The sequence below is a fragment of the Kosakonia sp. genome, from assembly GCF_032104925.1.
Classification (GTDB): Bacteria; Pseudomonadota; Gammaproteobacteria; order Enterobacterales; family Enterobacteriaceae; genus Kosakonia.
Map to the genome: position 1 here is coordinate 110507 of NZ_DAMCGF010000010.1, position 41208 is coordinate 151714.

At 55.5% G+C, this 41208-nt stretch carries 40 protein-coding genes (1 of these 40 running past the window's edge); 28 read left to right on the forward strand and 12 right to left on the reverse strand.

The window, feature by feature from the left end; all coding sequences use genetic code 11:
- A protein-coding gene (locus RT644_RS18490; protein ID WP_020454872.1) for an SgrR family transcriptional regulator crosses the window boundary here: on the reverse strand, nt 1-1273 show its 5' portion. 374 nt of this gene lie to the left of the window's left edge; the window shows 1273 of its 1647 coding nt (coding positions 1-1273); the start codon lies at nt 1271-1273; the stop codon falls past the left edge of the window.
- Between the two features lie 382 nt (nt 1274-1655).
- Between RT644_RS18490 and RT644_RS18495 the strand changes: the two genes are divergently transcribed.
- The 4 genes from RT644_RS18495 to RT644_RS18510 are packed head-to-tail and all read left to right on the forward strand — an operon-like array spanning nt 1656 to nt 4652.
- On the forward strand, nt 1656-2207 hold the full coding sequence (locus tag RT644_RS18495; protein ID WP_313627501.1) for a peroxiredoxin: 552 nt from the start codon (nt 1656-1658) through the stop codon (nt 2205-2207).
- A gap of 38 nt (nt 2208-2245) precedes the next feature.
- Nucleotides 2246-3469, forward strand: a complete 1224-nt coding sequence (locus tag RT644_RS18500) for a protein-disulfide reductase DsbD family protein (protein WP_045510846.1) — start codon at nt 2246-2248, stop codon at nt 3467-3469.
- Nucleotides 3470-3478: 9 nt separating this feature from the next.
- Nucleotides 3479-4030 carry a sigma-70 family RNA polymerase sigma factor gene (locus RT644_RS18505; protein ID WP_313627504.1) on the forward strand — a complete coding sequence of 184 codons (552 nt, stop codon included), beginning with the start codon at nt 3479-3481 and terminating at the stop codon, nt 4028-4030.
- Nucleotides 4017-4652 carry a DUF1109 domain-containing protein gene (locus RT644_RS18510; protein WP_313627506.1) on the forward strand — a complete coding sequence of 212 codons (636 nt, stop codon included), beginning with the start codon at nt 4017-4019 and terminating at the stop codon, nt 4650-4652. The genes RT644_RS18505 and RT644_RS18510 overlap by 14 nt, the downstream gene beginning before the upstream one ends.
- A gap of 40 nt (nt 4653-4692) precedes the next feature.
- Here RT644_RS18510 and RT644_RS18515 read toward each other — a convergent pair whose 3' ends face one another.
- From RT644_RS18515 to RT644_RS18530, 4 genes are all read right to left on the reverse strand, one after another.
- Entirely contained in the window at nt 4693-5766 is a 1074-nt protein-coding gene (locus tag RT644_RS18515) for an ABC transporter ATP-binding protein (RefSeq protein ID WP_020454877.1), read from the reverse strand.
- On the reverse strand, nt 5759-7528 hold the full coding sequence (locus RT644_RS18520; protein WP_313627508.1) for an iron ABC transporter permease: 1770 nt from the start codon (nt 7526-7528) through the stop codon (nt 5759-5761). The genes RT644_RS18515 and RT644_RS18520 overlap by 8 nt, the downstream gene beginning before the upstream one ends.
- An 88-nt stretch (nt 7529-7616) precedes the next feature.
- On the reverse strand, nt 7617-8705 hold the full coding sequence (locus RT644_RS18525; RefSeq protein ID WP_020454879.1) for an ABC transporter substrate-binding protein: 1089 nt from the start codon (nt 8703-8705) through the stop codon (nt 7617-7619).
- Nucleotides 8706-8948: 243 nt separating this feature from the next.
- Nucleotides 8949-9308 carry a DUF3592 domain-containing protein gene (locus RT644_RS18530; RefSeq protein ID WP_313627512.1) on the reverse strand — a complete coding sequence of 120 codons (360 nt, stop codon included), beginning with the start codon at nt 9306-9308 and terminating at the stop codon, nt 8949-8951.
- 204 nt (nt 9309-9512) lie between these two features.
- Here RT644_RS18530 and phnC point away from each other — a divergent pair, with 204 nt between their 5' ends.
- From phnC to phnE (RT644_RS18550), 4 genes are all read left to right on the forward strand, one after another.
- A complete protein-coding gene (gene phnC, locus RT644_RS18535; protein WP_097407959.1) occupies nt 9513-10355 on the forward strand; it encodes a phosphonate ABC transporter ATP-binding protein in 843 nt (280 codons plus the stop codon).
- A 35-nt stretch (nt 10356-10390) separates the two neighbouring features.
- A complete protein-coding gene (gene phnD / locus RT644_RS18540; protein WP_020454882.1) occupies nt 10391-11332 on the forward strand; it encodes a phosphonate ABC transporter substrate-binding protein in 942 nt (313 codons plus the stop codon).
- 82 nt (nt 11333-11414) lie between these two features.
- A complete protein-coding gene (gene phnE / locus RT644_RS18545; RefSeq protein WP_313627566.1) occupies nt 11415-12287 on the forward strand; it encodes a phosphonate ABC transporter, permease protein PhnE in 873 nt (290 codons plus the stop codon).
- Nucleotides 12284-13165, forward strand: coding sequence for a phosphonate ABC transporter, permease protein PhnE (gene phnE, locus RT644_RS18550; RefSeq protein ID WP_269231914.1), 882 nt, complete (start codon nt 12284-12286; stop codon nt 13163-13165). The genes phnE (RT644_RS18545) and phnE (RT644_RS18550) overlap by 4 nt, the downstream gene beginning before the upstream one ends.
- A 51-nt stretch (nt 13166-13216) precedes the next feature.
- Here the strand turns inward: phnE (RT644_RS18550) and hdeA are convergent, their stop codons facing one another.
- The 3 genes from hdeA to RT644_RS18565 are packed head-to-tail and all read right to left on the reverse strand — an operon-like array spanning nt 13217 to nt 16520.
- On the reverse strand, nt 13217-13531 hold the full coding sequence (gene hdeA / locus RT644_RS18555) for an acid-activated periplasmic chaperone HdeA (protein WP_020454885.1): 315 nt from the start codon (nt 13529-13531) through the stop codon (nt 13217-13219).
- Nucleotides 13532-13572: 41 nt separating this feature from the next.
- Entirely contained in the window at nt 13573-15099 is a 1527-nt protein-coding gene (gadC, locus tag RT644_RS18560; RefSeq protein WP_313627517.1) for a glutamate:gamma-aminobutyrate antiporter, read from the reverse strand.
- 35 nt (nt 15100-15134) lie between these two features.
- On the reverse strand, nt 15135-16520 hold the full coding sequence (locus RT644_RS18565) for a glutamate decarboxylase (protein WP_313627519.1): 1386 nt from the start codon (nt 16518-16520) through the stop codon (nt 15135-15137).
- Between the two features lie 443 nt (nt 16521-16963).
- Here RT644_RS18565 and RT644_RS18570 point away from each other — a divergent pair, with 443 nt between their 5' ends.
- The 5 genes from RT644_RS18570 to RT644_RS18590 all read left to right on the forward strand — a co-directional run bounded on the left by RT644_RS18570 (nt 16964) and on the right by RT644_RS18590 (nt 23461).
- Complete coding sequence (locus RT644_RS18570; protein WP_160268973.1) at nt 16964-17890, forward strand: aminoimidazole riboside kinase; 927 nt, start codon at nt 16964-16966, stop codon at nt 17888-17890.
- A 163-nt stretch (nt 17891-18053) separates the two neighbouring features.
- Entirely contained in the window at nt 18054-19571 is a 1518-nt protein-coding gene (locus RT644_RS18575; RefSeq protein ID WP_313627522.1) for a carbohydrate porin, read from the forward strand.
- Nucleotides 19572-19638: 67 nt separating this feature from the next.
- Entirely contained in the window at nt 19639-21009 is a 1371-nt protein-coding gene (locus RT644_RS18580; protein ID WP_313627524.1) for a sucrose-specific PTS transporter subunit IIBC, read from the forward strand.
- Nucleotides 21009-22418 carry a sucrose-6-phosphate hydrolase gene (locus tag RT644_RS18585; protein ID WP_313627525.1) on the forward strand — a complete coding sequence of 470 codons (1410 nt, stop codon included), beginning with the start codon at nt 21009-21011 and terminating at the stop codon, nt 22416-22418. Before RT644_RS18580 ends, RT644_RS18585 begins: the two co-directional genes overlap by 1 nt.
- Nucleotides 22419-22447: 29 nt before the next feature.
- A complete protein-coding gene (locus tag RT644_RS18590; protein WP_020454892.1) occupies nt 22448-23461 on the forward strand; it encodes a substrate-binding domain-containing protein in 1014 nt (337 codons plus the stop codon).
- Between the two features lie 220 nt (nt 23462-23681).
- Here the strand turns inward: RT644_RS18590 and RT644_RS18595 are convergent, their stop codons facing one another.
- A complete protein-coding gene (locus RT644_RS18595) occupies nt 23682-24953 on the reverse strand; it encodes a lipase family protein (RefSeq protein WP_313627527.1) in 1272 nt (423 codons plus the stop codon).
- Between the two features lie 153 nt (nt 24954-25106).
- On the opposite strand from RT644_RS18595, the gene RT644_RS18600 reads away from it, so the two are divergent.
- The 5 genes from RT644_RS18600 to tcp all read left to right on the forward strand — a co-directional run bounded on the left by RT644_RS18600 (nt 25107) and on the right by tcp (nt 29864).
- The gene (locus RT644_RS18600; protein WP_097407977.1) at nt 25107-25418 is read left to right on the forward strand and encodes an ArsR/SmtB family transcription factor; all 312 of its coding nucleotides are present in this window, start codon (nt 25107-25109) and stop codon (nt 25416-25418) included.
- Between the two features lie 2 nt (nt 25419-25420).
- Complete coding sequence (locus RT644_RS18605) at nt 25421-25945, forward strand: rhodanese family protein (RefSeq protein ID WP_313627529.1); 525 nt, start codon at nt 25421-25423, stop codon at nt 25943-25945.
- An 82-nt stretch (nt 25946-26027) separates the two neighbouring features.
- Nucleotides 26028-26570: an RNA 2'-phosphotransferase gene (locus RT644_RS18610; protein WP_313627531.1), complete on the forward strand. Its 543-nt coding sequence runs from the start codon at nt 26028-26030 to the stop codon at nt 26568-26570.
- A gap of 75 nt (nt 26571-26645) precedes the next feature.
- The gene (locus RT644_RS18615) at nt 26646-28067 is read left to right on the forward strand and encodes a DNA cytosine methyltransferase (protein ID WP_020454897.1); all 1422 of its coding nucleotides are present in this window, start codon (nt 26646-26648) and stop codon (nt 28065-28067) included.
- 132 nt (nt 28068-28199) lie between these two features.
- Nucleotides 28200-29864 carry a methyl-accepting chemotaxis citrate transducer gene (gene tcp, locus RT644_RS18620; protein WP_269231903.1) on the forward strand — a complete coding sequence of 555 codons (1665 nt, stop codon included), beginning with the start codon at nt 28200-28202 and terminating at the stop codon, nt 29862-29864.
- A gap of 102 nt (nt 29865-29966) precedes the next feature.
- Here the strand turns inward: tcp and RT644_RS18625 are convergent, their stop codons facing one another.
- Together RT644_RS18625 and RT644_RS18630 are read right to left on the reverse strand one after the other, a co-directional pair.
- Complete coding sequence (locus RT644_RS18625; RefSeq protein ID WP_313627534.1) at nt 29967-30848, reverse strand: hypothetical protein; 882 nt, start codon at nt 30846-30848, stop codon at nt 29967-29969.
- A gap of 151 nt (nt 30849-30999) precedes the next feature.
- Nucleotides 31000-31158 carry a YqaE/Pmp3 family membrane protein gene (locus RT644_RS18630; RefSeq protein WP_313627535.1) on the reverse strand — a complete coding sequence of 53 codons (159 nt, stop codon included), beginning with the start codon at nt 31156-31158 and terminating at the stop codon, nt 31000-31002.
- 179 nt (nt 31159-31337) lie between these two features.
- Here RT644_RS18630 and RT644_RS18635 point away from each other — a divergent pair, with 179 nt between their 5' ends.
- Nucleotides 31338-31517, forward strand: a complete 180-nt coding sequence (locus RT644_RS18635) for a hypothetical protein (protein ID WP_313627537.1) — start codon at nt 31338-31340, stop codon at nt 31515-31517.
- Nucleotides 31518-31967: 450 nt separating this feature from the next.
- Nucleotides 31968-32417 carry an L-alanine exporter AlaE gene (gene alaE / locus RT644_RS18640; RefSeq protein WP_017459339.1) on the forward strand — a complete coding sequence of 150 codons (450 nt, stop codon included), beginning with the start codon at nt 31968-31970 and terminating at the stop codon, nt 32415-32417.
- Between the two features lie 31 nt (nt 32418-32448).
- Here the strand turns inward: alaE and RT644_RS18645 are convergent, their stop codons facing one another.
- Nucleotides 32449-32793, reverse strand: a complete 345-nt coding sequence (locus tag RT644_RS18645) for a DUF2002 family protein (RefSeq protein WP_017459338.1) — start codon at nt 32791-32793, stop codon at nt 32449-32451.
- Between the two features lie 162 nt (nt 32794-32955).
- Here RT644_RS18645 and RT644_RS18650 point away from each other — a divergent pair, with 162 nt between their 5' ends.
- The 8 genes from RT644_RS18650 to proX all read left to right on the forward strand — a co-directional run bounded on the left by RT644_RS18650 (nt 32956) and on the right by proX (nt 40996).
- Nucleotides 32956-33282, forward strand: coding sequence for a DUF883 domain-containing protein (locus RT644_RS18650; RefSeq protein ID WP_017459337.1), 327 nt, complete (start codon nt 32956-32958; stop codon nt 33280-33282).
- Between the two features lie 263 nt (nt 33283-33545).
- Nucleotides 33546-33791: a glutaredoxin-like protein NrdH gene (gene nrdH, locus RT644_RS18655; RefSeq protein WP_020454901.1), complete on the forward strand. Its 246-nt coding sequence runs from the start codon at nt 33546-33548 to the stop codon at nt 33789-33791.
- On the forward strand, nt 33788-34198 hold the full coding sequence (gene nrdI, locus RT644_RS18660) for a class Ib ribonucleoside-diphosphate reductase assembly flavoprotein NrdI (protein WP_020454902.1): 411 nt from the start codon (nt 33788-33790) through the stop codon (nt 34196-34198). Before nrdH ends, nrdI begins: the two co-directional genes overlap by 4 nt.
- Nucleotides 34171-36315 (forward strand): class 1b ribonucleoside-diphosphate reductase subunit alpha, encoded by a 2145-nt coding sequence (nrdE, locus tag RT644_RS18665; protein ID WP_313627540.1) that lies wholly within the window; start codon nt 34171-34173, stop codon nt 36313-36315. The genes nrdI and nrdE overlap by 28 nt, the downstream gene beginning before the upstream one ends.
- 10 nt (nt 36316-36325) lie before the next feature.
- Nucleotides 36326-37288 (forward strand): class 1b ribonucleoside-diphosphate reductase subunit beta, encoded by a 963-nt coding sequence (nrdF, locus tag RT644_RS18670; RefSeq protein WP_045510916.1) that lies wholly within the window; start codon nt 36326-36328, stop codon nt 37286-37288.
- Between the two features lie 388 nt (nt 37289-37676).
- A complete protein-coding gene (gene proV / locus RT644_RS18675) occupies nt 37677-38879 on the forward strand; it encodes a glycine betaine/L-proline ABC transporter ATP-binding protein ProV (protein ID WP_097407986.1) in 1203 nt (400 codons plus the stop codon).
- Complete coding sequence (proW, locus tag RT644_RS18680) at nt 38872-39936, forward strand: glycine betaine/L-proline ABC transporter permease ProW (RefSeq protein ID WP_097407987.1); 1065 nt, start codon at nt 38872-38874, stop codon at nt 39934-39936. The genes proV and proW overlap by 8 nt, the downstream gene beginning before the upstream one ends.
- A gap of 58 nt (nt 39937-39994) precedes the next feature.
- Entirely contained in the window at nt 39995-40996 is a 1002-nt protein-coding gene (proX, locus tag RT644_RS18685) for a glycine betaine/L-proline ABC transporter substrate-binding protein ProX (protein ID WP_313627546.1), read from the forward strand.
- Nucleotides 40997-41208: the final 212 nt, after the last annotated feature.

The window sequence follows — 41208 nt, forward strand, 5'->3', positions numbered from 1 at the left end:
TTTTATCCTGCAACAGCCAGTGCGTCACGCTTATCGGCGTCAACGTTACCTTGCACCCGCGATAACGCAGGCTTTTTGCCAGCTCATCTACCAGTTTGCGCATCTCCGTTGAGCGAAAATAGACAAGATTCAGGCTATCCGGCAACAACGCCTGCACATCCGGCTCGTGGGTTGGCTGCAGCCACTCCGGCAGCGGGCCGAGCGTCTCTTCCCGCTCAATCAACCCCGCGCAAATACAGCGCGTAACGCGCCGGATAAACGCCTGCTGCTGCGCATTTAAACGTCCACGTGCCTGGTTGAAGGTGACGTAGTAGAACGCGTCGGCATTATCCCGTTCGGTCATGGCTTCCGGCGCAATCATCGAATGAGGCGTATCCAGACGCACCAGCGCCGGCAGCGGTGCGACACTGAGCGGCGTGTTGTAAACAATCTCCGACGCCTGCGGTGTTTCACCATACCAGGACGCCGCGCGGGTAAGCACCAGTTGGCTGCTTGAGTGCTCACTCACTTTAAATGGCCCCAGGCCAATGGAGCCGTTGCGCGGATGCGGCAGCGCATAAACCGGGTTTGCCAGCCGGTAAAGCAGCATGTTGTCTCGCTGGCCGAGCTGCATCGTCAGCACATAATTTTCGCATTTCACGTCCATGACATGCGGCAGGCCAGGGCCACCGGCATAACGCTCAAGCGTCTGCCGAAGCTGCTCAGGCAGCACAGGCTCGCCGTTATGCCACACCAGACCGCGACGCAGAATAAAACGCCAGCGCAATCCATCTTCACTGCAGGTGATGGTATGGGCAAGACCGGGGATCGGCGCAACTTGCTCAGGAATATGGCGCGCCAGACCGGCATGCACCATTTGCAAAATATGCCGCCCGGCGCGATCGGTGTGGATGGAAGGAATCGGCGCCAGCAGCGGCCGGTAGAAAGAGATGAAATAGCGAAAGCCATCGCTGGAATAGTGCGGCTGCGCCTGCACGGCCGCCATTTCGGTTTCCGATGCCGGGTACTCACCAGCCACCAGCGTCTCCAGCGCCGCCGCATTCATGCGGCATTGTAGTACGCCAAGCGCGCCGCGCCCCGGGCGGGAATTCCACACCAGCCAGCCCTCCTCCTGCATTTCATGGAGCAAAGAGCGCGCATAGCGCGACGTACAGGCTAATGTATCGGCGATTTGTGCCAACGATACTTCATGGCGGTGGGTATTATAGCGGGTGAGCAGCCGATTATAACGGCGCAGCAAACTCCCTTTTTTAACGGCAGAGTTATAGAGCATTAAGGTTTCCCAGCGTCACACAAGGAAGTTAAAAGATGAGCCATCAGGCCAGAGGAAAGCCTCTTAAATGTAGCATATGAGAAAAAAGCCAGAATCGACGCCGCCGCATTCCGTGCGCTTTATAACCGTCCTCTAAGGGCAGTAATCATATGACAAACAAGGCTAAATGGGTAATTTTCATTTGAAACCCAGCCACTTTTTGTCAGGTTAACCAATTCAGATTTTTCATTGATTTTCTTTTCCAGCACATCATAAAAATGCACATGACGCGCCACGCTTGCCGGGAAAATAACGCTATTTTTTTAAAGCTGCGCGAAACTTTTGCCGGCATTCGAACGAACTGTATATGAGCGTTAACTGACTTCCCCAACTGGAGCGCAACATGATCCCGATGAAAAAACTCGTTCTCAGCCTCACCGCCGCTGCACTGTTAAACATCGCAAATGCCCACGCTGCCCTGCCCACCGGTTCGCAAGCACCGGACTTTAAATTACAAGGCGCGCTGGCCGGAAAACCGCTCACCTTCTCGTTGCAGCAGGCACTGCAAAAAGGCCCGGTGGTGCTCTACTTCTTCCCGGCGGCATTCAGCAAGGGTTGTACCATCGAAGCGCACGCCTTCGCCGAAGCGACGGATGATTTCAAAAAACTGGGCGCAACAGTGGTTGGCGTTACCGCTGGCAACACCGACCAGGTCGATGAATTTTCAAAACTGGAGTGTCGCGACAAATTCACCGTCACCGCCGATCCGGGCGCGAAAGTGGCGGCGCAATATGACACGCTGATGAAAATGAACGGCAAAACCCTCTCGGATCGCACCTCTTATGTGATCGCGCCGGATGGCAAAATCCTGCTGAGCTACACTGACAGAAACCCGGAGACGCATATTCAGAAAACGATGGAAGCGGTGAAACAGTATGCGAACGCGCATTCGTAAACAGCCCCGTTAATGTCGTTATCCATCAGAGAATCGCTATGTTAACCGCCATGCTCGCCGCCTTCGCAGGCGGCATTATTCTCAACTTTATGCCCTGCGTGTTTCCCATCATTTCGCTGAAAGCGCTGGGGCTGCTGCGTCATACGCAACGTCCGGCGCAAACCCGCAAAGAGGGGCTTGGTTTTTTACTCGGCTGTGTGCTGACCATGCTGGCGCTTGCGGGCGTGTTGCTGGCGTTACGCGCCGGGGGAACCGCCGTGGGCTGGGGCTTTCAGTTGCAATCACCGCTGGTGATCGCCTTTCTGGCGCTGGTTATTCTTGGTGCGGCACTCAATTTGCTCGGCGTGTTTGAGGTCGGTCTGTCGGTACAACGCGCCGGCGAGTTAACCATAGAACGCGGGGCATTTCTGCGTGCGGCGCTGACCGGTGCGCTCTCAATCATTGTCGCTACCCCGTGCGCGGCCCCGTTTATGGCGGGTGCCATCGGCTACGCGCTGGTGCAACCGCCCGCCGTGGCGCTGGCGATATTCGTCGCACTGGCGCTCGGTTTTACCGCGCCGTTTACGCTGATTTCACTGTTTCCGGCGCTCGGCAAATGGCTACCGCGCCCCGGCGCGTGGATGAATACGCTAAAACGCGGGCTGGCCTTTCCGATGTTTGGTGCCTTCGGCTGGCTGGTGTGGGTACTGGCGCAACAAGCGGGAACGACGGCGCTGGCGGCTATTCTGGCGGCGGCCGTGGTGGTCAGTTTCGCCGCCTGGCTTTACGGCATGGCGCAGCAGCGTCGGTTCGCCGGGCGCGGTCATAAAGTGCTGTTTGCGCTGACCGCAGCGCTACTGCTGGCCGCGATTGTTCCGCTGCCTTCGGTAGTGCAAAGCGGCGCACCGCTTACGGCGAGCAATACGGTAGAAGAGGTCAAATGGTCGCCGCAAACCGTGGCGGATAATCGCGGCCACGGCAAGGCTATCTTTGTCAATTTCACTGCCTCCTGGTGCATAACCTGCCAGGTAAATGAAAAGACCTCGCTCTCGACACAAGCCGTGAAAGAGGCGCTGGCGAAAACCGGCACGCTGTATATGGTGGCGGATTCGACCAAATTTAATGCTGATATTGATGACGCGCTGAACGAGCTGGGGCAAGGCAGTTTGCCGCTGTATGTGGTCTACCCGGCGGACGGCAGCGCACCGCATATTTTACCGCAGGTGCTGACCCCCTCAATTGTCGTCAACGCGCTCACGCAAGCCAGCGGTAAAAAAACCTGAAGGCGGGATATGGAAAAAAATGAGGCAGCGCGCGACGAATGGCCGCAGCTGATGGCGCTGGCGCAGTCCGGCGACAGTCAGGCCTATACGCGGCTGCTCAAAGCGCTGGTGCCGGTTATCCGCTCGCTTGCGCGCAAACATATCGCCGACGAGGAGCTGGTGGAAGATGTGATTCAGGATGTGCTGCTCACCGTACACCGGGTGCGGCACACCTACGATCCGGGCGCACCTTTTCTGCCATGGCTGATGGCGATAGCCAACGCCCGCGCGGTGGATGCCCTGCGCAAACGCGGTCGCCACCAGCAGCGAGAAATCGCCAGCGAGACGGATATTCCCCTGCCTGCCACCAGCATGGAACCGCCATCACACGACGAGCTGGCAGTGCTGCTGAATCAGCTTCCTGCGCGCCAGCGGGAGGTGGTTGAACATGTTCACCTGCGCGAAATGACGCTGGCAGAAACCGCGACACAGCAAAATTTGACGGTCGCCGCCGTGAAATCTCTGTTGCATCGCGCCCTGAGCAACCTTCGTCGGTTAGGAGCACACCATGGCCGATCATGAACTGTTAATTGAACAACTGGGGCGCTCCATCGCCCCGGTAAAACGCCCCTTCCAGCCGGGCTGGCGGGCGCTAAGCTGGGTGGCGCTCGCGCTGCCCTGCGGGGTTATAGCGGGTTTCGTGCTCAACCGCACGCTAACCGACTGGTCGCAGCCTGGTGCGTGGTGGGCGCTGATGCAGTTGCTGCTGACGTTTATCGCCGGCACGCTGGCGGTGCGTAACGCGTTTTTGTTGAGCATTGCCGGACGCAACGCGCTGGGCTGGAAATGGTTTACACCGCTGGCGGCACTGTGGCTTGCCGGTACGTTCAGTAATCTGCATCTGCACCGCGTGTTGCCGGTAAGTACGGCGGTCGAAGGGCCAAACTGTTATCTGTTTATGGTGACGGTCGGCACGCCGATGGTATTGATAGTGATTGCTTACCTGCGCCGCACGCGCACGCTTTTCCCGGCGCGCAGCCTGGCGGCTGCAGGCGCGGGCGTCGCCTGCATGGCGCTGACGTTGCTTGCCCTTTGCCACCCGACGCACATCAGCCTGGCGGATTTGATGCTGCATATCGCCGCCTTCAGCACCATTGTGCTGGCAACGATAGCGCTGGGCTACAAATGGGTGTCACTGCCGTAATGCGCAGCACGTACTGAACAGTCAGTACGTGCTTACATACTTAGCTTTTTTGCGGGAAGATCCACAGCTGTTCAGCGGGCAGCACCACGCGGTAGTTTTGCTGGTTGCGCTGCTGGGTGCCGTAAACACGGATCGCGAAATCATCGCCGGAGGTGCGGAACAGATACTCCCAGCGATCGCCCAGATACATGCTGGTGAGCATGGGCAAATCCAGCGAGTTATCCTGCGGCGAGTCCGCCAGTCGCAGGCTTTCGACGCGGATCACCGCCGTGCAATCCTGGCCCGCGCGTACGCCCGGCCCGGCAACGCCCCACAGCGCCCAGTTCGCCCCTTCAATCCTCGCCCTGCCGTTACTGACTTCGCTCACCTTGCCGTGCAGCCGGTTGTTGCTGCCCATAAACTCGGCGGTAAACAGCGTCGACGGCGTGGCGTACATCTCCTGCGGCGTACCTTGCTGCTCAATCACCCCGTTGTTGAGCAACAAAATGCGGTCGGAAATCGCCATCGCTTCATTCTGATCGTGCGTCACCATCAGCGCCGATAGCCCCAGTTTGACAATCAGTTCGCGCAGGAAAACCCTCGCCTCTTCACGCAGCTTGGCATCGAGGTTGGAAAGCGGTTCATCGAGCAAAATCACCGGCGGGTTGTAGACCAGCGCCCGGCCAATCGCCACACGCTGCTGCTGGCCGCCGGAAAGCTGGTGCGGATGGCGTTTGCCAAGCGTACCCAGCCCAAGCTGATCCAGCACGGTTTGCACGCGGGTGTTGATTTCCGCCGTACTCACTTTGCGCAGCTTGAGCGGGTAAGCGACATTCTCGAACACCGTTTTATGCGGCCACAATGCGTAGGACTGGAACACCAGGCCAAGATTACGTTCCTCTGCCGGAACTTCACTACGCGGCGTACCGTCGTACACCACGTTATTACCAATGGTGATCCGCCCGTGGGTTGGTTTTTCCAGCCCGGCGACAGCGCGCAGCAGCGTGGTTTTACCGCTGCCGGAAGGGCCAAGTAGCGACACCACTTCGCCGCGTTTCAGCTCCATCGAGACGCCTTTAAGCACCGCGTTATCACCGTAGGTCAAATGCAGGTTTTCTACCGCCAGCTCAATCATGTAATTTCACTCCAAAGCGCAGGGCCACACCAAGACCAATGACCACCAGCAGAATATTGATAAACGACAGCGCGGCGACAATATCAATCGCCCCTGCCGCCCACAGCGACACCAGCATCGAGCCGATGGTTTCCGTCCCGGGCGAGAGCAGATAAACCCCGGTTGAGTATTCGCGCTCAAAAATCAGGAACATCAGCAGCCAGGAGCCAATCAGGCCATAACGCGACAGCGGCACCGTCACATGGCGGGTTACTTGCCCGCTGGTCGCTCCCGTGCTGCGCGCCGCCTCTTCCAGTTCCGGCCCGACCTGCAACAGCGTGGAGGAGATAAGCCGCAGGCCGTAAGCCATCCACACCACGGTGTAGGCCAGCCAGACGCTAAAGATGGTGTTACGCAGCGAGCGCAGCCAGACAATCAGGTTTTCGCGCAGCCACTCGGCCACCGGCAACCCGGAAAGCCAGCCGTTTTTCAGCGACTGATCGAGCCACATCGGTAAAAACAGGAACACCCACAAAAATGCCAGACCGGCCAGCAGCCCAGGTACGGCGCGGGGAACCAGCACGCTGTAATCAAGAAACCGCGTCACGTTATCCTGCTTGCGGTGCATGGCAATGCCGACAAACAGATAACAGATCACCGCCAGCGCGCCACCAAAAATGCCAATCGCCATCGAGTTGACAATGGCGCGCAGCAGGTTGGGTTGCTGCCAGATATTGCGGAAGGTATCGAGCGACACTTCATCCCACAGGGAAACGCCAACCCCCCAGTTGGAGATAAACGCCCGCAGCACGACGCCAATCAACGGAACGCCGATGGTGACCGTCAACCAGGCCACCACCACCGCACCGGCGACCCAGCGCCATTTACCCAGCGGCAGCGCCCGCGCCTGCGAGGCTTTGCCTTTCATGGTGACAAAACGGTTGGCGGTGCGCATCAGGCGGCGTTGCAGCATCACCAGCGGAATAGTGATACAAATCAGCACCACCGCCACCGCTGCCATCAGGTGGTAAGAGGGCGTGCCCAGTTTATTGGTCAGTTTATACAGGTAGGTCGCCAGCACCATGTTGCCTTCCGGATCGCCCAGCACCAGCATCAGGCCGAACACCTCCAGCCCAAGGAAGAACAGCAGAACGCAGGCGTACAAAATTGACGGGCGCACCATCGGCAGGCTGACAGAAGTCATCACCTGCAACGGCGAAGCGCCAACCGTTCGCGCGGCTTCTTCCACGTCAGAACCGACGCTGCGCAGCGCCGAGGAGATATAAAGATAAGCGTGCGGGACGTGCGTTAGCCCGGCAATCACCACGATGCTGAACATCGAATAGATGTTCCATGGCACAAAGCCGATTAACTCCTGCGCCCAGCGCGAGAAAAAGCCCACCGGCCCGGCGGCCACCACGTAGCCAAAGCCGAGCACCATCGGCGAGACAAAAATAGGCACGAGGATCAGCGGCTCAATAAAACGGCGGCCCGGTAAATCGGTGCGCACCATCAAAAACGCCAGAATGCCACCCAGTGGAATAGCGATAAACACCAGGCCAAAAGCGAGGATAAAGCCGGACTTCAGCGCCAGATAAAAATCCGGATCGGTAAAGATAAACTCGAAGGCTTCGAGACTCAGTTCCTTAGAACGGACAAAAAAGGGCGCCGAGAGAAAACTCTGCACCACAATAAATAACAGCGGGATATAGATAACCAGCGCGGTAATTAACACAATGACGCCGCGCGGCAACCCCAGCCATTTTCTGCGCACACTATTCATACATCTTCCCTTTGGTCAGGAACCTCACGCCAACCCGCTGGCTGAGAAAAGGGTTGTGCGCAAAACCGGCGCACAACCGGTCAGGGCGTTATTTAGCGGCAGCAGCGCGCCATTGTTTAATAAATTCCAGACGTTTTTTCGGCTCCAGATACTCCAGCAGCGACTCATCCACCGCAATCGGCTTCAGTGCGTCGCCCAGCTGTTTGGTCATGCCGTCGATGTCGTTTTTGCCTTCAATATCGTTACGCAGCGAGGGGATATCCGCCTGGTTAGCGAGAATGCTCTGCCCTTTTTCCGACAGCACATAGTCAAACCACAGTTTCGCGGCGTTGCTGTGCTCTGCTTCAGCGCTGATAAACGACACGCGCGACAGCACCAGCACGTAATCTTTCGGGTAGGAGATGCCCAGCGAGTTATCCCCCTTCGCGCGCGCTTCGGCGTAGGAGCCCAGAATGTTGTAGCCAATCAGATTTTCGCCGGAAGAGACGCGCTCCATCATCGTGCCGGTGGAGGATTGCACGGTTAAACCGCCCTTCGCCACATCCGCCAGATGGGTGAAATAATCTTTGTCGTGCTTGCTGTCTTCAACCGCGAGCATAAAACCAAGCCCCGATTTTTCGATATCGTAGGTGGTGACTTTATTTTTGAATTTGTCGGTCTGACTGGCGATAAGTTTGCCAAGCGCGGTGTGCGAATCCGGTACGTCGCCCGCCGGGATCAGGCGTTTGTTATAGATAAAGATCACCGGCTCATAGGTGGTGCCATAGGCTTTTTTCTCCCAGACCGCCCACTTGGGCAGTTTATCCAGCTCGGGCGACGCGTATTCAGCCGCATAGTCGGTAGCCAGCTTCAGCGCGGTATCCATTGAGGAGCTCCAGACCACATCGCCACTGCCGCCGCCGGAAGCCTGTTCGCTAAGATAACGGTTGTACAGTTCGGTACTGTTCATATCGTTATATTCCACTTTTATGCCCGGATACTGCGCCTCGAATCCCTTGATCAGCGGGCCTGCGGCTTTGGTATCGGTGGTGGAATAAATAACAACTTTGCCTTCTTTGGTTCCGGCGTCTACGATTTTCTGGTAATCCGCCGGGTACCCCTGAGGCACGGCAGCCAGCGCAGCGCCGGAAAACAGCGCCGCCAGCGCCACGGCCAGAACAGTGAATTTCTTATCCATGAACAAACCCCTTTGGTATCATTTTTTTAAACACAAATTTAACATATAGCGTGCATTTCACCCGCTGCAACGCAGTGGCTTGTTTTTTCCAGGTTTTGTGACGCTGGCGGGATTAAAATTCATGCTGTTGCAGTATGCGGGCATAACGCGGGTTAACGCGCTGGCTGGAAAGGGAAAATGGCGCGAATCTCAGGCGAAAAGTCGGTGGAAGGACATCCCTTGCGGCGAAGGGAATGGCGGGGATTAATCCCCTAAAATTAACGGGCGGTCATATAAGATAATGTGCTGCGGATTTTGCGGATCGTACTTCACGGTCGTGCCGTTGCCCTCGGCAAACCGCACAATTTCACGGCTATCCAGGAACTGAAACACGCTCGCCTGCACCAGTTGCCCCTCGCGGGTTCTGAAGCGCAACACCAGTTCACAATAGACAGAGCGCCTGTCCATCCAGTTGGTGCGTTTAAGGGCAATAATATCGGCATTCGCACCGATGCCGTGTTTCATCACATGGGCTTCGATAAAGAGCTGGCGAACCCAGCGCAGCGCGTAATAAAGCAGAAACGCCGCCAGGGCGACAATGAAGATAAAAACGAAATAAGCCATTGTAAATTTTCTCCGTCGCTGTGTGTCCCACTGCCTGACGTAGCACCTGTGGTGCGGCGGGCAGGATAACGAAATCGACGCACGCTCGCACGCCCTTTCGAAAGCCAAACACCCGTGTTCATTATTTGTTCGCTTTTTCGTCATAAAACGATCATCACCCGTGCTCTTAATGGTCGCCAGTTTAATGAAAAAACCGGAAGACTTATGAACAGCGCGTTGGCAGAAATCTCTGAAGACCACTATTCGTCTCTGCATCAATTAAACACGGTGCCGAAGCAAAAGGTGCTGAGCGTGAAGAACTTACGTAAAGCCTATAACGCGCACCAGACCGTGTTGCATGATATCAGTTTTGATCTGCACAGCGGTGAGATGGTCGGCGTGATTGGACGCTCCGGCGCAGGGAAATCCACGTTGCTGCATGTACTAAACGGCACGCACAGCGCCACCTCTGGCGAAATTCTAAGTTTCCCGGAAGTGGGTACGCCTCGCGATGTCACCCATCTGAAAGGTCGTGCGCTTAATCAGTGGCGCAGCCAGTGCGGCATGATTTTCCAGGACTTCTGCCTGGTGCCGCGCCTCGACGTGCTGACCAATGTGCTGCTCGGCAGGCTGAGCCAGACGTCGACGCTGAAATCTCTGTTTAAAGTCTTTACCGATGAAGACCGCGCCAGAGCAATCGCTTTGCTGGAGTGGCTGAACATGCTGCCGCATGCCTTACAGCGGGCGGAAACGCTTTCCGGCGGTCAGATGCAGCGTGTCGCCATTTGCCGCGCGTTAATCCAAAACCCTTCTCTTTTACTGGCGGACGAACCTGTCGCTTCGCTGGATCCGAAAAATACCCAGCGCATCATGGGCGTATTACGTGAAGTGAGCGAGCAAGGCATCAGCGTGATGGTGAACCTGCACTCCGTGGAGCTGGTGAAAGAGTATTGCACCCGCGTTATCGGCGTTTCCCAGGGACGGATCATTTTTGACGATCACCCCTCCCGGTTAACGCAGGACGTGCTGCAGGTGCTGTACGGCGATGAAATCAGTCAATTGCATTAATTATTCCTTCCAATGAGACGACACAGGCAATGACAATGAAAAAGCATATTTCTGGCGCATTACGTTTATCGGCATTGATGACAGGTCTTCTGCTGGCATGGCAGGCGGCTGCCGCGGAGCAGCCGAAGGAATTAAATCTGGGGATTTTGGGCGGCCAGAACGCAACCCAACAAATTGGTGATAACCAGTGCGTGAAAGAGTTTCTGGATAAAGAGCTCAGCGTGGATACCAAGCTGCGCAACTCGTCTGATTATTCGGGCGTGATTCAGGGTCTGTTGGGCGGAAAAGTCGACGTGGTGCTGAGCATGTCCCCCTCCTCTTACGCATCCGTGTATATCAATAACCCGAAAGCCGTGGATATCGTCGGGATCGCGGTGGATGACAAAGATCAATCGCGCGGTTACCACTCGGTGGTGATCGTGAAAGCCGACAGCCCGTACAAAAAACTGGAAGATCTGAAAGGTAAAGCGTTTGGCTTCGCCGATCCGGATTCCACTTCCGGTTACCTGATCCCGAACTACGCCTTCAAACAGAAGTTTGGCGGTAACGCGGACAATAAATACAACAACTACTTCTCCAGCGTCACCTTCTCCGGTGGTCACGAGCAGGACATCCTCGGCGTGCTGAACGGCCAGTTCGCGGGCGCTGTCACCTGGACTTCGATGGTCGGCGATTACAACTCAGGCTACAGCGTCGGGGCGTTTAACCGTCTGATCCGCATGGATCACCCGAACCTGATGAAAGAGATCCGCATCATCTGGGAATCGCCGCTGATCCCGAACGGCCCGATTCTGGTGAGCAACAGCCTGCCGGCGGATTTCAAAGCCAAAGTGATTACCGCGGTTAAAAAACTGGATACCGATAACCACGCCTGCTTCGTGAAAGCGATGGGCGGTACGCAGCATATCGGCCCAGGCAGCGTGGATGACTTTAAACAGATTATCGAGATGAAACGCGAACTGGTTACCGCACGCTAATCCTTCGCCGCATCGATTCTCCGGCCCCTGCGTAAAAACCAGGGGCTTTTATTCGATGGTCATACAGGATCTCCCGCTACGCATGAACATGTCGAATACGCAGTTTGAGCACTACTATCAGCAAGTCCGAATGCGCCAGAAGCGCGACACTGTCGCCTGGTCGCTGGTGCTGCTGGCGCTCTATTTCGCCGCCGGTAACGCGGCAGAATTCAATCTCGCCACCATCTGGCACTCGCTGCCGAACTTTATGGATTACATGCTGGAAACGGTGCCGACGCTGCACTGGCCGGTGCTGTTTGCCGACAGCCACACCAAAGGCTCGCTGGCGTACTGGGGCTACCGTTTGCCGATCCAGCTCCCGCTGATTTGGGAAACCCTGCAACTGGCGCTGGCTGCAACGCTGGTTTCATTCGCCATTGCCGTCGTGCTGGCTTTTCTGGCGGCGGGCAACACCTGGTCTCCGCCGCCGGTACGTTTTGCCGTGCGTACGCTGGTCGCATTTTTGCGTACCATGCCGGAACTGGCGTGGGCGGTGATCTTCGTGATGGCGTTTGGCATCGGGGCGATCCCCGGATTTCTGGCACTGGCGCTGCACACCGTTGGCAGCCTGACCAAGCTGTTTTATGAAGCAGTCGAGAGCACGCATGACAGACCGGTGCGCGGGCTGGCCTCCTGCGGCGCGACACGTTTGCAACGCATTCGCTTCGCGCTGTGGCCGCAGGTGAAACCGATTTTTCTCTCTTATGGCTTTATGCGCCTCGAAATTAACTTTCGCTCCTCGACCATTCTTGGGCTGGTCGGTGCGGGCGGCATCGGCCAGGAGCTGATGACCAACATCAAACTCGACCGTTACGATCAGGTCAGCATCACACTGTTGCTGATTATTATCGTCGTTTTCGTGCTCGATACGCTCTCTGGCCGCTTGCGCCAGTGGGTGCTGGAGGGGAAAAAATGACCAACTGGCAAGCCGTACCGAATGTGGAATTGAGCCGCAAATTAAACCGAAAACTGTTCCAGGCGCAGGGGCGTTATCTGCGCCGCCTCGGGCTTATCGCCCTTGCCGTGCTGCTCTATTACGTGTGGTTCTTTATGCAGTTCGGCATTCCTGTTGAACAGGCGCTGACCGGCATGCAGCAAATCGGCCGTTATATTTTGCGCATGTTCGTCTGGCATGATTTCCTCAACTGGCCGTTTGGTTACTACTTCACGCAGATTGGCATTACGCTGGCGATTGTCTTTGCCGGCACAACGACCGCCACACTATTCGCACTGTTGTTGTCGTTTTTTGCCGCGCGCAACATCATGAAAGGCGGCATTGCGGGCGTTATCGCTTTTTTCGTGCGCCGCCTGTTCGATATGTTGCGCGGCATTGATATGGCGATCTGGGGGCTGATTTTTGTGCGCGCCGTCGGGCTTGGTCCGCTTGCCGGGGTGCTGGCGATCATCATGCAGGACACCGGCTTGCTCGGCCGGCTGTACGCCGAAAGCCACGAAGCGGTGGATCGCTCGCCAGGGCGCGGCTTAACCGCCGTGGGCGCGGGCGGCTTGCAGAAACACCGCTTCAGCACTTTTACCCAATCTTTCCCGACATTTCTGGCGCTGAGCCTGTATCAAATTGAGTCCAACACCCGCTCGGCAGCGGTGCTCGGTTTTGTTGGCGCGGGCGGGATTGGTTTGATTTACGCCGAGAATATGCGGTTGTGGAACTGGGATGTGGTGATGTTTATCACCGTGATTCTGGTGGCGGTAGTGATGCTGATGGATAGCGCGTCGGCCTGGCTGCGCCGACGCTATATTACCGGCAAGACAGTGCCGCTGTTTAAACCCGAGTAAGTTGCCGGGGCCTCAATGCCCCGGCAGGTTAGCCATAATAAATTTTCGCGTTCACATATCCTTTTTTAGTTTGTCCCACTCGCCCTCCACTTTGCTTTTGAACGTGGCCTGTTTGTCCTGTTTACAGGCTTCAATCACGGCGGGCGTCACCGTTTCAATCCCCTGAACATCCACCACCGCTTCTTCAGGTTTGTCCTTGTTATTTAACGCTTCAGCAATGCCGATGGCAGTTGGCTGGAAAGAGGCTTTCAGCGCGAGGAAATCCTCACATGTCCAGCTATTCACGGGCTTACCTTTATCTGCTGCCTGTGTCGCAGCGGAAACCAGCAGCAAGCTGCCAACGATGATGCTAACGGTTGTTTTCATTCACTTCTCCTTATTAATGACTCATATCATTGAAAAAACTGCTATTCCTTAGGGGCTAAATGATGCGATGAACGCGCGCGTGGATGGATAAAGAAATGTCCTTTCGGCGCATTATCAGCGGTGATGGCAACCAGGGTCACAGTGCCTTGTTTACCGCGCTTGTCATGCAGCGCGTAGACCAGAAAGGGGAGGATCAGCACAATCACAAAACAGATAACCAGCAGCGTGATGTACTTCTCGTCGGCGCTTTCGCCGCCAATCGAGGCCGGTGGATAAAAAGAGACGATAAAGGCCAGTAGCGAAACCAAAAAGCCCAGCCCTGCCACCGCGAGCCGGAATCCTTTTACGCCGGGAATATGAAAGGTGCGCTTGAGCTGTGGCTGTTTGCGAATTAACTGCATATAGCCCAGGAACAATAAAAAATAGCTACACAGATAAATCACCACCGTCAGCGTCAGGGCAATCAAAAAGGACATATTGCTCCCGCCCCCCGAATTGGTGAGCACCACCAGCGCAACGGATGTCATCAACAGTTGGCTCACCACCAGCGTCACCGGCACACCGTTTTTATTAACCCGGGCGAATGCCGCAGGCAGTATGCCTCGCTGTGCGGTGACATACATGCCGCGAGACGGGCCAACAATCCATGAGGCGATCTCTGCCAGCACGCCCAGTACCAGTAGCGCCGCGATGACTTTTACGGCCCAGGCGAGTCCGGCACCGTAATGGGTGATTAACACGCTGAAAGTTTGAACGACCCCGGCAGAAAGGTTGATCTCGTTATGTGGGATCACGGCCGCGACAGACAAGCCGCCAATCGAACTGAGGCAAATCGCGGCGATCATCAGCAGTATCATTGCCAGTGGATAGTCACGGCCTGGGTTGTTCATTTCGTTAACATGCGTAGCCGACGCCTCAACTCCCATATAACTCAGAATGAACGCCACAAAGACCACCAGCGTGCCAAGCCGGGTGAAATCCGGGACAAACGTCGACATATCAAAAGTGATTGCCAGCGGCGCGCCGCTGAGAAGGTACGCGATGGCCAGCACCACGAGGATAGCGGCAGGCAGCAGGATGCCGCCGAAGAAGCCCAGTTTGGCGATTTGCGCGGTATATTTCGTGCCGCCAAATTGGGTAAACGCCAGCGCCCAAAGAATGATTAACGCGGCGATTGTTTTCGTCAGCGGGTCACTGTTCAGCGCTGGCCAGTCAAGGATATAAGCCAGCGCGCCCAGCACGAAGTAGAGCATCGGGATAAAACCGATCGCGATTTGCAGATAACCAAACGAAATTGCCGCAAACCCCCAGCGTTCTCCCAGCGTTTTTGATACCCAGGTGAAGATCCCCCCCTCTTCCCAGCCTTCAACCGTGGCCATTTCAGCCGCACACAGGCCAACCGGGATAAACCATAAAATACCGCCCAGTAATAAGAAAAAAACCAGGCTGAAACCCGATGTCGCAAACGTCGGGTATTCATACACCGCCATCACCATGGATGCGGTGATAGCAAAAAAACCAATCATGGATAATGTCTTAGCCGGAACGCTTTTGTTCACCGCCTCCATGGCACTCCTCCTTTCATAACGAGACTTTCCGGGCCTCAGGCGTGATTAAAACCACTGGCTTCCTCAGCACTGAGCGGGCTACTGACCGGATGGCGGGAAAAGTAGTCAAGCGCGCGCTTAATATCGTCCACCAGCAAGCTGGCGAGATCATGGCTTACACCGTGGCGCACCAGCACCCTCTGGATAACCAAATCTTCGCGATGGGCTGGCATTGAATAGGCGGGCACCTGCCAGCCGCGGCTGCGCAGGCGATCTGCAAGGTCATAAAGGGTGTATCCGCCAATGGCGCGCTCGGTACGCAGCGTCCACGCCAGCGCGGGAATGCCTTGCTGACTGTCGCCATCGAACAAGATTTTGAACGGCCCAAGTTTGTCGATTTCCCTCGCCAGATACTGCGCTGTCTGGTAACAGGCGTGATGAATTTTCGTGTAGCCTTCCCGCCCCAGACGCAGGAAATTATAATACTGGGCAATGACCTGCCCGCCAGGTCGTGAAAAGTTGAGGGCGAACGTCGGCATGTTGCCGCCGAGGTAGTTAACGTTAAAAATCAGTTCTTCCGGCAAATCAGCGGCCTCGCGCCATACGACCCAACCGGCACCCAGCGGTGCAAGACCGAATTTGTGGCCAGAGGCATTAATTGATTTCACCCGCGGCAGGCGAAAATCCCACGCAATGTCCGGTGCGCAAAACGGCGCCAGAAACCCGCCGCTGGCACCGTCAACATGGATGGGAATATCAAGACCGGTTTCCTGTTGCAGCTTATCCAGCGCATCATGCACCGCTTTTACCGGCTCATACTGGCACGAGAAGGTGACGCCCATCGTCGGGACAACGCCAATGGTGTTCTCATCAACCCGCTTGATCACCTCTTCGGCGTTCATCACTAACCGCTGGCCTTGCAGGGGAATTTCGCGCAGCTCAACATCAAAATAGCGGGCAAATTTGTGCCAGCAGATTTGCACAGGCCCGCAGATCAGGTTCGGTTTGTCGGTAGGTTTGCCTGCAGCGGCCTGTTTTTTTCGCCAGCGCCATTTCAGCGCCAGCCCGCCGAGCATTGCCGCTTCAGAGGAACCAATCGTCGAGCAACCGAGCGTGTTTTGCGCCTCCGGCGAGTGCCATAAATCGGCCAGCATATGTACGCAGCGAGACTCAATTTCAGCCGTTTGCGGGTATTCGTCTTTATCGATCATGTTCTTGTCGATAGACAAATCCATCAATGTCCGAATTTCATCATCGACCCATGTCTGGCAAAACGTTGCCAGGTTTTGTCGTGAGTTACCGTCAAGCATCAATTCGTCGCGTACTGCTGCAAAGACATTGCGCGGGTCCCGTTCTTTAGCGGGGAACTGGTGTTTTTCCAGGGACGAAGATAATTCCAGGGAGGCATAAATATCATCTATGCCAGGGTATTGCTCATCCATGTGCTCTCTCCTTATGGGTGCAATCGGTAATTCGTTATGCCTGAGAAAGCTATAAACCCTGATTTTTATTTTTTCAAACGAATAGAATTTCCTTATCCAGTAATTAAATGAATGAAAATGGCATGTCATTAGACTGAATTTTAAAGAAAAAAACCATTAACAGGTGAAATGTATATTTATTAATAAGAGCAGCTAACCTGCTGATATTAATAACCACCTTCATTATCTTAATTTATATTTCATGAGAAGAATTCAGATCTTATATGGCCGGGAATTGTTATTTTCCGCCTGACTATATTCTTCTTTCTCTGATATATCTTTTACGTTGCGCATAAAATCCACCGCACAGCAGGGGTTAAAAAATCACAGCTCTTGCAAAACGCCATTGATTTGCTAAACCGTTTTAGTTAATTTTTAGCAATACATTTTGTCAGGAGAAAAGCATGTCAGCCAGAGTCTGGTGTCTGGGCGATGCCGTCGTGGATTTACTGCCGGAAGCACCGGGGCATTTAATGCAGTGTCCCGGCGGCGCACCGGCGAATGTTGCGGTCGGCGTTGCGCGGTTACAGGGAAATAGCGGGTTTATTGGCCGCGTCGGTGACGATCCATTTGGTCGTTTTATGCAACAAACGCTGTCAGCAGAACAGGTCGACACGGCGTTTATGCGCGCTGACCCGGCACAGCGCACCTCCACGGTGGTGGTGGCGCTGGATGATGACGGTGAACGTTCGTTTACCTTTATGGTACGCCCGAGCGCCGACCTGTTTCTTGCCGAAAGCGACCTGCCGGAATTCCAGTGCGGCGAATGGCTACACTGCTGCTCGATTGCGCTGGCGGCAGAACCATCGCGATCCACCACCTTCTCTGCCATGCAGCGGGTGCGCAGCGCGGGCGGCTTTGTCAGCTTCGATCCCAATATCCGCCAGGATCTCTGGTCGGACGCCACGCAGCTTCGCCAGTGCCTGAGCCAGGCGTTAACGCTGGCCGATGTGGTGAAACTGTCTGAAGAGGAGCTGGCGTTTTTTTCCGGTTCCACACAGCTTGAGGCCAGCATGCAAGCCATGGCAAGCCGTTATGCCATTAGCTTATTGCTGGTGACACAAGGAAAAGCGGGCGTCACCGCCTGGCACAGCGGCAAGATTTTCCACTACCCCACTTTACCGGTGGTGAGCATCGATACCACCGGTGCGGGCGACGCCTTTGTCGCCGGGCTGTTGTGGGGGCTCGCGGAGCACGGCCTGCCGGACTGCGAAGCGCAGTTGTCCGCGAGGCTTGCCAGCGCGCAGATCTGCGGCGCGCTGGCGACTACCGCCAAAGGTGCGATGACCGCCCTGCCGTATCACCACCAGCTTCTGGAACAATGCCGCTAATTTAGCGGGCCTGCCGTTTCGTTTTGCGAGCCGTCTCACAATCACTAAACCGGTTTAGCAAATTTCATTGCGTGGAGAAAATGGCCTTGATTATGATTCGAGGCCTAAACCGGTTTAGCAAAATAACTCTGTGATGATGGCTCTTCCTTAGGGATGCAAAAAGATGAAAAAAAGCACGCTCGCCGTAACCCTTGGTTTGATATTAAGCGCCGGGGCCGCTCACGCCGCCGACCCCAGCATGAGCAGCATTGAAGCGCGTCTCGCCGCACTGGAACAGCGCCTGCAAGCCGCAGAACAACGCGCTAACGCCGCCGAAAACCGCGCGCAGGCCGCCGAAAAACAGGCCCAGCAACTGGCTGCCGCCCAGCAAAAAAACCAGACCACCACCGCCCCGGTTGAACAGCGTATCGCCAAACTGGAACAAAAAGCCGCTGACGAAGGCGGGTTTGAGTTCCACGGCTACGCCCGCTCCGGCTTGCTGATGAACAACTCGGCCGCCAAAACGCAGGGTGGCCCAACGGTGACACCTGCCGGAGAAACCGGCGGCCACGTTGGTCGTCTGGGGAATGAGCCGGACACCTATGTTGAGATGAACCTCGAGCATAAACAGACGCTGGCGAACGGTGCGACCACGCGCTTTAAAGTGATGCTCGCCGACGGGCAGAAAACCTATAACGACTGGACGGCGTCCACAAGCGATCTCAACCTGCGGCAGGCATTTACCGAAATCGGCCATCTGCCAAGCTTCAGCGGCGCGTTTAAAGATTCCACCGTCTGGGCCGGTAAACGCTTTGACCGCGACAACTTCGACATTCACTGGATCGACTCCGATGTGGTGTTCCTCGCCGGGACCGGCGCGGGCGTGTACGACATGAAATGGGGCGACAACGCGCGCAGCAACGTCTCGATTTACGGGCGCACTTTCGGTGATATCGAAAACAGCAAAAACACCGCGCAGAACTACATTCTCTCGCTGAATAACTTCTACGGTCCGGTGCAGTTGATGGTGAGCGGGATGCGCGCCAAAGACAACGATGACCGCCTCGATCTCGACGGCAACAAAGTGAAGAGCGATGCGGCGAACACCGGCGTACATGCCCTGCTCGGCCTGCATAACGACAGCTTCTACGGCCTGCGCGAAGGGTCAGCGAAAACAGCGCTGCTGTACGGTCATGGCCTGGGTGCGGAAGTGAAGTCAATCGGTTCAGACGGCGCGCTGCTGCCGGAAGCCAACACCTGGCGTCTTGCCAGCTACGGTATTACGCCGCTCGGCGGCGGCTGGCATATTGCCCCGGCACTGCTGGCGCAGACCAGTAAAGATCGCTATGTCAAAGGCGACAGCTATCAATGGGCAACCGCCAACGTGCGCCTGATTCAGGGCTTTACCGAAAACTTCGAAATGCAGTATGAAGGCAGCTATCAGTACATGGATCTGCGCCCGGAAGGCTACAACAGCCGCAACGCGGTCAGCGGCAACTTCTACAAACTCACCGTCGCCCCAACGCTGAAAGCCAGCGATGTGGGTGAATTCCTTAAACGCCCGGAAATCCGCCTGTTCGCCACCTGGATGGACTGGGATCATCGTCTGGATAAATATGCGAGCTCCGATGCCTTTGGCAGCGACGGCTTCAAGGCCGGCGGTGAATGGAACTTCGGCGTACAAATGGAAACCTGGTTCTGATGAAACGGCTCCTTCGGGAGCCCTTTTTGCCGGTTAGTCCCACAAAAACGATAAAACAGAGGTTTTTATGGATTTTGCACAAATTTCCCTGTCGCTACTGCCGCTGCTGGGAGGCAAGGACAATATTGCCAGCGCCGCGCACTGCGCGACACGCCTGCGCCTGGTGCTGGTGGAAGACGCTAAAGCAGACACTGCCGCGATTGGCAAAGTCGACGGCGTAAAGGGGTGCTTTCGTAACGCTGGTCAGTTGCAGATTATCTTTGGCACAGGCGTAGTGAACAAAGTCTACGCCGCGTTTATTGCCGAAGCCGGGATCAGCGAAACCAGTAAATCGGAAGCGGCAGACATTGCCGCGCGTAAACTGAACCCGTTCCAGCGTATCGCCCGTTTGCTCTCCAACATTTTCGTGCCGATTATTCCGGCGATTGTCGCCTCCGGTCTGCTGATGGGCCTGCTGGGGATGGTGAAAACCTACGGCTGGGTCAACGCTGACAACGCGCTCTATATCATGCTCGACATGTTCAGCTCGGCGGCGTTTATCATTCTGCCGATCCTGATTGGTTTTACTGCCGCGCGCGAATTTGGCGGTAATCCGTACCTTGGCGCAACGCTGGGCGGCATTCTGACCCACCCGGCGCTGACCAACGCCTGGGGCGTGGCGGCTGGCTTCCACACCATGAACTTCTTCGGCATCGAAGTGGCGATGATCGGCTACCAGGGGACCGTCTTCCCGGTGCTGCTGGCGGTGTGGTTTATGAGCCTGCTGGAAAAACAACTGCGCCGGGTGATCCCGGATGCGCTGGATCTGATCCTCACGCCGTTCCTGACGGTGATTATCTCCGGCTTTGTCGCGATGTTGATTATCGGCCCGGCAGGTCGCGCGCTCGGCGACGGCATCTCGTTTGTGCTCAGCACCCTTATCACCCATGCCGGATGGCTGGCCGGTCTGCTGTTCGGCGGCTTGTATTCGGTGATAGTGATCACCGGTGTGCACCACAGCTTCCATGCCATTGAAGCCGGGCTGTTGGGGAATCCATCGATTGGCGTTAACTTCCTGCTGCCGATTTGGGCGATGGCAAACGTGGCGCAGGGCGGAGCGTGCCTGGCGGTATGGTTTAAAACCAAAGACGCGAAGATTAAAGCGATTACCCTGCCCTCGGCGTTCTCTGCTCTGCTCGGCATTACCGAGGCGGCTATTTTCGGTATCAACTTGCGCTTTGTAAAACCGTTTATCGCCGCACTGATTGGCGGCGCGGTTGGCGGCGCGTGGGTGGTGTCGGTGCATGTCTATATGACGGCGGTTGGCCTGACCGGCCTACCAGGGATGGCGATTGTGCAGGCCAGCTCGCTGCTGAATTATATTATCGGCATGGCTATCGCCTTTAGCGTCGCCTTTGTTATCTCTTACCTGCTGAAATACAAAACGGACTCTGAATAATGGCTTCACAACCGCTGCTACCCGCCATTTTACAGGCGGTGATGAAAGGTCTACCGAAGGCGCTGAATGACAGCCACTACCCCGGCTGGCACCTGGCGCCGGCCACCGGGCTACTCAACGATCCGAACGGGTTTATCCACTTTGCCGGGCGCTACCACCTGTTCTACCAGTGGAATGCGCTGGGCTGCCAGCACCAGCACAAGTGCTGGGGGCACTGGAGTTCAGAGGACTTAGTGCACTGGCAGCATGAACCTGTCGCGTTGATGCCTGATGAAGAGTACGACCGCAGCGGTTGTTATTCCGGCAGCGCCGTTGATAACAATGGCGTCCTGACGCTTTGTTATACCGGCAATGTGAAATTTGATGATGGCACGCGCACCGCGTGGCAATGCCTGGCGGTGCAAAACAGCGCGGGCGGCTTCGACAAGCTCGGCCCGGCCATCCCCCTGCCGCACGGCTACACCGGCCACGTTCGCGACCCGAAAGTGTGGCGCCACGGCGACTATTGGTACATGGTGCTGGGCGCGCAGGACCTGCAATTGCAGGGCAAAGTTTTACTCCTGCGTTCCGAAAACCTGTGGAACTGGCAAAACCTTGGCGAAATCGCCGGTAGCGGGATGGGTGGACTGGGTGACGCGGGCTATATGTGGGAGTGCCCGGACATGTTCACCCTTAACGGCAGTACGTTTTTAATCTGCTGTCCGCAGGGGATCGCGCGGGAAGAGAAGCGTTATCTCAACACTTACCCAAGCGCTTACTTAAGCGGTCAACTCGACTACGCCAGTGCAAGCTACCAGCACGGCGACTTTCACGAACTGGACGCCGGGTTTGAGTTTTATGCTCCGCAAACCACGCTCAGCGCCGACGGGCGCCGCCTGCTGGTAGGCTGGATGGGCGTGCCGGACGGCGAAGAGATGCGCCAGCCGACCGTTGCCAACGGTTGGATCCACCAGATGACCTGCCTGCGAGAGCTGTCCTCGCGCAACGGAAAACTCTATCAGCAACCGGTCAGGGAGTTGCAGGCACTGCGTGGTGATCAGCAACATTATCGCGGCACAGCGCACAAGATGCCCGCGCTGGATGCGCAGCGCCTGGAACTGGTGCTGGAAAGTGCGGGCGGCATAACGCTGGATTTCGCCGATACGCTGCGCCTCGAATGGCGGCACGATGAACTGCGTCTTTTACGTCGCAGTCTGGAGAACGGCGCGTGGCAGCACCGTTACTGGAACGGTTGCGCGCATAAGTTGCAGATCCTTTGTGACCACTCCAGCGTCGAAATCTTTATCAACGATGGCGAAGGGGTGATGAGCAGCCGCTACTTCCCGGCCCATCCGGCGCAAATAACCCTGACGGGAGACGCAGAAGTGCAGGCCAGCTACTGGTCGTTACGTGCTTGCATGGTAGAATAAGTGCTTGTTTCCTTAACCGATGCACAACCGTGAGAAAAACAAAACGCGTTACCATCAGTGATATCGCCGCGCTGGCGGGGGTCTCAAAAGCCACTGCCAGCCTGGTGCTTAACGGCCGTGGTAAAGAGCTGCGCGTGGCGCAGGAGACGCGCGATCGCGTGCAGGCTATCGCCCAGCAGCATCATTACCAGCCCAGCATTCACGCCCGCCTGCTGCGTGAAAACCGCAGCCACACGCTGGGGCTGGTGGTGCCGGAAATCACCAACTACGGTTTCGCTGTTTTTTCTCACGAGCTGGAAAATCTCTGCCGCGAAGCCGGTTTGCAGCTACTTATCTCCTGTACCGATGAAAACGCCAGTCAGGAAACGGTGGTGGTCAACAACCTGGTTGCGCGCCAGGTCGACGGGCTGATTGTCGCCTCCAGCATGCAAAACGACGCCGACTATGTGAAGCTCAGCGAGCAGTTGCCGGTGGTGCTGTTTGACCGCCATATCAATGACACACAGTTGCCGTTGGTGATCACCGATTCGCTGACGCCGACCGCCGAACTGGTCGAACGGCTGGCGCGCGCCAACCCGGATGAAGTCTACTTTCTTGGCGGGCAACCGCGCCTGTCGCCCACCAAAGACCGCCTTGCCGGATTTATGCAAGGGCTGGAGCGCGCCGGTGTGACTCCGCGCCCGGAGTGGATTATTCACGGTAATTACCATCCGAGCAGCGGTTACGAAATGTTCTCGGCCCTGTGCGCGAAACTGGGCCGCCCGCCAAAAGCGCTGTTCACCGCCGCCTGCGGCCTGCTGGAAGGGGTGCTGCGTTATATGAGCCAGCACCATATGCTGGAGAGCGATATTCATATCGCCAGCTTCGACGATCACTATTTATATGATTCGCTGACGCTACCGATTGATACGGTGGAGCAGAATGTCCCGCGCCTCGCGCAGGACTGCTTTGATATCATCACCCAGATGATAGAAGGCAATGAACCGGCTTCACCACAGCGCGTGCTGCCCGCAACGCTGCGCTTTCGCCACTCCACGTCATAAGACTATATTCCGCCTGCGCCCCTCTCCTGTTTGCTCTGTTTTTAAGCATGCAGCCCTGCTGGCGGCTTAACACAAACAGGCGAGGAGCATGAGCACATCACTCTTCAGCCTCCCGTCACTGGCGGTTATCGACAACCGGAGCCTGATACCGATTTCTCCCTTTTACTTGCTGCCTTTCAGGCGGAGAGTGTATCGCTGCATTTCTGGCCTGACCGGCACACTACCGGTTAAACGGCACGCCCTTTAATGGCTGCTGCAATTCGCCAGGAGCTTGTAACGAACCACAACTGTTGGACTGCGGGGCGTTTTCCATCACGCCGCGTACAAATTTCAGTTCGTCATCGAAAGCGACGTTAACCACACCGTTATGCGTAATGCCGGGGTAGGTCTTCCACTCCACCGCATTGCCACCCGCGCAGAGCGCAGCGATAGCGGCGTACTGGTGATGCGGTGACAACGTATGATCGGCAAGCCCGGTTGCGGTAAACAGCGGCGCAGGAAAGGTTTTCACCGGCATATCCGTTACCGCAAGCAAGGTTGACTCCACCTGTTTTGTGCCACCGATAAACACCGTGTCACCAGTCAGTTTTTCGTGGCGCTCATAGCGCCCCAGTTCCGGCATACAGGATGTTCTGGCGAGCGCCAGCATCTTCGCGCCTTGATCTGTCACCCATTTTTCCGCTGGCGGTGCGCCGTCCGGCAGCGAACCACCAATGATGCGCAGCAGCGTAAAACGGGCAGGATCGCGCTGCTCTGGCCGCGCAGATCCCGGTTTGATCGGGCCATCCGGAAAAGTGGCGACCACACCGGTAGCAATGGTCGCGCGAAGCTGGAGTTCCGGCGCGTAATCCGGCGCGAGCAGGCTGGCGCCAAGCGATGCGCCGGAGCCTTGCGACTGACCGCTGATCACCAGATTATTTGCCAGTTGCGGCGTGCTGCTGAGCACAGCGCGCACGCTGTCCAGCACCGAACGCCCTTCTGCTTCCCAGTTCATATATGGGTGCGGGCCTGGCCCGCCAAGGCCCTGGTAATCGGTGGCGACGACAGCAAAACCGTGCTTCAGCCACTGATTGATATAGTGCGCATCCCGCGGGGTCGGGTTAGTCCAGGAAGGCGCACAGCTATCGGCAACGCCCAGCGTACCGTGCGCCCAGGCGACAAGCGGCCAGCCGCCTTTTGGCGCGTGCCCTTTCGGCAACCACAGCGTACCGCTGACCGGCACGATGCCAGCGTTCCAGCGTTTATCCTGCGAGGTATAAAGAATGCGCGTGATCTCGCTGGCATCAGTAATGTCAGGCTGACCGGGAATCGGCTCTTCACGCAGCATCACGCCGGGTTTATCGGGTAACGCGCCATCCCAGATATAAAACGGCGAAAGCGTTTGATCACCTGCCGCAGGCCCAACCGGCAGCGCGTTGCTCCAGGCGTTCGCGCCGTTGACCCACATGGTAAGGGCGCAAATCGCACAGTTGAGATAGCGGCAAACTTTCACGTTTTTCTCCATAGATAGCGGGATGTTAGCCGTCAGTAAACGGAGTTGGCGGCCAGAATTCAAACCGAAAGTGTGAGTAATTTATTCATACAGGTTGCTTTCTTCACGCCACTTATTTTAGAGTTACCTAAATTTAGACAATGCTAAAATAAAATGACCAGTCCGGATATCACCTTACTGCAAGCGCAGGCAGAGAAAGCGTCTGCCCTGCTGAAAGCGATGAGTAACCCGCATCGTTTACTGATCCTCTGCATGTTGTGTGACGCACCCGGCACATCCGCCGGGGAGCTAAGCGCGATTACAGGCCTTAGCCCTTCCGCCACGTCGCAGCATCTGACACGGATGAAAGAGGAAGGGTTGATCGAAAGCCAGCGCCAGGCGCAGCGGGTGAACTACTTCATTAAAGCGCCTGCGATCCGCACGCTGGTTCATACGCTGAAAACCATTTATTGCCCGGAGATATAACCATGCAGTACACCCTCGTCAGCCCACAAGAAGCCAGTGCGCAGCAGAAAAACGGCGCGCTGATTGTTGATATTCGCCAGGCGGATGAATTTCGTCGTGAACATTTGCCGGACGCGGTTTCCCTGCCGCTGGACGACGTGCTTGCCGGGCAAACTGTTACGCCAGGTTCGCCGGACCAAACGGTTATTTTCCATTGTCAGTCCGGTATGCGCACGCAACAAAACGCCGACGCATTAGTACGCGCCGCAGCGCCAGCTAAGGTGATGATCCTCGACGGTGGGCTCAATAACTGGAAGCGCGAAAAGCTGCCAACGATGCAGGATAAACGTCAGCCGCGCCCGCTGATGCAGCAGGTGCAGATTGTGGCAGGCAGCCTGATCCTGCTCGGTGTGGTGCTTGGTTTTACGCTTCACCCTAATTTCTTCCTGCTGTCGGGTTTTGTCGGCGCGGGTTTGCTGTTTGCGGGTCTGAGCGGCTGGTGTGGCATGGCGCTGCTGCTGGCGAAAATGCCGTGGAACCGCAGTTAAGCAGGTTTGCGCTGCCAGAAGTGGGTAATTGCCCGCACAGAAAAGTCGCCCGATAATGGCGCTTTCAAACGGAGAGTCATTGATGGACAAAAAACAGAGTGAGATGAGTAAGTTTTTAAGCTACGTCTTACGCCATGAACCTCAGGCGATTGGGTTGACGCTGGATGCAGAAGGCTGGGCCAATATTGATGCGCTGATCGCCGGCGCAGCACTGCAAGGTTATGCGTTTACCCACGAGCTGATCCGCCAGATTGTCGAGACCAGCGATAAAAAGCGCTTCACCTTATCTGCCGATGGTGTATCAATCCGCGCCGCGCAGGGGCATTCCACCGCGCAGGTCAATATTTCCTATCAACCGAAAGTGCCGCCAGAAACGCTTTATCACGGCACGGCTACCCGTTTCCTTGACGACATTCTGACGCAGGGGCTTGAAGCAAAATCGCGCCAGTATGTGCATTTATCCGCCGATGAAGTCACAGCAACGGCAGTTGGCCAGCGCCATGGGGAACCGGTGGTGCTGCGAGTTAACGCAGGCGAGATGCAGACGCAGGGCTTTGTTTTCTATCAAGCTGATAACGGCGTGTGGCTCACCGAATCAGTACCGCCTTCATTTATTGCGCAGTAAAAATCCCCGCACCTGCCGATTATCCTCTGGGTCAAATGAGTGATATATTTCAGGGCCTAACCCCAAGGAGACGTCATGGCGGAATTTGATTCACTTGCGCAGGATCTGCTGGCGCAGGCAGATACTGACCAGCAGCGACAGCAGGAACGGGACCGGGTACTACTGGATCAGGTGCTGGAAATCTACGGCCAGAAATATGTGGCGGAGCAGTTAAAAAAAGCGGGTAAAGCCGAGTGGAGCCGCGAATCGCTCAACCGCTGGATCAACGGCAAAGGCAATCCGAGAACGTTCACCGCCGCCGAAGAAGCGCAGCTTCGCAGCTTGCTGCCCTCCCCGCCCGCCCATCACCCGAACTATCGTTTTCGCTTTATCGATCTCTTTGCCGGTATCGGCGGTATTCGCAGCGGGTTTGAAGCCATTGGCGGGCAGTGCGTGTTTACCAGTGAATGGAATAAAAACGCGGTGCGCACCTATAAAGCCAACTGGTACAACGATCACGCCACGCATACCTTCAATCAGGATATTCGCGAAGTGACGCTGAGCGGCAACCCGAACGTTTCCGAAGCCGACGCCTATGCGCATATCGCCGCAACGATCCCTGACCACGATGTTCTGCTCGCCGGATTTCCCTGCCAGCCCTTTAGCCTCGCGGGCGTGAGTAAAAAGAACGCCATGGGTCGCGCGCACGGGTTTGAGTGCGAAGCGCAGGGCACGCTGTTTTTCGATGTGGCGCGCATTATCAAAGCCCGTCGCCCGGCGATCTTCGTGCTGGAAAACGTTAAAAATTTAAAGAGCCACGACAAAGGCAAAACCTTCAGCGTGATCATGAATACGCTGGATGAGCTGGGCTATGACGTCGCTGACGCCGCGCTAAACGGCAAAGATGACCCGAAAATCATCGATGGCAAACACTTTTTACCTCAGCACCGCGAGCGCATTGTGCTGGTGGGTTTTCGCCGCGATTTAGATCTCGCCGACGGCTTTACCCTGCGCGATATTGACCGTTTTTATCCGACAAAGCGGCCCGCGTTCGGTGAGTTACTGGAGCCAACCGTCGACAGCAAATATGTGTTGTCGCATAAGCTGTGGGATTACCTCTATCGCTACGCGAAAAAACACGCCGCGAAAGGCAATGGTTTTGGTTTCGGGCTGGTTGATCCAACCCGCGCGGATAGCGTGGCACGCACGCTTTCGGCGCGTTATCACAAAGATGGTTCAGAAATTCTTATCGATCGCGGCTGGGATAAAGCGCTCGGCGAGGCCGATTTTGCCAACGCGGAAAACCAGGCGCGTCGCCCGCGACGCCTGACGCCGCATGAGTGCGCGCGTTTGATGGGGTTTGAAAAAGTGGGCGAAAAACCGTTTCGCATTCCGGTTTCCGATACCCAAGCTTATCGCCAGTTTGGCAACTCGGTTGTCGTTCCCGTGTTTGCCGCCGTGGCAAAACTACTGGAACCCCGTATTGCTCTCGCCGTAAAACGCCGCAAAAAAATCTAAAACATGTTCCCGGCGCGCAAGGCGCCGGCACTTATTTAAGTCTTATTTAAGTGTTTAAAAAGTGATCATAAAGTTAATGCTGGCCAGGTCGATATTAGTGGTGCAATCCCGACTCTCTCACGGACTATGGCCATGCTTAAAAATATACGGGTTATTACAGGCATCATTATTGCTCTTTCAGTATTTTGTCTTCTTCAACTGGTTACTGGGGGTCTTTTCTACTCTGCGGTCAATAACGACAGGGTCAACTTTCAGAACACTGGCGTTCTGAATGCGCAGCAAGAAAATCTTGGCGACAGCGTAAACACGCTTATCAAAACACGCGTTACCGTTACCCGCGTGGCAATCCGCTTTTTGAAAAACCAGCGCGATCCGGCGTCGCTGGCCAGCATTGAAAAACTGCTCACTACGGCGGCTGATTCTCTGGGTAAGTCCGAAGGCTATTTTAACAACTATAAAAGCACACCGCGCGTTGCCGGTCAGGACGCTGCATTAGCCGACGAAGTGGCGCAGAACATCACCAAAATGCACGATGTGTTGCAGCAGTCGATCGCTTTCCTGCGCGCCAATAACTATGAAGCCTATGGCAACCTCGACGCGCAGCAAGCGCAGGATGATATGGATGCCAGCTACGCCAAATGGCGAGCGGAAAACAACACCTTCCTGCAAGCCGCCGCCCAACAAAACCAGAGCAGTTTTACCAGCATGCAGTGGACGCTGGGCGTGATTTTGTTGGTGGTAATTGCGGTGATGACCGTTATCTGGCTCGGTTTGCAGCACTTGCTTCTGCGCCCGCTGCACAGCGTGATGGGGCATATTCGCGCTATCGCCGGGGGCGATTTGACAATGAGCATTTCGGCCGAAGGGCGCAACGAAATGAGCCAGCTCGCCGCCGGCTTACATGAAATGCAAACATCGCTGGTGAAAACCGTCAGCGCGGTGCGTAACAGCTCGGATTCGATTTACACCGGCGCCAGCGAAATCTCCACCGGCAACAACGATCTCTCGTCGCGTACCGAGCAACAAGCCGCCTCGCTGGAAGAGACCGCCGCCAGCATGGAACAGTTAACGGCCACGGTGAAACAGAACACCGATAACGCCCGTCAGGCATCGCATCTGGCGAAAAATGCCTCCGATACCGCCGCGCGCGGTGGCGAAGTGGTGAATAACGTGGTGCGCACGATGAGCGAAATTTCCGACAGCTCGCAGCAAATCGCCCATATCACCAGCGTGATTGACGGCATCGCCTTCCAGACCAATATTCTCGCGCTCAACGCTGCGGTAGAAGCGGCGCGTGCCGGTGAACAGGGCCGTGGTTTTGCGGTGGTGGCAGGCGAAGTCCGTACGCTGGCCAGCCGCAGTGCGCAGGCGGCTAAAGAGATCAAAACCCTGATCGATAACTCGGTGAACCGGGTGAACTCGGGTACCACGCAGGTTGCTGAAGCGGGCGATACGATGAAAGAGATCGTCAACGCTGTTACGCGTGTGACCGATATCATGGGCGAAATCGCCTCCGCCTCGGAAGAACAGAGCAAGGGAATTGAGCAAGTGAGCCTCGCGGTATCGCAGATGGACAGCGTAACTCAGCAGAACGCCGCGCTGGTACAGGAATCTGCTGCCGCTTCCGCCGCGCTGGAGCAGCAAGCCGAGCAGTTGCGTCAGGCGGTTGCCGTGTTCCGTGTTAACGGACACAACCCACTCCTGAGTGCAAAACCGGGCAAACCACAAGCCACGCCGCTGCGCCCGGTCGCTACCGCATCGCCTTCAAGTAGTGACAACAACTGGGAAACGTTCTGACACCCGCAAAAAGCCAGCGCGATATGCTTCGCGCTGGCTTTTCTTCCTTTCACGATGATGTTCTTAAGCCGGATGGCGCTGCAACGCGGTAGTGGTTACTGGCTACTGCTTGCCCGCCTCTTGTGCTGCATCGCTCTGTTTTGCGGTCTGCAAAAAGACTGCAAACTGCTGCCATTGCTGCTGTAGCGCGCTGATGTGGTTTTTCTCGATATCACGCATAAACGGCAGCGTTCCGCTACTGTCCACTGACTGATTAAACTGTGTAAACCAGCTATCGCTGTCAGTACCGCTGGCGGTGATACTCAGCATTTGATTGCGTACCGTCTGGGAGGCATGAGTGCCCGCACTCAGTTGATCAATCGCCTGCTGATGTTGCCTGGCTTGTGTTGTATTGCCCAGGCTTTGCGCCAGATTCGACGCCTGCGTCAGCACCACGCGGTTAATCTGATCGGCCTGATCGGCTTTATCAGCAATAAAACCAGCGACAAACGCGCTGGCCTGTTGCTGATAATCAGCAGAGATGTACTTTGACACCACCTCATTCAGCTTCGCCTGGGTCATCGACAGATCCATCGCGCTGGTAGTGTAATCACCGCTCGTTTGCGGTGAGACCAGCGCCTGATGCAGCGCGGCGGCCATGTCATCAGGGTTAACGGTTGAGTGCTGGAAAAAGTCGATAAATTTCACCGCGTCGCCCGCGCTTTGCGGATCGGAATAGAATTCGCTGGCGAGGCTTGGCCCACGGGCATAAGTGGCCATGTTGGCATTGCGAACCACCGCCATTGCCTGAGCCCTCTTTTCCGCTTCTTCTTTGGTTGGCGGCGTGTGCCCTTCCATGCCCTTCGCCAACGCTTCTGCTGAAATGTTGACGGAAATCGAGCGCTCCGTGACGATCTCTTTTCCGGCAAACGTGATGGTTTTTGACTGACGTACTTCGGGCAACGTCTGTAACGCGACAGCCGAACCGACATCCTGAATGCTCATATCTTCTCCATAGAATTAACGTTCATCAGTCGGTTATCGTCTGCCTCGTATCGCTTCTTTACTTTTTTGCGCAAAATTCACGCAAAACCACCATAAATTGGGGTGTTATCAGGTGAGTTTTAATAATGGGCGGAGACCCGCCCGACAGGGGTTAATCGCGGGTTTGCACCCAAAACGCGTGGATAAGGCCAGGGAAATAGCCCAGCAGTGTAAGCAGGATGTTAATGATAAATGCCCATCCAAAGCCTTTGCCAAGCAGCACGCCCAGCGGCGGCAGAATAATGGTAAATACAACTCGCCAGAAACCCATATAAACCTCCTGTGCAACATCATTCCAGCTGATTGAAAAAAAAGACAATCCCTTAAAGATTAGCCACTTTGACTGTACCTGCCACTTTCACTGGCCGTGTTTACCCTCTTTTACGCTGTACCCTGGCAGACGTTCAGGCTATGTTTATCTTCACAAACTCATTACAAAAGGAGCAAAGCATGTTTTCTGTCGGCGATATTGTGCAGCCACGCATTGGCGGGCCAAAATTGAAAATTCTGGAAGTCCATCAGGATCAGATTGTCGCGGTTCCGGCCCACGACGAGCAGGCAGCAAAAATCACGCTGAAAGCGGAAGATGTCTCTTTGTATAAAGAAGACGGTGATTTTGGCGTCTGCTGATCGGCGGCGGTGGGCGTTCACCCACCGCTTAAAACTTCATTTCCATTCAAAAAAACCGCATAAACAAGCACCCTCATTTTCAGCACTAAACACTGCCATTCACGCTTAGTTAGCATAAAAAATGCTGCCTAATGTTTTATTTTCTTCCGCAAAGCATAGCGCTCTGAAACCCGCCCATTTTGTCACCAGCCGCTCAGTGCGCCACATCACACAAAACATGCAAGCACTTGATAAATAAAACATTTCATAACCAACCCAACAAAAATAATGAAATGCGTAAAATTCACGCAAACACAGAGCACTTTATCCAATAAAGAAAAGAAAATAAAAATTTATAGCTAGTTGTGAGTTTCAATGCAGACAGATAATCTACACACACCAAACCAGCCGTTTCAAAACGCTAACACGACCGTTCATTAGCCTGTTTATTGATTATCAAGGAGCACCACCATGTTCTCTTCGCAGTCTCGCCTGCGTCACGCCGCTGCGGACACCTTTGCTATGGTTGTCTACTGTTCGGTAGTGAACATGTTGATTGAAATATTTCTCTCCGGAATGAGCTTTGAACAGTCACTTTCATCGCGGCTGGTGGCTATCCCGGTGAACATTATTATCGCCTGGCCTTATGGCATGTATCGCGATGCATTTATGCGTTACGCCCGCCGTATTAGCCCGTCTGGCTGGATGAAAAATCTCGCCGATGTGCTGGCTTATGTGACCTTCCAGTCACCGGTGTATGTCGCTATTTTGTGGGGAGTCGGTGCCGACTGGCACCAGATTGTCGCCGCAGTCAGCTCCAATATTGTGCTGTCGATGATGATGGGCGCAGTGTACGGTTACTTCCTTGATTATTGCCGCCGCCTGTTCCGGGTGAGCAACTACCATCAGGCCAAGGCCTGATGGCGGGCGGCAGGCTTCGGTCTGTCGCCTTTTAATGCGCTTCGCCAAATAACCCCGTAATAAACTTTTCCAGCGCCACGCGCGAGCTAAAGCCGTGCGGAATGCCGTAATGCTCCTGCGCATCGCCGCCGAAATAGAGCGGGAAATTCTGATAGTGATCGCACAGTTTGATGTCCGAGGCGGGTTCCGCAAGCGACGAACTGCGTTCTTTCAACGTGGGGTGGATCACCAGCGCCGTGCGTCCCATACGCGCTTCGCGGTTAACATACACATAATTTTCGCCACGGCGATAACCATAGGTTTTCGGCGTGGCCACATCCATGGTAAATCCCACTTTTTCCAGCACGCGCGCCACTTCATCGGGTCTTAAATACATAGATTTTCCTCGTCATCTTTCCAAAGCCTCGCCACCTTACATGACTGAGCATGGACCGTGACTCAGAAAATTCCACAAACGAACCTGAAAGGCGTGATTGCCGTCTGGCCTTGAAAATTATGGTCTAAACTAAAATTCACATCGAAAACGAGGGAGGATCCTATGTTTAACAGACCGAATCGCCGTGACGTAGATGAAGGTGTTGAGGATATTAACCACGATGTTAACCAGCTCGCTGACAGCCTCGAAGCCGTGCTGAAATCCTGGGGCAGCGACGCGAAAGACGAAGCGGAAAGCGCGCGCCGTAAAGCACAGGCCCTGCTGAAAGAGACCCGCGCACGCATGCATGGCCGCAGCCGTGTGCAACAAGCGGCGAGAGACGCCGTGGGTTGTGCCGATACGTTTGTGAAAGACAAACCCTGGTGCAGCGTTGGCGCTGCCGCCGCGGTCGGTATTTTTCTTGGCGCGCTGCTGAGCTTGCGCCGCTAACAGATTTCCACCCTGCTGACCCCTGCTGGTTTCAACGCCCGCAGGGGTTTTTATTTGTCTGCACATCGCCCTTTTCTGTACGAAACGCGTACACACCGCCCTTACCCATTGTTTCTATCCTCCGGGCAAAGCCTATGACAATTTCCTATATATTGTGTGGTTGCATCTTTAAATAACTACATCTAGTATTAAGATCAGTAACACAGACACTAACTGACGCGAACCTTCGCGCCGCCAATCCACTTTAGACGGAAATACGAATTATGCGCATTACCATTTACACTCGAAATGATTGTGTTCAGTGCCACGCCACCAAACGTGCGATGGAAAGCCGTGGCCTGGCGTTCGAAATGGTGAACGTTGACCACGTGCCGGAAGCGGCAGATGAGCTGCGTGCAATGGGCTTTCGTCAGTTACCGGTGGTTGTCGCCGGGGAAACAACATGGTCCGGTTTTCGCCCGGATATGATTAATCGCTTACATGCCGCGCCGAGCGTCGCCAGCGCATGAGCACTCTCGTCTACTTCTCCAGCAGCTCGGAAAACACGCAGCGTTTTATCGCGCGTCTCGGGCTGCCGGCCGTGCGCATTCCGCTTAATGAGCGTGAACGCCTCCAGGTAGACGAACCCTATATCCTGGTGGTGCCCAGTTATGGCGGTGGCGGTACGGCAGGTGCGGTTCCGCGCCAGGTGATCCGTTTTTTAAACGATCCGCACAATCGCGCATTGATTCGCGGCGTGATCGCCTCCGGCAACCGTAATTTCGGTGAAGCCTTTGGCCGCGCAGGCGATGTGATATCGCAAAAATGCGCCGTGCCGTATCTGTATCGTTTTGAGTTGATGGGCACCCAACAGGACATCGACAACGTGCGTAAAGGAGTGAGCGAATTTTGGCTACGACAACCGCAGAGCGCGTGATGCAATCCGCGCCCGATTTCCACGCGCTGAATGCGATGCTGAATCTTTATGATAAAGACGGCCGCATTCAGTTTGATAAAGACCGCGAGGCGGTGGACGCCTTTATGGCAACCCATGTGCCCCCGAATACCGTGACGTTTAACAGCCAGGATGAACGTCTGAACTGGCTGGTGGCGGAAGGTTATTACGACGACAGCGTGCTGGCCCGTTACGACCGCGCGTTCGTCGTTGACCTGATTGCCGATGCGCACGCCAGCGGTTTTCGCTTCCAGACCTTTCTCGGCGCATGGAAGTTTTACACCAGCTACACGCTGAAAACCTTTGATGGCAAACGCTATCTTGAACACTTCGAAGATCGCGCCTGCATGGTGGCGCTGACGCTGGCGCAGGGCGATAAAACGCTGGCGCGCCAGTTAACCACCGAGATCCTCTCAGGCCGTTTTCAGCCCGCGACGCCAACGTTCCTCAACTGCGGCAAACAGCAGCGCGGCGAGCTGGTCTCCTGTTTCCTGTTACGCATTGAAGACAATATGGAGTCGATTGGCCGCGCGGTGAATTCCGCGTTGCAGCTTTCCAAACGCGGCGGCGGCGTGGCATTTCTGCTCTCCAACCTGCGCGAAGCCGGCGCACCGATCAAGCGCATTGAAAACCAGTCCTCCGGGGTGATCCCGGTGATGAAAATGCTGGAAGATGCCTTTTCCTATGCCAACCAGCTTGGCGCACGCCAGGGCGCAGGCGCGGTTTATCTGCACGCGCACCACCCGGATATTCTGCGTTTTCTCGATACCAAGCGCGAAAACGCCGACGAGAAAATCCGTATCAAAACCCTGTCGCTGGGCGTGGTGATCCCGGATATCACTTTCCGTCTGGCGAAAGCAAACGCTGAGATGGCGCTGTTCTCGCCCTATGATGTCGAACGTTTATATGGCAAACCGTTCGGCGACGTTGCTATTAGCGATATGTACGAGCAGTTGCTGGCCGACGATCGCGTGCGTAAAAGCTACATTAATGCCCGCGATTTCTTCCAGACGCTGGCGGAAATCCAGTTTGAATCCGGCTACCCGTACATCATGTTTGAAGATACGGTCAACCGCGCCAATCCGATTGCCGGGCGCATTAACATGAGCAACCTGTGCTCGGAAATTTTGCAGGTCAACAGCGCCTCGACCTTCGATGAGAATCTTGATTACGCCAATACCGGGCGCGATATCTCCTGCAACCTTGGCTCGCTGAACATTGCGCACACGATGGATTCCCCGGACTTTGGCCGCACGGTGGAAACCGCCATTCGCGGTTTAACTGCGGTGTCCGACATGAGCCATATCCGCTCGGTGCCCTCGGTGGAAAACGGCAATGCCGCCTCGCACGCCATCGGGCTTGGGCAGATGAACCTGCACGGTTATCTGGCGCGCGAAGGCATCGCCTATGGCAGCGAAGAGGGGCTGGATTTCACCAATTTCTACTTCTACACCACCACCTGGCATGCGCTGCATACCTCAATGATGATCGCCCGCGAGCGCGGTCAGCATTTTGCCGGTTTCCCGGCCTCGCGCTACGCCAGCGGCGAGTATTTCAACCAGTACCTTGAGGGTGACTGGCAACCGAAAACGGAAAAAGTGCGGGCGCTGTTTGAACGTGCTGGCATCACCATCCCAACCCGTGAAATGTGGCAACAACTGCGTGACGATGTGATGCGTTACGGGATCTACAACCAGAATCTACAGGCCGTGCCGCCGACCGGGTCGATCTCGTATATCAATCACGCGACATCAAGCATTCACCCGATTGTGTCGAAAATTGAGATCCGCAAAGAGGGCAAGACCGGGCGCGTTTACTACCCGGCGCCGTTTATGACCAACGACAACCTGGCGCTGTACGAAGACGCCTACGAAATCGGGCCGGAAAAGATCATTGATACCTACGCCGAGGCCACGCGCCATGTGGATCAGGGGCTCTCGCTAACGCTGTTCTTTAAAGACACCGCCACCACCCGCGATATCAACAAAGCGCAGATTTACGCCTGGAAAAAAGGCATTAAGTCGCTGTATTACATTCGCCTGCGCCAGCTTGCGCTGGAAGGCACCGAAATCCAGGGTTGCGTGTCCTGCGCGTTGTAAGGAGAAAAGGATGAGCCAACTATCACGCGTCAGCGCGGTGAACTGGAACAAAATCCAGGACGATAAAGACCTGGAAGTGTGGAATCGCCTGACCAGCAACTTCTGGTTGCCGGAAAAAGTGCCGCTGTCGAACGATATTCCTGCCTGGCAGACGTTAAGCCCGGCAGAACAGCAGCTTACTATTCGCGTTTTTACCGGTCTGACGTTACTCGACACCATTCAGAACACCGTCGGCGCGCCCGCGTTGATGACGGACGCGCTAACCCCGCACGAAGAGGCGGTGTTGTCGAATGTCAGCTTTATGGAAGCGGTGCACGCCCGCTCTTACAGCTCTATTTTCTCTACGCTGTGCCAGAGCAGAGATGTCGATGCCGCTTACAGCTGGAGCGAAGAGAACCCCGCATTGCAGCGCAAAGCGCAGCTGATCCTGCACTATTACCGCGCCGATGAACCGCTGAAGAAGAAGATCGCCAGCGTGTTTCTGGAATCATTCCTCTTCTATTCCGGTTTCTGGCTGCCGATGTACTGGTCGAGCCGCGGTAAGCTCACTAACACCGCCGATTTGATTCGCCTGATCATCCGCGATGAAGCGGTGCACGGCTACTACATTGGTTATAAGTATCAGAAAGGGCTGGAAAAAGTGAGCGCGGAAAAACGCGAGGAGTTGAAAACGTTCGCGCTGGATCTGCTGATGGATCTCTACGAGAACGAACTCAGTTACACCGACGATCTGTACGCCGGGAGCGGCTGGGCCGAAGATGTGAAAGCGTTTCTCTGTTACAACGCCAACAAGGCGCTGATGAACCTCGGTTACGAGCCATTATTCCCGCCGGAAATGGCCGACGTGAACCCGGCAATTTTGTCCGCGCTCTCGCCAAATGCCGATGAAAATCATGACTTCTTCTCCGGCTCCGGCTCGTCATACGTGATGGGCAAAGCCGTCGAAACCGAAGATGAAGACTGGAACTTCTAATCTTTCATTCCTCTCCCGAAAGGGAGAGGAATATTCCCGTTGATATTGCACTTAAAATAACCCGCCACGAAAAAAGGATATTATTATTTTAATAATGTCTTCGTGATTTCCCGGCACAATATCCCTTCAGCTTCTACACTGTAATTGTTTCGTCATTTTCATCTGAATCCGCACTATTCAGGTGCGATTCCCCGACGAATTTCAAAAAAATCTCACCCACCGCCAGCCCTTATTTCATGGGAAATCGCGGCAATTATCGCTTAAGCAAATTCTTAAAGACGGGAAATTCAGGGTTGTCTCAGATTCTGAGTATGCTAGGGTATATCCAGTCAATTATTCTCACCAGGTACGATATCGACACAATAAATAACAGGAACTCTATTATTGCATGGCAATTAAATTAGAAGTTAAAAACCTTTATAAGATATTTGGCGAGCATCCGCAGCGGGCTTTCAAATATATTGAAAAAGGACTTTCGAAAGAACAAATTCTGGAAAAAACGGGTCTGTCGCTTGGCGTGAAAGACGCCAGTCTGGCCATTGAAGAAGGCGAGATATTTGTCATCATGGGGTTATCCGGATCGGGTAAATCCACTATGGTACGCCTTCTCAATCGCCTGATTGAACCCACCCGCGGACAGGTGCTGATTGACGGCGTGGATATCGCCAAAATATCGGACGCCGAATTACGCGAGGTGCGCAGGAAAAAGATTGCGATGGTCTTCCAGTCATTTGCGCTAATGCCCCATATGACGGTGCTGGATAATGCCGCCTTTGGCATGGAATTAGCCGGTATTGCGGCGCACGAACGCCAGGAAAAAGCGCTGGATGCGCTGCGTCAGGTTGGGCTGGAGAATTATGCGCACAGTTATCCGGATGAACTTTCTGGCGGTATGCGCCAGCGTGTTGGTCTGGCGCGCGCATTAGCCATCAACCCCGATATCTTATTAATGGATGAAGCCTTCTCCGCGCTCGATCCATTAATTCGCACCGAAATGCAGGATGAACTGGTAAAGCTTCAGGCCCGCCACCAGCGCACCATTGTATTTATTTCCCACGATCTGGATGAAGCCATGCGTATTGGCGACAGGATTGCCATTATGCAAAACGGTGAAGTGGTACAGGTCGGCACGCCGGATGAAATATTGAATAATCCGGCCAATGATTATGTGCGTACCTTCTTCCGTGGTGTGGATATTAGTCAGGTATTTAGCGCCAAAGATATTGCACGGCGTACTCCCGTTGGGCTGATTCGCAAAACGCCAGGCTTCGGCCCGCGTTCGGCGCTGAAAGTGTTGCAGGATGAAGATCGTGAATTCGGGTATGTGATTGAACGCGGCAATAAGTTTGTCGGCGTTGTTTCCATCGACTCCCTGAAAGAGGCGCTCGGTCAAAGCCAGGGGATCGAGGCGGCGTTAATCGACTCCCCGCTTGCGGTGGATGCCGAAACGCCGCTCAGCGAGTTGCTCTCCCACGTTGGACAAGCGCCCTGCGCCGTACCGGTGGTCGGTGAAGAGCAACAGTATGTGGGCATCATCTCTAAACGGATGCTGCTGCAGGCTTTAGATCGCGAGGGGGCAAACAATGGCTGATCAAAACAACCCGTGGGATAGTGCACCGGCAACCGACAACGCCGCGCAGTCTGCGGATGCCTGGGGCGGCGGCAGTAGCGCACCAGCCGATGGCGGCAGCGCTGACTGGCTGCACAGCGCGCCGGCACCCGCGCCGGAACACTTCAATATTATGGATCCGTTCCATAAGACGCTGATCCCGCTCGATAGCTGGGTAACACAGGCGATCGACTGGGTGGTGATGCACTTTCGCCCGTTGTTTCAGGGCATTCGCGTGCCGGTGGATTACATCCTCAGCGCGTTCCAGCAGATGCTGCTGGGCATGCCCGCCCCGGTGGCGATTATTATTTTCTCGCTGATCGCCTGGCAGATGAGCAGCGCCGGAATGGGCGTTGCCACGCTGGTATCACTGATTGCTATTGGTGCTATCGGTGCCTGGTCGCAGGCGATGGTGACATTAGCACTGGTACTGACCGCCCTGCTGTTCTGCGTGGTGATCGGTTTGCCAATGGGTATCTGGCTGGCACGTAGCCAGCGCGCGGCGAAAATCGTTCGCCCGCTGCTGGATGCGATGCAGACCACCCCCGCGTTTGTCTACCTGGTGCCGATTGTGATGCTGTTTGGTATTGGCAACGTGCCGGGCGTGGTAGTGACGATTATCTTCGCCCTGCCGCCGGTGGTGCGTCTGACTATTCTCGGCATCAACCAGGTGCCGGCCGATTTGATCGAAGCCTCGCGCTCATTTGGCGCAAGCCCGCGCCAGATGTTGTTTAAAGTACAGTTACCGCTGGCCATGCCCACCATTATGGCGGGAATTAACCAGACGTTGATGCTTGCCCTCTCCATGGTAGTGATCGCCTCGATGATCGCCGTTGGCGGGCTTGGCCAGATGGTACTGCGCGGTATTGGCCGCCTTGATATGGGGCTTGCCACCGTTGGCGGCGTGGGGATTGTTATCCTCGCTATCATTCTCGATCGCCTGACGCAGGCTGTCGGTCGCGATTCCCGCAGCCGCGGTAATCGCCGCTGGTATCAAACCGGCCCGCTGGGTCTGCTGACCCGCCCTTTCGCTAAATAATCTGTCGCCCGGCAACTCGCCGGGCAGCAGTATCCCACCTGAACAATAAGGAACAACGATGCGACATAGCGTACTTTTTGCCACAGCGTTTGCCACCCTTGTCTCGACCAGTGCATTTGCTGCGGACACAGAACTGCCAGGCAAAGGCATCACCGTGAAGCCTTTTCAAAGCACTATTGCCGAAGAGAGTTTCCAGACATTGCTGGTGAGCCGCGCCCTTGAAAAACTCGGTTACACCGTGAATACCCCGGACGAAGTGGATTACAACGTGGGTTACACCTCAATGGCGGCGGGCGATGTCACCTTTACCGCCGTCAACTGGCAACCGCTGCATGACGACATGTATGCCGCCGCCGGGGGCGACAAAAAATTCTACCGTGAAGGCACCTATGTCACCGGCGCGGCGCAGGGGTATTTGATCGATAAGAAAACCGCCGAGAAATATCACATCACCAATATCGAGCAGCTAAAGGATCCGAAAATCGCCAGGCTGTTTGACGGTAACGGCGACGGCAAAGCCGACATGATGGGTTGCTCACCGGGCTGGGGCTGCGAAGCGGTGATTAACCACCAGCATCAGGCTTATGGTCTGGAAAATACTGTCACCGTTAGCCACGGGAACTACTCGGCGATGATGGCGGATACCATTACCCGTTTCAAAGAGGGTAAACCGGTGCTCTATTACACCTGGACGCCGTACTGGGTCAGCGACGTACTGAAACCGGGTAAAGATGTGGTCTGGCTGCAAGTGCCGTTCTCTTCTCTGCCGGGGGAACAGAAAGATATCGACACCAAACTGCCAAACGGCATGAACTACGGGTTCCCGGTGAATACCATGCATATTGTTGCCAACAAAGCCTGGGCCGAGAAAAACCCGGCGGCGGCGAAACTTTTCGCCGTGATGAAACTGCCGCTGGCCGATATCAATGCCGAAAACGCCATGATGCATGCAGGCAAATCGTCTGAAGCGGATATTCAGGGTCACGTTGATGGCTGGATCAAAGCGCACCAGCAGCAGTTCGACGGCTGGATCAAAGAGGCGCTTGCCGCACAGAAATAACCTGTCGCCGTCACCCCTTCAACAGCGCCATCGTTTTTTTGCCGGATGGCGCTTTTGCTTATTCAGGCAGTACCTGTTCGCACGTTGCCTGTTGCCTGTTGCCCGTGGCCTGTTCGCCTGTTCGCCTGTTCGCCTGTTCGCCTGTTGCCCGTTGCCCGTTGCCCGTTGCCCGTTGCCCGTTGCCCGTTGCCCGTTGCCCGTTGCCCGTTGCC

Excerpts from the sequence above, each read along its gene's own strand:
- RT644_RS18495 (WP_313627501.1), top strand. The coding sequence starts at position 1,656 with ATGATCCCGATGAAAAAACTCGTTCTCAGCCTCACCGCCGCTGCACTG.
- RT644_RS18500 (WP_045510846.1), top strand. The coding sequence starts at position 2,246 with ATGTTAACCGCCATGCTCGCCGCCTTCGCAGGCGGCATTATTCTCAAC.
- RT644_RS18505 (WP_313627504.1), top strand. The coding sequence starts at position 3,479 with ATGGAAAAAAATGAGGCAGCGCGCGACGAATGGCCGCAGCTGATGGCG.
- RT644_RS18510 (WP_313627506.1), top strand. The coding sequence starts at position 4,017 with ATGGCCGATCATGAACTGTTAATTGAACAACTGGGGCGCTCCATCGCC.
- RT644_RS18515 (WP_020454877.1), bottom strand. The coding sequence starts at position 5,766 with ATGATTGAGCTGGCGGTAGAAAACCTGCATTTGACCTACGGTGATAAC.
- RT644_RS18520 (WP_313627508.1), bottom strand. The coding sequence starts at position 7,528 with ATGAATAGTGTGCGCAGAAAATGGCTGGGGTTGCCGCGCGGCGTCATT.
- RT644_RS18525 (WP_020454879.1), bottom strand. The coding sequence starts at position 8,705 with ATGGATAAGAAATTCACTGTTCTGGCCGTGGCGCTGGCGGCGCTGTTT.
- RT644_RS18530 (WP_313627512.1), bottom strand. The coding sequence starts at position 9,308 with ATGGCTTATTTCGTTTTTATCTTCATTGTCGCCCTGGCGGCGTTTCTG.
- phnC (WP_097407959.1), top strand. The coding sequence starts at position 9,513 with ATGAACAGCGCGTTGGCAGAAATCTCTGAAGACCACTATTCGTCTCTG.
- phnD (WP_020454882.1), top strand. The coding sequence starts at position 10,391 with ATGAAAAAGCATATTTCTGGCGCATTACGTTTATCGGCATTGATGACA.
- phnE (WP_313627566.1), top strand. The coding sequence starts at position 11,415 with ATGAACATGTCGAATACGCAGTTTGAGCACTACTATCAGCAAGTCCGA.
- phnE (WP_269231914.1), top strand. The coding sequence starts at position 12,284 with ATGACCAACTGGCAAGCCGTACCGAATGTGGAATTGAGCCGCAAATTA.
- hdeA (WP_020454885.1), bottom strand. The coding sequence starts at position 13,531 with ATGAAAACAACCGTTAGCATCATCGTTGGCAGCTTGCTGCTGGTTTCC.
- gadC (WP_313627517.1), bottom strand. The coding sequence starts at position 15,099 with ATGGAGGCGGTGAACAAAAGCGTTCCGGCTAAGACATTATCCATGATT.
- RT644_RS18565 (WP_313627519.1), bottom strand. The coding sequence starts at position 16,520 with ATGGATGAGCAATACCCTGGCATAGATGATATTTATGCCTCCCTGGAA.
- RT644_RS18570 (WP_160268973.1), top strand. The coding sequence starts at position 16,964 with ATGTCAGCCAGAGTCTGGTGTCTGGGCGATGCCGTCGTGGATTTACTG.
- RT644_RS18575 (WP_313627522.1), top strand. The coding sequence starts at position 18,054 with ATGAAAAAAAGCACGCTCGCCGTAACCCTTGGTTTGATATTAAGCGCC.
- RT644_RS18580 (WP_313627524.1), top strand. The coding sequence starts at position 19,639 with ATGGATTTTGCACAAATTTCCCTGTCGCTACTGCCGCTGCTGGGAGGC.
- RT644_RS18585 (WP_313627525.1), top strand. The coding sequence starts at position 21,009 with ATGGCTTCACAACCGCTGCTACCCGCCATTTTACAGGCGGTGATGAAA.
- RT644_RS18600 (WP_097407977.1), top strand. The coding sequence starts at position 25,107 with ATGACCAGTCCGGATATCACCTTACTGCAAGCGCAGGCAGAGAAAGCG.
- RT644_RS18605 (WP_313627529.1), top strand. The coding sequence starts at position 25,421 with ATGCAGTACACCCTCGTCAGCCCACAAGAAGCCAGTGCGCAGCAGAAA.
- RT644_RS18610 (WP_313627531.1), top strand. The coding sequence starts at position 26,028 with ATGGACAAAAAACAGAGTGAGATGAGTAAGTTTTTAAGCTACGTCTTA.
- RT644_RS18615 (WP_020454897.1), top strand. The coding sequence starts at position 26,646 with ATGGCGGAATTTGATTCACTTGCGCAGGATCTGCTGGCGCAGGCAGAT.
- tcp (WP_269231903.1), top strand. The coding sequence starts at position 28,200 with ATGCTTAAAAATATACGGGTTATTACAGGCATCATTATTGCTCTTTCA.
- RT644_RS18625 (WP_313627534.1), bottom strand. The coding sequence starts at position 30,848 with ATGAGCATTCAGGATGTCGGTTCGGCTGTCGCGTTACAGACGTTGCCC.
- RT644_RS18630 (WP_313627535.1), bottom strand. The coding sequence starts at position 31,158 with ATGGGTTTCTGGCGAGTTGTATTTACCATTATTCTGCCGCCGCTGGGC.
- RT644_RS18635 (WP_313627537.1), top strand. The coding sequence starts at position 31,338 with ATGTTTTCTGTCGGCGATATTGTGCAGCCACGCATTGGCGGGCCAAAA.
- alaE (WP_017459339.1), top strand. The coding sequence starts at position 31,968 with ATGTTCTCTTCGCAGTCTCGCCTGCGTCACGCCGCTGCGGACACCTTT.
- RT644_RS18645 (WP_017459338.1), bottom strand. The coding sequence starts at position 32,793 with ATGTATTTAAGACCCGATGAAGTGGCGCGCGTGCTGGAAAAAGTGGGA.
- RT644_RS18650 (WP_017459337.1), top strand. The coding sequence starts at position 32,956 with ATGTTTAACAGACCGAATCGCCGTGACGTAGATGAAGGTGTTGAGGAT.
- nrdH (WP_020454901.1), top strand. The coding sequence starts at position 33,546 with ATGCGCATTACCATTTACACTCGAAATGATTGTGTTCAGTGCCACGCC.
- nrdI (WP_020454902.1), top strand. The coding sequence starts at position 33,788 with ATGAGCACTCTCGTCTACTTCTCCAGCAGCTCGGAAAACACGCAGCGT.
- nrdF (WP_045510916.1), top strand. The coding sequence starts at position 36,326 with ATGAGCCAACTATCACGCGTCAGCGCGGTGAACTGGAACAAAATCCAG.
- proV (WP_097407986.1), top strand. The coding sequence starts at position 37,677 with ATGGCAATTAAATTAGAAGTTAAAAACCTTTATAAGATATTTGGCGAG.
- proW (WP_097407987.1), top strand. The coding sequence starts at position 38,872 with ATGGCTGATCAAAACAACCCGTGGGATAGTGCACCGGCAACCGACAAC.
- proX (WP_313627546.1), top strand. The coding sequence starts at position 39,995 with ATGCGACATAGCGTACTTTTTGCCACAGCGTTTGCCACCCTTGTCTCG.